The following is a 57,671-nucleotide window of genomic DNA, read 5'->3' on the forward strand; positions in this document are numbered from 1 at the left end:
TTTCCAGTGGCAATGATCGCTTCAGCTAACACAGCCATTGATAAATTTTCATCGTTTAGATCAATTGCTTTTTTCAAACCGATGCTGACATCACCAAAGCCTGACGTATCGTGTTTTTTACCAGCACGTTTAGTTTGAGTCCATGCTGGACCTTGCCATCCTAATTGTAATTCCAAACCATCAGCTAAACCGGTACGGAATAACATATCTTCATTTACAGTTACGGTCTTTTCTTTGACGCCATCAACCGTTGACTCTGTATAAGTTGCACTTGGCAAACCTTGTTCCCAAGCCAATTTACCAACCGGAGTAATCCCTGTTCCAAAGCCTGCACCTGGGCGGTCAAAAGAGAACTCTGCAGCAAAAGTACTTCCTGCGGCAACAGTGGTCAAAGCAAAAGTTAAAATTTGAAATGTTCTCATTCTATTATCCAATCAAGTAGTTAGTTCTTTTGACATTTTTGCCCCATGTTGGCGCAATAATTCTAATGTTTCACGCTCTTCTTGAAGCGCTTCTGACCAATCTATTTCATCAAAGTCACAATCAAAGAACAACTGACTGATTGAAGATAAAATAGTGAGTCCCTCTTCATCGCGTGTGTTTGGATCAACTTTTTCATTTAATAAACGTTGAACGGCTGGCGCACATGCCGAGCTTGCCGCATCCCATAAAGGACCATAAAACTCTTCTGCATCCCAAAGGTGTACATTCGCTTTGGCTTGAATCAAAGCTTCGAGTATATCGAGGTAAACTTGTAATGATTGTTGCTTTTCTTCTTTTGATAGTGGTGTACCCGCTTCATAAGCTTCTGATACATCTTCCCACCATTTAAAAATTCCATCACAAATGATTGATACAGGTGGCCCTTGTTCCGGATCAATAAAGTTCGGATCAAGTCCTTCAGCAAGTAATTTTTGCACTTGCGCGAGTTCTAATTCTTCTATGGCTTTAATTAAAGCTTGCTGCTGGGTGGTTAACATGACCATCTCTCAAAAATATATTAGGGCTATTATGCCTAATCTCTTCTGAAGATTTTAGAGGTTGATTGCATCGCATTGCAAACCTAATGTTGTGAATAGTTTTATTTTCATTAAATATAAAAAAAGCCCCGAAGGGCTTTTTAGCATTTTAAATTAAACTTCATCATCAATGAATTCTGGTTGACCACCTCTCGGGTGTTCTTTTTTCTCAAAAGTATGTTCAAGGCTACGTTTTAATTTTTCAATCGCGCCATGAATCGAGGCGTCAATATTTCCTGCTTTATGATGTACTGCAACTGGTTTCAAACCTGAAGGACGCGCTTCAATCATACAGTGGATATCTTTGTCACCACCTTTGTCCCCATTTTCATCACTAAAATGAACCGAAAAATGCGTAATACGTTCGCTATGACGTTGGAATTCTTGAGTAAGTTCTGCACGTACATAAGTAATTAAACGTTCGCTGTTATGGATGTTTTTATCTGTGCGGATTTCAATATTCATAAATACCATCCTCTCTTTCTTACTGTGGATCTTTTCTATGCAAAACTTTTTTATGTTGGCATGTTTTAAGCATGCATGAACTGACTTCAATTGTACATTTTGATGGTGTAATGGTTTGTTATCTCCTGACTTAAACGTACTGCTTTTAATTTATTTTGAAGATCTTCATACCTTCAATATCAGTCCATCTATAAAAATATGCAAGCTGATTTTTTAAATTTTTATGAAAAATTGAACAAAAGGAGAGCAATCGTGTCCAAATCTTATCTATCTGGAGCAGAGCTTATTGAGCAAATCCAGAAGTCTCCTTATTCACGTGATTTAATCGGATATCACGGGCAACCGCCACAAGTTAAATGGCCTAATAATGCCAAGGTTGCTGTGCAATTTGTTCTTAATTATGAAGAAGGTGGCGAAAAACATATAGAGCATGGCGATGATGGCTCAGAACAGTTTTTATCAGAGATTATTGGCGCTGCAAGTTACCCAGCTAAACATATGTCGATGGACTCTATGTACGAATATGGTTCACGTGCTGGTTTTTGGCGCATTCATAATGAGTTCCAAAAGCGCAAACTTCCAATGACCATTTTTGGGGTTGCAATGGCGCTTGCCCGCAACACTTATATTGTAGAAGCGATTAAACAAGCTGATTATGATGTGGTTTCTCATGGTTACCGCTGGCTTCACTATCAAGATACCGATATTGAAGTCGAAAAACAGCATATGGAGCAGGCTTTAACTGTCTTAGAAAACCTGTTTGAAAATAAAGTGATAGGTTGGTACACCGGACGTGACAGCCCCAATACACGCCAGTTACTCGCAGAGTTTCCACAAATACAATATGACTCAGATTATTATGGTGATGACCTGCCTTTTTGGACAACGCTTACCAATGCTGATGGCGCATCACGTCCTCATCTGATTATTCCTTACACTTTAGAATGTAACGACATGAAGTTCTGTTCACCAGGCGGCTTTAATAGTTCAGAACAGTTTTTTCAATATTTGAAAGATAGTTTCGATGTGTTGTATGCAGAGGGAGAAACTGCACCAAAAATGATGTCGATTGGAATGCATTGCCGCATTTTAGGGCGTCCAGGCCGTTTTAAAGCACTACAGAAGTTTCTCGACTATATTCAAATGCACGATCGGGTCTGGATATGTCGTCGTCAGGGAATTGCTGAACATTGGTATAAAAATCACATAACTAAATAATTGATTTTTAATTTTCAAAATCCTTAAGCGAATTAAAACTCGCTATTGGCACTGTTATTGCTAAAACTCTATATCAAGATAACGAGTTTAGGAATAACAGTGTTTTTAGCCGAGTTTAATCAAGCCCCACCCGAACAACTCAAGACTTTGTTAAAAAACTGTGTCCACATTCAAGCATGGGCCGAAAAAATCATCTCAAATCGTCCCTATTTAACAAAAGTATCTCTTTTGGAATATGCAGAAAATTTAAGTCAAATGTGGTCATGGCAAGAGATACTAGCGGCTTTAGCAACCCATCCAAAAATTGGTGAACGCCAGGCTAAGAAACAACTCAATGCAAAAGAGCAGAATTTTTCATCTAAAGAACAAGCTGGCATTTCTTTAGATGAACAAACACAACAAGCTCTGCTTCAAGGTAATCTTGATTATGAACAAAAGTTTGGCTTTATTTTTTTAATTAAAGCGGCAGGCCTCAGTAGCGATGAAATTTTAAAAAAGCTACATGAACGACTACAAAACGATTTAGCTATCGAAAAAACAATTGTACATGAGCAACTTGCAGCGATTGCTCTATTACGTCTATCTCAGGAAATACAAGCATGATCACTACTCATATTTTAGATACGAATTTAGGTAAACCAGCTGCAGACGTAGAAGTGAGGTTGTTTCATGCAGCAACACATGAGCTGATAGCGACAGCCACCACTAATCAAGATGGTCGAGTGAGTGATTTTGGAATAACAGACTTTGCAGAAGGTGCTTATCAGCTTGAATTTGAAATTGCTCCTTATTTTTCATCGCAGCAAGTCAAAACTTTTTTCCCGCGTGTTTGTATTCAGTTTTTCATAGAAGACATTAATCAGCATTATCACATTCCATTACTGATCAGCCCATTTGCTTACTCCACTTATCGCGGTAGCTAACTCAATTATAAATAGGAGAAAAATATGAATCATCAGCAAAAAAATGCAATTTCTCCAGAGCATGAATATTTAGGAATTTCCAAAAGTTTTGCTTACGGCTTACAGCATGTGCTGACCATGTATGGTGGCATTGTAGCCCCGCCCTTGATTATTGGAACGGCAGCTGGCTTAAGCTCAGCACAAATCGGAATGCTCATTGCAGCAGCCCTATTTGTAGGTGGATTGGCAACTCTGATCCAAACCATCGGAACCAAATATTTAGGCGCAAAATTACCTCTGGTACAGGGTGTATCTTTTGCGGGTGTGGCCACCATGGTCGCGATTATCACCACAGGCGGTGGTTTACCTGCTGTCTACGGCGCGGTCATTGCAGCCTCTTTAATTGGGCTATGCCTTGCGCCTTACTTTTCAAAAATTATTCGTTTTTTCCCACCTGTTGTGACGGGATGCGTTATCACGATTATTGGTCTATCTTTGTTACCTGTTGCGATTCGCTGGATGATGGGTGGCAACAACAAAGCGCCCGACTGGGGTAGCGTAGAAAATATCTCTTTGGCACTGCTGACCTTAGGCATTGTGATTGTTCTAAATATGCTGCCGCAAGCAAGCATTCGACGTTTATCAATTTTGTTGGCTATTGTGGCTGGTACTACCCTCGCCTACTTCATGGGTTTTGGTGATTTTAGTCAGGTGAGTTCAGGCGCATGGCTCCAATTTCCACACTTATTTGCATTTGGTTTACCGACTTTCGAGCTAAGTGCAATTTTATCGATGCTAATCGTTACCTTAGTGATTATGACGGAAACCACAGCCGATATTATTGCTGTCGGAGACATTGTAGGAACTGAAGTCGATTCAAAACGTATCGCCAATGGTGTTCGTGCAGATATGTTCTCAAGTGCTTTTGCGCCTATCTTTGGTTCGTTCATGCAAAGCGCTTTTGCCCAAAATGTTGGGTTAGTTGCAATTACGGGCATCAAAAGCCGATTTGTAGTCGCAGCAGGTGGTGTCATTCTGATTATTTTAGGTCTACTACCTATTATGGGTCGTTTGATTGCAGCGATTCCAATGCCCGTACTTGGTGGTGCAGGTTTGGTCTTGTTTGGGTCGGTTGCAGCGAGTGGAATTCGCACTTTGGCAAAAATAGATTATAACGATCAGAAAAATTTAATTATTGTCGCGACCGCTTTATCAGCTGGGATGATCCCAATTATTAACCATGAGTTTTATGCTCATTTCCCAGTTTGGGTACAAACTTTGTTCCATTCGGGCATTAGTTCAACTTGTATCTTTGCTATCTTGTTGAATTTATTATTTAATCATTTACCTTCATTTCGTAGCTCGCGCACCCCACATTTAAGCCAAACAATAAACACAAGAAATACTCATTAAAGATTTAATTTTTAGCGCCCCACTTCGGTGGGCTTTTTTTTAACCGTTGATCAAATTTGGCTTCATTTTTGCTTAAGACCCTGTATCCTTAGCGTGCTTTATTTGGGGGGAGATCATTTAAATGCAATTAAAGCAACTTGCGGCGACTTGTGCCTTGTTATCTGCAACTGCCATGGTTCAGGCAAAACCAATTTGGCAAGATTTTAGTGTGACTGGACTTTATGGTGAAAACTATGAAGTTGTAGATGACAAAGAAACCACAATTACTTTGGAATATGCAGCAAAAGTTAAATACGCTGATGTGTTTTTCTTTATGGACCGCATGCGTGGTGAAAATGACCACAAGAGTACTTACTTTGAGTTATCACCACGTCTAAGTTTAGGCGAAGTGTCTGGTAAAAAACTGTCGTATGGCCCAATCAAAGATGTACTCATTAGTACTACTTGGGAAGGTAACAGTGAAGACGGTAACAACTTCGACAACTTCCTTTATGGTTTTGCAGTTGATTTAGATATCCCATATTTCCAATATGCAAATTTAAACTTCTACCGTGCAAACAATGAGAACACTGACGACGATTATCAAATGACATTCGTTTATGGTATTCCATTAAAATTAGGATCTGAAGATTTCTTGGTAGATGGTTTCCTTGACTGGTCAACTGCTGAAGGCGACCATGCGAGCGAGTTGAACTGGACAACTCAGTGGAAATGGAATGTAGGTAAACACATTTCTCCTGATACACGCCTATACCTAGGTATCGAGCACTCAGTCTGGAATAACAAATTTGGTATTAAAGGTGCCGACGAAAATAACGTTAGTGCACTGGTTAAATACCACTTCTAAAATCCAAATTTAGAAGATAAAACAGCAAGGAAAATTCCTTGCTGTTTTTGTTTTTAATCAAGTGGATTACCCACAATATTACTAATAATCCCCTGCATAATATGTCCACCTTGTTCACGGCGTAATTCTTCATACCATGCTTGTGTAACGGCTTCATCTTTCATATGTGTCACATCACAACGTTTGCGTGCACGAAGTACCAATTCATTAGCACGTTCATTACGCTTGTTTTGATAACGTCGTAAAGCATCTTCTAGCCCTAAAGTGTTAATTTGCAGAGAACGCGCTAAATAAATCGCGTCTTCCATGGCTTGGCAACCGCCTTGCCCAATATCAGGTGTCGTGCTGTGTGCAGCATCACCCAAAATCACCACGCGACCTTTATAAAATTGAGTGAACGGTTCAATATCATGGATTTCTACCCGATTGGTTTTTTGCGGGTCTAAGCGTTCAATAAGCTGCTGTACGGGTTGGCACCAATCAACAAAATATTGTTTTAAAAGTTTTTTATAGTCATCTCGATTATTATCTAACCCTGCTGGTAAAGGCACATCTAAAAAGAAATAGAACTTTCCATCTGCAACTGGCATTAAAGAAGCTCGCTTGCCTTCGCCCACATAAGTCGTCCATTGTTGGGCTGGAGCCAACTCTTCAGAGATCTCAACCAAACCATTCCAATTTACATAACCTGCGTAACGGCGCTGTACTTGCTGCCCCAACACATAGGTCCGTGTAAGTGAATGAGTGCCGTCCGCCCCAATTAATAGATCGGCCTGCGTTGAGCTACCATCTGCAAAATAAACCTCGACATAATCAGCTTTGTCTTCAAGGCTGACCATTTTTTTGCCTAGATAAATCTGATCACGACCAAATTCATCCATCAACATATTTTGTAAATCAGCACGTGCAACCGGATAAGGTCTTTGGCCCACTTCTTCAATTAATGGCAGTAAACTGAATTGTGTCATCACATCTCCAGTTAAACCGTCCACATAGGCCAAATCATCCATTTGTCCACCAAGTTTGGCGATTTTGTCAGTTAATCCCAGATAGTTCAGACATTTCACACCATTCGACCACAGCGAAATTGCCGCGCCGACAGGAAGAATTTTTTCAGTTTGCTCAAAAATGCGAACTTGGTGACCAAATTTCTTTAATGCAATGCCTGTGGTTAGACCTCCCATTCCTGCACCAATAATCACCACATTCATAACACTCTCCTATAGATATTCACCTATAGGGTGCTTATGCTAAAAACATGCCATCGTTCAAAATTTATTTAGCTTTTCCACAAAACTGGCATGCACCATGCTTATATATTTATGTATAAAACTCGACTTGGCACGCTCCGTGTTAGCGCAGTTTTAAATGAAAAATCATGTTTTTAACAAGAAATACGGATACTCCATTATGGCAACATTGCACGCTCCAGCTTTTGAACTTCCTGAGATTTTGAATACTAAAACCAATTTGGCAGATGCCCGAATTGGTGCACAAGTCATTGAGTGTTCAGATGATTTCTTTGCAGAAGCAAAACGTATGCTGCAATTTGATGCACCTATTTTTGTTGAAGATAAATTTGATGACAACGGCAAATGGATGGATGGATGGGAGACGCGCCGTAAACGTCACGCAGGTTATGATTGGTGTATCGTGAAGTTAGGCGTAAGTGGAAAAATCACTGCTCTTGATATTGATACCAGCTTTTTTACAGGAAATTATCCTGCCTCTGCATCATTAGAAGCATGTTATGCACCAAATGGGGACCTGACAGGAGCAAAATGGGAAAATGTTTTAGAAAATACTGAACTCGGCCCAAGCCAACATCATATTTTTATGGTCAATAATGATGCACTTTTCACTCATATACGCCTTAATATTTTCCCAGATGGCGGTATTGCCCGTTTACGTGTCTATGGTGATGTTCATATTCAGGTAACTGACAGCGAACAGACTCTCGATTTATTGGCTCTCGAAAATGGTGGCCGTGTAGTTGCCTATAGTGATGCTCATTTTGGACACCCGCGTAATTTGATTAACCCAGGTCGCGGAGTCAATATGGGCGATGGATGGGAAACCAAACGCCGCCGTGCACCGGGTTATGACTGGTGTATTCTTGCGTTGGGTAAAAGCGGAAAAATTGAAAAGCTTGAAATTGATACAGCTCATTTTAAAGGGAACTTCCCTGCCCAAGTATCTATTCAGGCGGTTTACCTCGAAAATGCAACCGATGCACAGTTAATTCCTCAAAGTATGTTTTGGTCTTACTTACTAGAAGCCCAACCGATGCAAATGGATCATATTCATGAATATGTGAATGAGATTTTACAGCATGAAAAAATCTCGCATATTCGTATTAACATGATTCCAGACGGTGGTATTAGTCGTGTTCGTTTATGGGGAAAAATTGCCAAGTCATGATCATGAAGAATGTTCAAATTCAGCCATTAACCATTGAGAACTTTCAGTCCTTTGGAGAAGTCATTTGTTGCGATGGGCATGACTTTTTTCATATTAACGATGCCCACACTGAGCGCTATCATGCGCTCGTTGAAACTGAAATTGAAGGTGAAGCAAAGGCAGGAATTAGTATTTTCCGTAATATTAAGGCCAGTGTGCTGCCTCTGGAAATTTCAATGCTAGAGCGCCATCCGAAAGGCTCTCAGGCATTTATTCCACTACAGCAACAAAAGTTTTTAATTATCGTGGCACCCGCTTTGGACGAAAATACTCCTGATATTTCAAAACTATGTGCTTTCGTCTCGAATGGAAAGCAAAGTATTAATTATCGGGCAGGCACATGGCATCATCCTTTGCTTACCTTCGAGGCACCAAGTGATTTTGCAGTGGTGGACCGAATTGGAGGTGGAGCAAATTGTGATGTTTTTCAATTCCCACAGGCTATAAAAATTACGACCTAAATTAAAATATACAGATCTGTCTATTTTAATTTAATATTAGAAATCGTTGTGGTGATTTCCAACAATTTAGATTTACATAAAAAAATCCCCGCCAATTGAGCGGGGATTTTTTACGCCTTTTTAGACAGTGATATCAGCTAAGTTACCCTTCTGCTCAAGCCACTGCTTACGATCTGCTGAACGTTTTTTTGCAAGTAACTTGTCGAGTAACCCTGCCGTTAGATGCACATCATCTAGATCGAGCTGAACTAAACGACGCGTGTTCGGGTCCATAGTCGTTTCACGTAATTGAATCGCGTTCATCTCACCCAACCCTTTGAATCGGGTAATTTGCGGATTACGATTACCTTTAATATTTTTCAAAATAGTTTCAAGTTCATCATCATCAAGCGCGTAATGAACATCTTTACCAATGTCGATACGGAATAATGGTGGCATTGCCACATACAAATGTCCTTCTTCAACCAATGCTGGAAAATGTTTAACGAATAAAGCACAAAGCAAAGTCGCAATGTGTAAACCGTCCGAGTCAGCATCGGCCAAAATACAGATTTTGCCATAACGCAGTTCTGATAAATCATCACTGCCAGGGTCTACACCAATCGCAATCGCAATGTCATGCACCTCTTGAGAAGCGAGTACTTCATCTGAAGAAACTTCCCATGTATTTAAGATTTTTCCACGAATTGGCATGATCGCCTGAAAGTTTTTATCGCGCGCTTGCTTGGCACTACCGCCAGCAGAGTCACCCTCGACAATAAATAACTCACTGTCCTCACGTGTTTGACCAACACAATCTGCCAATTTACCCGGCAGTGCAGGACCGGAAACAATTTTTTTACGCTCGACTTTCTTGGCTGCTTTTAAACGGCGACCTGCTTTAGAAATTGCCATTTCCGCCAGCTGCATGGCAATTTCAGCATGTTGGTTGAGCCAGAGCGCGAAAGCATCTTTAGCAATATTTAAAACTATATTGGATGCTTCACGACTCGAAAGGCGCTCTTTGGTTTGACCTGAAAACTGCGGTTCTTGGAACTTGAGTGACAAGATATAGTTCACGCCATCCCAAACATCTTCTGCCGAAAGTTTGAGGTTTCGTGGTAGCAAATTACGCAATTCACAGAACTCGCGCAATGCCTCGGTAACACCTGAACGTAAACCGTTCACATGAGTACCGCCTTGTGCAGTTGGAATTAAGTTGACGTAACTTTCTTGAACCTGTTCACCACCTTCCACATTCCAACAAATCGCAAATTCACATGCCGCTCGGTCTGCCTGACCGCTGCTCACAAATGCAGGGTTTGGCAAAATTTCGCGGTCTTGCAATTCATCCATCAAATAGTCGACGAGGCCATTTTCAAATTGCCATTCGATTTTTTCATCATTAATTTGATCGATATAGATAATTTTTAAACCAGCTGCTAAAACAGCTTTGGCTTTTAAATTGTGTTTGAGTGCTTTTAACGCAAATTTTGGACTATCAAAATATTTAGCTTCTGGCCAAAAATGTACGGTTGTACCTGTCGCACGTTTTGGTGCTTTACCCTCAAGAACAGCTAAAGGTGCTACTGGTTCACCTTGCTCAAAGGCCATTTGGTATAGGTTACCCTGACGTTGAACTTCGACCTCAACCCGTGTTGATAAAGCGTTTACAACGGAAATCCCCACACCATGCAAACCACCTGAAAACTGATAGTTATCGGTGCTGAATTTACCACCAGCATGGAGCTTGGTCAGAATGATTTCGATACCACTTTGGCCATATTCAGGATGAATATCGACCGGCATACCACGGCCATTATCTTCAACCGACAACGAACCATCTTTATAAACCGTGACACAGATTTTGTCGGCATGACCAGCTAATGCTTCATCAACAGCATTATCAATAACTTCTTGGGCTAAATGGTTAGGTCGAGTCGTATCGGTATACATCCCTGGACGACGACGAACAGGGTCTAAACCAGAAAGAACTTCAAGCGATTGAGCCGTATATTGTGTCACGTTGTACGTTTTCCTTATTTGATGGTGTGCGCAAAGAATTCGATCACTAACGGTAATTTTTCTTCAAAATCTTCCATAGCATGATTGCCATGAGCATCCGTCAAAATCAATGAGGATGGCGTTGCAGCACTATAATAGCGTTGTGCTTGACGATAATCCAAAATTTCGTCGCCTTGTTGCAATAAGACGAGTATTTTGTCGGCATTTTCAGGTTGTTTCAGTTCCAGTTGTTGTAACTGACGTAACTGAATATGGTCAATTGACCATTGATCATTCACCACATAGGGCATACTTTCAACTTGAAATAACTCATCAAACAGCTTCCATGGTTGCATAGCAGGGTTAATCAGTACAGCTGGAACATTATATTTCGCGACAAAATATGTCGCAAAAAACCCGCCAAGGCTACTACCGACTAAGGCTACATCATCTAAAGACTCTATCAGCTCTGAAACTTGCTCAACCACTAGATCAGGAGATCTATTTAAATCTGGCAAATGCACATTTATGCCCAATTCGCTACAATACTGCTTAAGGCTCAGCCCTTTAATTGAAAGAGAGCTACTATTAAAGCCATGGAGGTAGATAATATTCATATATTTTCCCTCTAAATTGAGAATAAACTCACATTTTTGTTCTCAGTTTGTATATAAAAACACTATTGTCAGACAAGAAAAACCACTCAACTGACCATTCATCAGTATTTTAAAAACATGTGTTATTTAAACTACTAAGATGGAAACGTTAGCTGCCGTTGATAAAAAGTACAGCTTAAAACGTCGGTTATAACGTATATGGGGAAAAGATATGCCGAGCTTAACACCACTACATGAAACTTATTGTAAATGGGATCGTACGCCACCTAGTCAGGCAGACGTATTAGAAGGTTTAGCTCAACTGTTCAGCACCAGCTTAAATGGTGTACATGAATTAATTCAAGTTATTAATATTGAAGTATTAAAAAATGCTTTTGGTGTGAGTACACAAAATGCTAAAAACTTTCAAAAACGACCATTTGTGCAAAAGGCATATCAGTTTTCTTATGGTGCTTTACAAAAATATGGGAGTTGTTTTTTAGCGCCAAGCTTACGTCACATTATTGAAAAATATCCTACACTTCACGAAAAACCACTCACCCCAAGCCTACATTTTTTAGTCGGTATTTTGAATGGGATTTTTGGGGATTATCTACTGAAACAGCATAGCCCCCTCGCTTTACCCATGGTGCTATACGATCACTACGGTGCAATACAACAAGGGGAACTTGCAGGCCGTATCGTGATTTTAGCTCATGGTTTATGTATGAACCATCTGACTTGGTCAAATGCACACTATGGCGGCATTGGTGAGCGCCTGTTAGCGCAGCGTGACCATAACACCATGTTGTATTTAAATTACAACACAGGTCGACGCATTTCAGCTAATGGACGCAGTTTTTCAAACTTATTAGAAGACTTGGTCCAACGTAATCCAAGAATTACCAGCATTGATATTATTGGCCATAGTATGGGCGGGCTAGTCTCTCGTAGTGCCTTATTTTATGGCAAACAAAATATGTATCAATGGATTCATATGGTCGAGAATCTAGTCTGTATTGGCTCTCCACATCATGGGGCAGTTTTAGAGCGCTTTGGCTTTACCATACAAGATAAACTTGGGGCTTTCCCTTTTGTCGGCTTACTCGGTCAACTGGTTAATATTCGCAGTAATGGTATTTTAGACTTACGTCACGGCAGCGTTCGTGATGATGATTGGGAACATATGGATGCCCGTATTGGTATGATGGATGATAACCGTGCTCCTGCTCCACTGCCTTCCCATATCAACACCTTTTTAGTAGCAGGGACCTTAGAATTTGAAAAGGTCCGTAATAAAGCATTGACCGTAATTGGCGACTACTTAGTGAGTGTAAAAAGCGCGCTAGGCGAACACCCTAATCCACGTTTTCAGCTTAAAGTTCCAGATTCACATAAAGCCGTGTTTTATGGCTTAAATCACTTTGAAATTCAGTATCACTCAAGTGTTGCCGAACAGATCACTCGCTGGTTATATCCTCATATGAATGATTATGTGCAAGAGGGTATTCAAACCCATATTATTGATATGCCGAACTATAAGCTCGAAGATTTAGAAGGAATTGTAGAGACTTAAAAAAAGCCCAACTTTTGTTGGGCTTTTTTAAATTATTCTAAAAATCATAAATCTATTAATAATTTTTATCTAACCATTTTTTAATCTCAGAAATATTTTTATATTTATAATAGACTTTCCCTTCTGCAATCCCTTCAAAACCCTCTGCATTATTACCTAATATATTTGTTATATTTTTCAGATTTAAAGTCTTATTTTTACTAATTTGATATAGGTTAACTTGATAAAGTTCACCTTCAATTTGTGGAGTACAACAGTAATATGATGAGTTAAGGGTAATTAATATGGGAGGTTTTCTTTTATTTGACTTATAAATACTGACAGCTAAAAGTTTAGGACTTTCCTTAGCTGCAAAATCAGAATAATCACCAACAAACATCTTTTTTTCTTGATTTTCTAGATAACCTTTCAAAGATGAACCTTCTGAAGACTCACATATATAATTATAAAATTTATAATCATTTTTCTTAAATATATTTAATTTTACTTGTTGGTAAATATTACATTGATCCTTTGCAAATAAATTCTGAGAATATAATATTAGAGATGATATTAAAAACATAATAATAGTAAAATATTTTTTCATTAAATTAGCTTACAAATAATAAGATCAAACCACTATAACAAAATTACAATAAAATATTTTATAAATTTATAAAGTAAATATTAAAATGTTTTTTTTAAAAACTAATTCTTATCACTATTACTAAATTTAGAGAAATATATGAAGAAAATCGTTGTTTTTGACTTGGACGGGACATTACTTTCGGGTGATTCTACAAAGGCATGGTTAACAGATAAATTGAAATCTAATCTTCTCAGATTTATCGCTGCACTCATTGTTACGCCGGTTGCTTTGCCTCTTATGAAATTTAAAAAGTATAAATCTAGAGGTGCTTCATTATATTTATGGATTGCAACGTATGGTGTGAATGAAGAAGAATTAGAATACAGTTTTAAAAATTTTTCCAATAATATCAAAGATATTACTTCTGATTCATTATATTGGTTTGAGCAAGGTATAACTGAAGTTAAAGATCATTTAGCACATGGAAGGATTGTGTTTATTGCCACGGCTGCACCAGAAAAGTTAGCGAATGTTTTACTCGAGTCTATCAATTTAGATGTACAAATTATTGGTACTCCTTTGCAAAAGAAACTAGGAGGATGGATAAGTGGGATACATTGTAGGTCTGAAGAAAAAGTAAGAAGATTGAATAAACTTGATATCAAACAACCTTGGTTCGCGACATACAGTGATGATATTGAAGATGACTTGCCTATTTTGATGGGTGCCAAACTCCCCTATTTAATTAATAGTGATAACAAGAAAATTTAAAATATTAAAATCAAAAATTTAAAAATATTAAATTGGTTTTAAACTTATGATATGAATATTGTTTATATAGATTTCTAAAGACTAAATAAAGATAGTATAGACACTTTTAGTAATAAAAGTGCCTATGCTATTTAAATTAAATTTCTATTTATAGAGAATATTATCAGATACTTTCATTAATTTTCTCTATACTTATTTCTTAAATCTAACAAACCCTTACTATATATTTTTTCATTTTCAGTGCACGATGCTTGTAAGTTCATATCTAGGTAAGTATAACGATGTAACAACTTTTCTTCATTATTTTGCCCTCCAAAAATATTAAAATGTGCACCTTCACTTGAAAAACATTCAGTTATAATATTAGGAATTCCATCCCCTATCAAATCAACTCCTCTAATTTTATTATTTTTATATAAAATCTGATCCTTATTTAATTCAAAGCCATAGCCTCGAACTAAATCCTTGCTTCTTTTTTTAATACTATAAAAATAATTAGGCTCATCTGTAACAAAAGCTAATTCTGAAACACAATCACTACTATCTTTTTTCAATAGTGGGTTCACAACATTATATTTAAATTTTTCGTCCTCTTTATAGATAATTACGATATCTTTATTAAGAGGTTTTTCACTTACTATACAACCTTCATCAGAATCTAATAATAAATAAATTTTATTGTCTAAAATCTTCTTTATTTTTCTAATTTTTACAGTAGGTTCAATGGATTGATTATTATCTACTTTCTGTATTTCAAAAGAATTGGCATAAGCACCTTCAATTAGATATTGAATAGTACATACGTTTAAGCCTAATAAACATATAAAAATTAATTTTTTATAAATCACTCTTATTTTCTCGCATCATTAATGAAATTAATATTTATAACCATTCATAAATTTACTATATGAATTTTGTCAAATTTCAACCTTCCAAGCTTTATTGGCAGCTACTTTTCCATTTTTTATATTTAAAATGATATTATAAGCTGCTGCACCACCATTATTAAAAGTATTTAAAATAAAAATATTCTTATTTAAGTAATATATTTTAAAATCAGCAAACTCGTTCTTATCACCATCTATACCATTTTTAGGGAAAAAATATTGCTCGAGCTCAGTTCTACTGATTTCTATTCTGTTATCTCTTTCTCTAACAATAATTTTATCAAGTTGTAAAAAATTATTGTCAGGTAGACTACCATCAGTACCAAAGAATAGCTTACCATTAAAATACTTATACTCTCCTTTATAAAATTTAGGATCTAAAATAGCATTTTTTGTATATACTTCTACTATTAGTTTTTTATCACTATAAACAGCTTTTTCTCTAGAATATTGAGATAGTTTAATAGAAGTGTAACCACCAAAATTATTTATTCTATTTTTATAGACAAATCCTGTTACACCATTACTTGCATTAACTAAACAAAAATTATTAGTCTCTTCATCCATCACAGAAGAAACAATTTCATTATTATTTAATTTGGTTGTAACTTTCGAATTTAAACTTGAATTTTCCCTTACATTCACATACCCATCTTTATCTTGAATAAAACCAAAATCAGCATATGAAGCTTTAATAGATCCAATCATGAAAGCTGTAAAAACTATAAATTTAAGATATTTTTTGATTTAAGCTAAGCTCATTATTTAATTTGAATTTCTATTTTATAATAATAGCAATATCATATTTTAAGCTGATATTACTATTATCAAATACAATCAAAATCTTAATAATATATAATTACTCTTCATCATCATGACAATCATTTTTCTTGTTTTTTATATTCACATCAGCTGTATTATTAATTGCAAAATTTAAATTTATTAAATCTTCTTTTCTAAAGATTTTCGGAACTATATTCCAAACATTTTTACCGTTAGTAACGAATGCCAAATTAAATTCCGGAACTTTATTATTATTCGTATCAATTTGATATTCCACAGAAAATCCGTCTTTTTTCTTACCAACAATATTATATATACGTGGCTCCTTCAACCCTTGATCACAAGCTTGATATATATAAATTTTGTTTTTTAAAATTTTAATTGTACTTTCACTACAATAACATCCACCTGTTTCTAATTCTTTCACAATACCATTTGTGTACTTAAATGGTTTTATTAGATTCCCCTCTAAACTAACAAAGTCCAAATATGAATTTCTCAAATCTTTTATTTTAGAATTATTAAAATCACTTAAACATTTATAGTTTTCACTACTTGCTTCTTTCTCATTAAACTTACATTTTAAATTTCTATCTTTCAACCAAGAACGTTGAGTATCTACCAGATACTTAACTTCATTTTTATTATCACTGATATAGCCTTTTATATCTGAATACATTCTATTCAGATCATACTCACTATTAATATATATTGTTTTCTTGTCTAACCGTTGTGGTTTATAATCTGCAGCATTTGAGCAGATACTCAAACTAGAGATTAATAAAATATTCGAAAATTTAGTGAAACTATTTCTCACTATACACACCTTTAATAAAAAATATTAAGACAAATTTCTGTTTTTATAGTTTTTATCTAATCCTAAAAAAACATAACACCTAAGTTATTTATTTAAATAAAATATATTAGGTTTAAAAATGTAAGACTTAATATTCTTACATTTTTATTCAAAAAAAACTAAATCAGTTTACCTGCTTAAAATATACTTTTTCCCCTTCGGAACATACTCCATAAAAAACCCCATAAGATTCATTCTTTACAGAGGGATTATTCAAATAACTATTACAATCCAATACTAAATCTCCAGCTTTTTTCTTAAAAAATATTTTTTGCTTTTGATAATATGGAGCACCCGTATAATTATCAGCTAAATAATAGACTCCCGATTTAAAATTCTTTGATTCAGCCTATTTAGTTGCATATCCATTTTTTATAAAATCAATCCCTCCCAAGGCGAGGTTAACTTTATCAATATTTAAACTCAACTCACTACTATTATTTTTATCCGCTTTAGCTTCTGCCCATCCAATTTGAACATCTTCACTATAAACATTTTTATAATATAAGGTAAAATTACCATTATTATCTTTTATATAAAATTCATCATATGCAGGATCAAGTCTTTTAAAGAGATAATTATCCATCTTTTTTGTAGGTGTAAAATTCTTACACTTTCCTAACTTTTCACAGATTTGATATGAAAAATAAAGTTTTGTGTTACTTGATTTAGGCTGATCAGCTTCAGTTGTACATGCATACGTTAAACTAATTAAAAATACAAGAAATAATCTGCTCATCATTGCATAGTCTCTATGTGCATAGCACCTTCACCAGCTACATCTGCTAAAATAAAATATATTGAAGCATTTGATACTTAATTTTGAACATCAACTGTTTTACGTAATTTAATATCAAATATTTTAGTTAAATATAATTAATAGTAATACATACCATCTTACACCTAATCTTATTCCCTAAATAAGATTAGGTGTAAATAATATTATTCTCATATCAAGTACTTAGTCTCTCTAATTTATAAAAGTAAAAAAACTTACCACTCTTGCTATAAAGTTAAAGAGTTAATATAGTAAAAAACAACCTTGGTTATAACTCTGGAATTTCTTTAAAATAAATTTTTTCCTTATCAGAACAAACGCTATAGAACATGCCTGAATAATTATTCTTCGGATCTAAATCTTTCATATAACTTTTACAATCAAGTAAAAGCTGCTTATTTTTCTTTATAAAAGTTAATTTTTGATATTGTTTGAAAGAGTAACCATCATAGAAGTCATTAATTATATACATATCTTTTCTATAGTTTCTCGAGGGAACATAATTAGAGTTATCACCACTACCTATAGAATTATAGTTTCCTAAAGTTTGAAATATCTTATTAGTTTCCATAACTAGATTATTTTCATTATTTGTAACTATTTTCATTTGTGCCCACCCCATTTCAACACCTTCTGAAAAGATATTTTTATATATAACATAATATTTATTATCTTTTATTTTTATATAAAATTCATCTACTGGAGGCTTATAAGCAAACAATGCATAGCTGTTTTGATTTTTTGTATAATTAAATTCATTACAAATGTTTTTTAAAGTGCATTTTTTATATGAATAATAAATTGTATTAGCTGTATTAGCTGTATTAGCTGTATTAGCTGTATTAGCTGTATTAGCTGTATTAGCTGTATTAGCTGTATTAGCTGTATTAGCTGTATTAGCTGTATTAGCTGTATTGAAACATCCAGAAATTAATAAAACTAGTATTAATAATAAAGTATTTTTCATTGGGTTATCTCTATATGCATTGCACCTTCTCCAGGTTCATCCCCAGAAATAAAGCCACTAATGATACCATTAAGCTTAGCATCCTTACAGGCTTGCTTAAATTTTTTCCCTTGTGCATTCAAGTGACTATTAGTACCAAAACCATTACTATTTAATCCTATATCTACTACATTAACCTTGTTATATTGTTCAGTACTGACACAATGTTTGGAAACTTTTTTATTTTGTTTTTGTAATTCAATAATTTTCTCTACCATTTTACTAATAGTTTGTTCCTTCCTCATATTCTTGGCTTTACATTCATCTCTGACTCTTTTTACTTCTTCTCCCGGCGCAGTATACCTAATATTCTGACTATACATTGCATTAGCTTGGGATTCAGCTGTTCGAATTGTGCTTGTTATATATATTTTATTCATTCCCGCTTCTTTAGCTAAAAATGCTAATATTTTTTTGGTTTTTTCAGAAACAATATTTCGTCTCCACTCTTCATTCACGCCGCTAAATAGAACACTTACTCCTTCAACCTTAGCTACTTCTGCTTTTTGAATTTTCAAATTAATCGTTGCCATACTATTTTCAATTTTTCCATCAAAAATAATTTTCTCTTTATTGGATTCCAAAACTATAATTCTAATAGATTCATTTATTACCCCTTTATGAATTTTTTTACCCAGCCCATTTGCACCACTGACATGACTACGTTTTGTTCCTTTATACTCAACAATATAACTACCACCATTAAATAATTGATTAGTTTTAACGTCATAAGTTAAAACTGTAAATTCAACTTCTCTACTATCATTGACCACCATTTTGGGATGACCATCTTTACTTACCGCAGTGTTTTCATCTCTTTTAGGAGTAGAGTCATGAGTTTCAACTGGCTTATCAACTGGTTGTTTATGTTTTGATGAAGGAACTTGTCGTTTAGATTGAGCTATTTCTACAACTTTAGTCCCTGTCTTTATATTTTTTGATGCTTGCTCTATTGCTGACGAGTCAACGTCGATAACACGAAGCGATTTATTTTTATCAACTTTGATAGTCAATAAGTTCCGTTCATCTCTTAATTTATAATTCAGCTCGAATCCTGGCATTGCACTAACAGTTATCTTTCCATTACCATCAGTCTTTTTTTGCTTTATCTGATTTCTATATTTTTGAATTAAATTCAAATTTGTTATAGGTTTTTTCGTATCTTTATGTCTAAAAAGAATATTAAAAGTATGTAAATTAAGCTTTATCGTCTTTTCGCCCATACCTTCGTGTGCTGTAAAACGAATAATTTCTTGTTTTGAGTCTAGCCCACTAATTAAAAATGTAATCTCCTCGCCACTTAATGCTTTTAAGCTATTTTCAATACCATTAGCACCTACCCTATGCTTCTTTTCTGCATTTTTATATTTTAGAAAATAAGAAAAATTTGGAATCGGTTTATTTTCACTGTCTATGACTTTAATACTAAAATTAACATTTTTTTGCTGATCATTACTTTTACTTACTTTCGCGTTTTGCTCAACACTTGCTTTATTTTCTAATTTCACAGGCTCCGGTTTCTGCGAAGGAGTCGGTTGTTGGGTATGGATATCTGTTTGGGATTTGATTCCGCTTATACCATTTGCAACCACCAAAACTGCAGAATGATTTTTACCATCAGCAATTAATAGTACTGGCTTTTGATTATTATCAACAACAGGTTTTCCATCAACGGTAATCCTTGCTCCCCATCCTCCTTTCACTAAAATAGATCTAATTTTTCCTTGACTATTTGTCAATAAATTACTAAGAGTTGGCACTACTTTTGTTTTTTTGTAACCAACACTTACTCTAGAGTTAACTAATGGGCTAGCACTTTTATCTACAAATTGCAGGTAAAACCGTGATGTACCTTTGTATCTATGCCAACTCATATCATCATTTTCAGTACCTTTTACTTCAACTTTTTCTGTTTCAGAGTTTACAAATGCTGGTGGATACTTATAAATTTTTGGCTTATCTTTATGTAGTTGTGCTTGTGCTTTTGGGCTCCAATATAGCACGATGCCATTTGTAAAATCCTCTTCTTGTCTATTATAAATTGGTGACACTAAATCAATAATATGCTGAGTAGATTTAGAAATTTTATTAGATTTCATTTCCAACCTAACTTGTCGAACAGCATCAGTTTCATCTGTTAAAGCATCAAAATCATTTTTTAAATATCCCATTATACTTGTGTGTTGAGCCCATTCACCAAAACCTATTCTGTTCATTATACAATGTGCAACGGCTCTCTTTGAAATATCTCCACAAATACCCGCTTCGCCTTTTATAGTTGCGATAAAATCAATAAATTCTTCAGAATAACTCATCGTTATTCTCCACATGGATTAGCTATTTTTTTATTAGCTAATATGGTTGATTCATTATTTGCTATTAAATTTAAACTACCATCAGGTAAAAAAGAACTCATATTTTTAAAATAACTGTAATAATCAAACCTTTGAATCAAACTATTAAATTCTTTAGTTTTTAAATTGACAATTTTTCTAGCCTTATTTGTAAACAATTTTCTTGCATAAATGATTTTCTTTTCACTATCACTTTCAATCAAACAATTATTTTTATTATCAATGGCAATAAATTCGTCTGTGGAATCCTCTTTATTTTGACTATAGAAAAGCGTAACTGAACATGGAGACCCACAAGATGTTTTTACTTTATATAAGTTTTGATTTATTTTTGAAATATTTAAAAGTTTGACACCTTTTATAACTATTTCATTCTGAGCATTTACAGTTCTCACAATATCACAACTAGAATTATATTCATCCTTACATTTCGCCGAAACTTCAAACGTATCGCCATTTGCATAAAGATTAAAACTAAAAATAATTGTGCTCAATAGAAAAATTGATATAAAAGTCTTTTTCATATTCAATCGTGAAACTTGCGTTGTTTTTCGTTTAAATATTTCAATCATGTTCATGCTCTTCTCCACACCCACAACCATCAATCTCTTCATCGTCTAGTAATTCAGCTTCCTGTTCAGGAATTAGCTCTTTAATTTCTGTTAAATAAGCTCCCGGTATTAAAGCGAGTTCTACATTATCAACAGAATCACTATAAACTCTCGCGCTACTTTCTTGCTCAAACTCATATACAGCTTCAATTTTCTTAGAGTGATTAATCAATTTATACTTCATATTTTTTAATATATTAGTATCAAATATTTGATTTAAATCAAACCTCATACTGTACATCCCAGTTGCCGGCATTTTTGGCAACTCAGCATTTACTGTTGCTCCTCCCGTAAATAAATGCTGCCCAGCTTTACTTTCAAACTTACCGCCTGTGGTTGAAAATACGCCATTAGCATTAATTTTGAGCTGTGAACCACCTGCTGTTAATACAATTTCTTTTGGACTCGTAAGCTCGATTTTTTCTTCAGTAGAAATGAGCTTGATGACCTTCTTGGCAATTGCTTCAATAGCATCATCTTGTGCTTGCAGTTCGAGCTTTCCTTTTGCTGCATAAGCACGCAAACCCTTTTGAGCGGCAAACAAACTGATTTTGTCTTGTGCATGCCCAACGATATTTTTCTGTGCACTTAAGTTAATTGAGCCACTAGCACTTTCTGCGATATCTTGCGAAGCTTGCAAAATAATATTTTCAGGTGTCGTCAAGGCAATCCCATTTGGCGATGCTAATAACATCAGCGCTTGTCTAAAAATTTTGCCTTGTTCTTGCTGTTTAATATCGGAACTACTTTCTAAACCTTGGGTATAACCTTCCATAAAGCCTTGCAAAGAACTTAATGCTTTAGAAGGTGATACGTTCAATTTACTGCCTTTACTAAACGTTCCACATACACTCATCATGTCAAAGTCTTTAGTCTCGACATTCGCTAAGACTTTTCCGACCTCTTGAATACTTTCAAATGGATTTTTATGAATGCGGTCTTTAATACTGGCAAGTTTACCTTTAACGATGTCCGCACCATGTTCTTCAACATTTTCGATAAATGCTTTTAAATTTTCTACCGCATCTTTGGCATCACTAAAGAAAGAATTAAATTCGTCTACAACGCCTTTTGCATTTCCCCCTAGCGCACCAATATCTTGAATAAAGCCGCCACAGTCTTTTAATGCATGAATAGGATCGTTATTAATCCCTTCTTTAAATAGATTCACCGTACTATCTAATGCCTGTCCTGTAGTTTTTAGCTCAAGTGACTGGATAAATTTGGGTAAACGATTAATCACGTTCAAAGCATCAGTTTGTTGCTTGGCTGCAACTTCACTGAGCATTTTCATGCTTTCATAACCTTGTGAAAGTAAGGATTGTGCTTGTGCGGCCTCTAGATGGTCTGCAATAGCTTGCTCTTGTGCATAGGTACTGATGAGCATGCCTTTACCTGCACGCACAGCTCCCCAAGCATCTGTTCTTAGCTCAAAGCCTTCACCACGACCCTGACTCGTCGCTTGTTCTTTCGGATGGCTTAAATTACCCAAATTCAGCTGTGTCGCTGCATGGCTACTTTGTAATTGGGTACTAATTTGCCCCGTTGTGTCATCAAAGCGTAATTGATTAAAGCCACTACCACTGATTTCCTGACTGCGAATTCCGCTCAGTTTTTTAGTATCAGGAAGCTGCCCTTTCACATCGAACTTGGTTGGTGAGCGCTGCGCTTCATGGATGCGCCCAGTCACAAATGGACGGTCAATATTGCCATCAAAGAAGTCAATGACAACCACCTCACCAATACGTGGCAAGAAACGTGCTCCATAGCCCTCGCCTGCCCAAGGGGTCAGTACATCCACCCAAGCCGAGTCCGTATCGTTATCATTGCTACCTGCACCACCGTCATGGCCATGATCATCACTACGGGTAAATAGAAAACGTACCTTAATACGTCCCCACTCATCGACATGAATGGTTTCTCCCTCTGGCCCCACAACTTTCGCTCTTTGTGGGTAAGCAATTGGGCGATGCTGTTCTGGATTATATTCAGGTGCCGTCTTGATCTGACGGCGTATTAGGGTCAGCTCATTGCCTTGGCGCTCAATATCATCATAACCATGTTTATCCCAACGACTTTGGGTTAACAACTGGCTCACTTGCTGATGTAAATCTTTTGGTAAGTTATTTTGGTTATAGAAGTTTTTAGCAATAATCAGGAACTCTTGATCTGCTCCTTCATGCTGATCAATTTCAGGATGCTCCTGTAAATTAAACCAATAGCCGACTTGACTATCACGGACGCTACTATAAGCCTTAAAATATTTGGCTCGACTCGCGTACATATCCGTAAATTGCTGATTCAATTTCTCTAGCTGATTACTACTTGAAGCAGTGGCCTGATCTTCCCCTTTCAAATCTTGCATCCAAGCTGGACTCATATGCCATGCTTGTTCAAGACTCAAACTCGCTGAATCAAATTGCTCTGAATGTAGGTGTGTAGTGATAACTGAACCTACACCTTCTTCATGTGCTAGAGCATCAGGTTGCCAACGCTGCACATGTACAGCAGTCGGCTGTAAAGACCGCACTGCAACAAAACCTGTAATACTATCTTGATATTCTGTTGCACTACTTCTGTGATAGCGAATACTACGGCGTGCTAAAGCTTGGTACTGGCTATTGTCATCAATGAGTCTTAGTTTTTGAGGTTGTATAGGTGCAGTAAAATGAGGAACAAAAAGTTCGGCTTCGTCAATTAGCCAGCTAACGCCTTCACTTCGCCACAAGCGTGTAAGAAAGTCATAGTCAGACTCATTGTGCTGCATGATAAATGGGCGAATATCATAACTCTGGCTTAACCCACTAAGATCGAGACTTAAACTTGTCGCAAATAGCTGACTTTTTTCTTGCCACTCTTTAAATAAAACTTCCGTGACTTCAATAATGCTTTTATTCATAAAAACACGGCTATTACGGCGCTTGTGCCATAAGTTTGTCGCGTCTTTTAATGTCAATTTATAAAGCGTTAAAGCACCGTCACTCTGGCCATAACTCGCTTCTGTCACAATTCCTGTAGTTCGAAATAATTGTCCAGAATCAGTGACCTGATCAACGGCAACTTGCACACCTATAAACTGCTTCAATGCAATTTGGGCACTCGTTGAAAGGCAGATCAACTCAGCGTCCAATCCCCCATTTAGCTGATGTTGGCCTTCTATACGTTGTAAAAAAACTTGGCTATTGAGTAGTTCATTAGAAAATTGCACATGGACGGCACGTTTCTGCGCACTTAACCCTATTTTTTCCAAAACATTAAAGATATTAAAAAGCATTTTTTTATAATCATAAGGATATATAAACGGCTGCACTTTATAAAAAACAGAACTATCTGTCTACATGATTATGCTTTTTTTTAATTCGTTTTTTTATATTTTGACCTATTCCCAAGCAATAAAAAGCCCAACATAGTGTTGGGCTTTTTTAAAGAGCTTTAAGCTCTTTTTTTGGTTGTCTTAAATACTGGATAAAAACGGAATAACTGCCATAAACAGACCAGTAATAGTAAGAGGAAGTAGACCAATGACCAAACTGGTAAAGATTGACCTAAAAAGGTCCAATCAATTGCTGCACACTCACCTGAACCCGACAATACTTCTTGTAAAACCGTTTTCATTGGTAAGGCATCAATTAAATAATTTAAACCTGGGCCACAGCTTGGTACTTGATCTGGTGGTAAATGTTGCAACCAGACATGACGTCCTGCCACACCCACTGACCATAAAATTGCAATGCCTGCTAAAAATGCATAAAAACGTTTAACCGCATTGGAAACTGGGTTATGCAAAAAGGCTATGAGTGCTACAAGGCCCATCGCCATTAAGCCAACACGTTGAAAAATACAGAGCGGACATGGCTCTAAACCTTTTACATGTTCCAGATACAACGCAAAAGACATGCCGACTATACTTGCTAAAACAAGTAGTCCACTCACCAAACGGTAACTTAATCGCATGTAAAACCTCGTTTTATTATCGATATTGTTCAAGATATTGATCAAAACTGATCTTGGTATCTTGCTCAAGTTTTTCTTGCTGCTGTAAAGATTGCGCAGCCAACTGTTCAAAATGTTTCAAGGTTTCCACACTAAGCTCATGCTGTTCATAACTTTCAGCATGTAACTGAGCCATGTGGCTACCAAAACTCCAAGTTCCACCATGCTTTAACGTATCGTCAATGACATGGGCAGATAAAGTTTCATCAACTTCATCAATTCGTGCTTGCATGACCGCCAAAGCTGAACCATACAAGTCCGTTGCATAGGTCTGATCGAGTAACTGTGCACAATCTTGCATTTTTGCAATATATAAACGTGCCCAATCTTCGATGTGATACGACCCAGTTAAATCTGTAATGGTTGCGTTTGGCGCTCGACCTCGGTTGACCACCTCTGTCTGATTTTTCTCAACCAAGTCTTGTTCAGGACATAACAAGTCTGGGCTATCACTTAACAGACAATAAAGTGCTAACACTTCAAGAAAGCCTGCTGTCGTTTCATCAACACCAATTGCCGAGTATGGATTTACATCTACTGCACGTAACTCAACATAACCGACGCCTCGATTTTTTAAAGCTTGAGACGGTGTTTCACCTGCTTGAGGCACCTGTTTTGGACGTACTAGACTGTAATATTCATTCTCAATCTGCAAAACATGATCATTAATTTGCATCGGCTCACCAGATTCATCATTTAACCCTAAACGGCTAAATGGTGGGTAAGGAGAATGAACGGCTTTTTGTAAACCATCCAGATAGCCAGACAAATTGTTGTAATGAATACCTAAGCTTTTTTGTGCTGAGTTTTGATAGCCTAATCGTCCCATACGGAGTGCTGTAGCATACGGTAAATAGTATGAACCTTTGATTAAAGGCAACAAATGATGTTTGTGTCCAGTCAAGAAACAACGACATACTGTTGGACTCGCGCCCACCAAGAACATGACCAATGGTGTTAAACGAATAAAATTACGAATAAGGCCAAAATAACGATGGCTACGGTAATCCTGCAAACTTAATGATTTTAATTGTTCGTCAGTTTCATGAGCTTGCAGCTCAGCAAAAAGTGTATCTGGGAAAGATAGGTTGTAATGCACCCCTGAAATGGTTTGCATACGACGACCATATCGAATTCCTAACCCACGGCGATATAGTGTTTTAAAACGACCAATATTAGAGGTGCCGTACTGCGCTAGACGAATCCGTTCTTCATTGTCGTCTAACATACATGGCATAGACAGCGGCCAGAGTTTTTCACCATTTTCTAAATGACGATGCACAACCGCATGAATATCGGTGAGCTCATGCAAAGCTTCTTCAATGGTTGGCTTAGGTGAGGTAATAAACTCCATCAACGATTCTGAATAATCAGTCGTAATTTTTGGATGTGTTAAAGCCGAACCTAATGCCTTCGGATGTAACTCTTGTGATAAGAACCCATTACTTTGCATACGTAGGCTTTCACGCTCTATTCCACGTAACATGCCTTGTAGTAGCGACGAATCCACCCAAGCAGGAATAACTGATTGAGATGGTGTAGTGGGTTGACTCATGCATTTGCTCGCTTATTAAAGATCACTATATACAAAATCGTGAGATGATACGGTTACTTATATAATCACATCATTCCAGTTTGGCAATTTTTATCACAATCTTGTTATTTAAGACACGAAAGAATTGTGATTTTATTGAAGAATAATTGCTAAAGAGTTGTCAATATCATGAACGAACAAGACATTTTAAACTTCTGGTTTTCTCCTGAACACCGTTCACTTTGGTTTGCAAAAAGTGATGATTTTGACAAAAAAATCCGTGAAAATTTTTCTGATGTTCATCGACAGGCAACTCAAGCAGAACTCTGGTCTTGGCGAAAAACAGCAGAAGGTCGTTTGGCAGAGATTATTGTACTAGACCAGTTTTCTCGCAACATCTATCGTGATCAGCCCCAATCTTTTGCCTATGACAGCTTGGCATTAGCTTTGGCACAAGAAGCAATTAGTTTGCAACTCGATGCACAGCTTAATCCAGAGCAACGCTCTTTTTTATATATGCCGTTTATGCATAGTGAATCAAAATTGATTCATGAGTTTGCCTTGAAACTATTTCAACGTCTTGGCAATGAAATTAACTTGAGCTTTGAGAAAAAGCATAAAGTCATTATTGATCGCTTTGGACGCTATCCTCATCGCAATACCATTCTCGGGCGTGTTTCTACTCCAGAGGAAACCGAATTTTTATTAGAACCGAACAGTAGTTTTTAAAGCTTCTTAATTTTTAATGCTGAGTCATCTTTGTTTTAATGCTCAGCTGGGAGTTCACCATGAAATATCTCTCTCTTTGTTTAGCCTTAGGCACTGCCTTAACCTTAACTGCTTGTGCAACGACTCCAAGTAAACCAAAAACCTTTGATCAACTTGGCCAGTTTTCCGCATACCCTTTAAATGCGCAAACATTTCGTATTAGTTTTCAAGCCGATCCGAATATGAGTTACGGTGCAGCTGAAGAAATCACTTTGGTAAAATCAGCGCAAACGACCGTACAAAAAGGTTTCCGCTTTTTTAAAGTACTGAATGACCCAAGTAACCAAAGTCAGAAACCACCACGTCAGGCTGTGGTTTATCCATCTGCTCCAAGCTTTTATCCTTATGGCTATGGTCGTCGCTATCCGGGTTTCTGGCATGATCCGTTCTATGATTTCCCACAAGTGGTCAATATCGACCCTGTTCAAGTGTCGTATACTATTGAATGTTATCGGGATCAAAAGCAGGCTCCTCAAGACGCTTTTGATGCAACCTTGATCTTGAAATCAATCGGACAAAAATATGGATTGAGTCCGACAGGAGCGCTGTTGCCACCACCCGAGCCTCCAGTAAAACAAAAATGAATAGGATAAATTTATGAGCATGGCAGAAGAAGTTCACCACGTGCCCAGTCTTAAACGTAGTAAATATTTTGCTACCCTAGCGCTGATCATCGTCGTTGTGCTGTGGATTGCACTGATGGTAGCCGACCGTTTTCTGCCAGAGTACACAGGTTTTATTCATATTTTGATGCTAGGGGCCGAAGCAGGTGTAGTTGGTGGTCTAGCCGATTGGTACGCGATTACAGTTCTGTTTAGGAACCCTTTTGGTAAGTTACCAATTCCTAAGTTTTTACGGGACCATACCGAGATTATTCCGCGTAACAAAGCACGCATTGCCGAATCAATGGGCCGTTTTGTACAGGAAAATTTTCTTTCGCCTCAAGTGGTCGAAAAAAGCCTAGAAAAAACAGACTTAAGCCTCGCAATCGGTCAATGGTTGGCAAGTCCACAAAATAATACGCAAGTGGTACAACTCATTCAGCAAACTGTACCGAAAATTTTTGAATTTGTGAGCCAAGAGCAAATTGCTAATTTCGTGCAAAACAACAGTGTGCAATGGGTACGTAATACCCAAGTCAACAAACTCGCCAGTGAAATGCTACGTGCAGTATTGGAAAATGATTTCCACCAAGACGTTTTACAGCGTGGTCTCGATATTGCCCATGAGTGGGTCGTACAAAACCCGGATAAAACCCGTGAATTAACCCAAAAAATGTTTAAAGCACTGGGCGTCTGGTCACTTGCAAGAGGCGCAAGCTGGATTGGAATTGATGTTCAACAACGTACCATCGACTCATTGGTTGAAAAAGTAGAATCAATGCTGGCCGACCATGAACACCCATGGCGACAAGAAATTGAAACGATTGCACATTCACTCATGCTGGAACTAGCGAAACCCGATAGTGTTGCCAGTCAACGCCTTAACAGCGGTAAAGATGCGCTCCTTGATAGTCCTCAAGTTCTAAATTTTATTAGTGGTGCTTTTACCATTTTGTGTGATGCCATTAAAGAAGATTTAATGAAAGAAGACTCTGGTATTGCAATGAACCTGCGAGCTGCGATTCAGCAGTTGGGTGAAAATCTCGTTCAAAATGTAAAAGTACGTGAAGTTCTCAACAAAGAAATGACAGGACTTGCCATGAATTTTACGGATCAATATAGCCATAAAATCATACGCTATGTGAGTGAACGCATTCATGAATGGGATTCACGTGAAATGATCGGGAAAATTGAAAATGAAGTCGGTGGCGACTTGCATATGATCCGAGTAAATGGTGTTGTAGTGGGTGCATTTATTGGTTTGACACTCGGTGTAATTCGGGCAGTGATTGAATCAATTTTATAACTTTAAATATTTTTAATAAGAGAACAATATGCTTCAGCTACAGTCAAAATTGGCCACTCAAGGCGTGACTATTTTTAGTACCATGACGGCACTGGCACATCGTCTAGGTGCACTCAACCTGTCACAAGGCTTTCCAGATTTTCCGGCGCCACAAGCCTTACTTGAAGCCTTATCTCAAGCGACTTTAGCTGGGCATAATCAGTACCCGCCTGGCGATGGTATTCTCGGTTTACGGGAGCAACTCGCTTTACAGTTTCAGCAACGTGATCAAATTCAACTTGATCCTGTTACTCAAATCACGATTACGCCCGGCGCAACCATTGCAATTTTTTGTGCCATACAAGCCTGCATCAATGCTGGCGATGAAGTCATTATTTTTGACCCAAGTTATGATAGCTATGGCCCTTCTGTTCAGCTAGCAGGTGGTAAAGCAGTACATATCGCATTGCAAGCACCTGACTTTAAGGTGAACTGGCAACAAGTTAAAGATCTGATCAATGACAAAACCCGTATGATTGTGGTGAATACGCCGCATAATCCAACTGGTACGATTTGGGCAAAACAAGACTGGTTAGAACTCATTGAACTGATTCAAGATAAAAATATTTTGGTTTTATCCGATGAGGTCTATGAACACTTAGTTTTTGATGGTCAACAACATTTTAGCGCATTGCATTTTCCAGAGCTCAGAGAGCGTAGTTTTGTGATTGGTTCTTTTGGAAAAACCTTTCATGTGACGGGATGGAAAACGGGTTACTGCATCGCTTCACCTGAGCTAATGCGTTTATTCCGCCAGATTTATCAATATGCGAATTTCTGTGGCACGACTCCTTGTCAGATTGCCCTAGCGCAATATATGGAGCAACATCCGGAACATATTCAAGAGCTTTCGCAGTTTTACCAAACGAAAAGAGATCGATTTAATCAGGCAATTCATAATAGCCGTTTTTTACTTAAACCTTCTCAAGGTACTTATTTCCAAAACCTCGATTACAGTCAAATTCGTTCCGACTTAAACGATGTAGAAATGTGCCAGTTTCTTGCCGAGCAACATAAGATTGTGGCTATTCCAGTTTCGGTTTTCTATCAGCAAGCGCCTGAGTCTTTACGCTTGATTCGATTCTGCTTTGCTAAAAATGATGACACTTTGCAAAAAGCAGGAGAAATTTTAAATCAATGTTAATAAATTTAGCCACTTAGCGCTGTAAAAATACTACAAGTCATTCGCTCCAACTATGCTAAGTTGAATATCCGCCCAGCTCAACAAAGAGATGGGCGATGGAGAACACATGCCACCAAGACAGTCCTTAATTCAACAGCAAAATCTATGGAAAACATTTTTTGTTTTCTTGCTACCTTTGATTGCTACCAATATTTTGCAGAACTTGTCAGGAACTATTAACACCATCTTTGTTGGTCAAATGATGGGAGTTGATGCGATTGCTGCCGTCTCGGTTTTTTTCCCTATTTTGTTTTTGCTCCTCGCTTTTATTATAGGGATTTCAACGGGTACTACTGTTTTAGTAGGGCAAGCATGGGGCGCGCAAAATATAGAAAAAGTCCAAAGTGTGGTTGGTTCTACCCTGTTTATGACCATCATTGGTGGAATTATTACCGCGATTATCGGTGTGTTTTTCGCCCATGATATTTTGGAGCTTTTAGGTACAGATCCAAAGGTCATGCATCTTTCTTTGCCTTATGTGCAATGGATGCTGGCAGGTAGTCCACTTCTGTTCGTCTATATTATCTATACCTCAATTTTACGTGGTGTGGGAGACAGTACGACCCCTTTACTGGCCCTTGCTTTAACAAGTGTAATTGGTTTGGTGATTACCCCAATATTACTTAAAGGTTATTTTGGCTTGCCTGCTCTTGGGATTATTGCTCCAGCAATCGCAACGATCACGGGTTATGTGGCTATTTTGATTTTTCTAGCGATTTACCTAAATAAGAAAAATCATCCACTTCGCCCAAATCGTCAACTTCTGCAACATATCCGTCATAATCCAGAACTAAGCAAAATCATTTTACGCTTAGGCGTCCCAACTGGTATTCAAATGATTACGACCTCAATGGCGGGTTTAGTTATTGTTGGGTTGGTTAACCATTATGGTTCACATGCTACAGCAGCGTATGGTGCAGTGAATCAGGTGCTCAACTATATTCAGTTTCCAGCAATTTCGATCTCCATCGCAGCCTCAATTTTTGCAGCGCAAGCGATTGGTGCGGGTAAATCAGATCTATTAGCGCGAGTAACCCGTACGGCTCTGGGAATGAACTTTTTATTTACAGGTGCCTTAATTGCGCTTGGTTATCTATTTTCAAAATATTTAATGGCTTTGTTTATTACTGACCCAACTGTGGTGGTATTAGGTCAACAGCTTTTATTTATTGTACTTTGGGCGATTTTATTCTTTGGCGCAGGTGCCATTTTTGCCTCTATCATGCGTGCGAGCGGCACCGTGACTGTTCCAATGCTGATTAATATCTCTGCCATTTTATTTATTGAAATTCCATGCGCTTACTGGTTTAGCTCAATGTGGGGACTTAAAGGCATTTGGGTTGCCTATGCCTTGGCATTTGTGAGTTTATGTATTATTCAAGGCTTGTATTATCAATTTATCTGGAAGAAAAAGACGATCAAAGTTCTTATTTAGAACCATCCAAGCCACATAAAAAAAGCCATCATTTGATGGCTTTTTTTAATTTAAATCTTATTTCATCCATTTAGTCACAACAGTTGAAGCGCGTTGATATCCTGTTGGGAACAAACGCTGCAATGCATCAAGAAATTTTGCATCACTACCAATCAATAAACGGCGTTTATTTTTCAAAACAGCATCCAAGATTTGACGAGCCGCTTCTTCTGGTGGAGTACGTAGGAACTTATCAAAGTTTTGAATCGATTTAGCTGGGTCCATACCTAAAGTACTCAAGCTATCACTCATTTTTGCAGCTTTAGCAATATTGGTGCGAATTCCCCCTGGATGTACGCACAAAGAACTCACGCCACTTTTTTCAATATCTAACTCTTGGCGTAACGATTCGGTAAAGCCGCGTACAGCAAATTTAGTTGCATTATAGCCAGATTGGGTTGGTTGAGCAGTCAGACCAAATAAGCTCGAGATGTTAATAATGTGCCCATCTTGAGTTTGCTTAATGAACGGTAAAAATTCTTTAGTCCCGTATACGACACCCCAGAAGTTAATCCCAACAATCCACTCTAAATCTTCGTAGGTTGCGCCTTCAACAGTCGAACCTAACGCAACGCCAGCATTGTTAAAAATCAGGTTAACAGAGCCGTGATCTTGCACAGTTTCTTGCGCCCACTGCTTTACTGCTTCACGGTCAGACACATCAAGCTTTTTAGTGGTAACAGTAATATTGCTGTATGGCTTTAAAAGCTCGACAGTTTGTTGTAATCCTTTTTCATTAATATCACTCAACGAAAGATGGCAGCCCTGTTTTGCCAAAAGAATTGCTAACTGTTGCCCAATGCCAGAACCCGCGCCCGTAATTGCAGCGACTTTGTTTTTAAAATTTTTCATTGTCCATCCTTTGTTTTTCGATTTGCACAACCGGTTCATTGCATGTGCACTTTAGACACCTTCAATATAATTTTGACAATACACATTGTCAATATAGTACACTGTAATTTCAGATAGAATGGCACAATTCTGCTGAGGGCTTTATCATAGTGAGCATATTTGGCCAAAACCTATAAATTAGGAAACCATTCTTTAGGAAACAATTTATTTATGGCGACTAACGACTCAACCAGTAAAAAGAAAACAAAAAGTGTGAGTAAAGAACGTCAGTTCAAAGGGTTATCTCTATCTGAACGTAAAGAGGCACGCCGCGAAAAACTGATTGAAGCGGGTATTGCAACCTATGGAACCCTTGGTTTTTTTTCAGTGACGGTAAAAGATGTCTGCCAAGAGGCAAAACTCACCGAACGTTATTTTTATGAATCATTTAAGAAGAGTGAAGATTTATTTCAAACTATCTTTTTAAAAATGATTGAAGAATTACAGCAAAATCTGATGCAAGCCGTGATTAAAGCTGCACCCGATCCAGAAAAAATGGTTGATGCAGGTTTAAGAGCACTGCTGACCACCTTAAAAGATGATCCTAGATTAGCTCGTATTGTCTATGTCGATGCAGTCTTGGTACAAGAATTACATAATCAAGCCACCATTCAAGAAACACTTGCGCAATTTGATCGCATGATTCAAGCCTTCGTTATGCTGACCATGCCGCAAATTCAACACCACGAAAATGAGCTCTCTTTAATCGCAACGGGTTTAAATGGATATGTCACTCAAATTGCGATTCGATGGGTGATGGGAGGGTTTGAGCAGTCGCTTGAGCAGGTTTTAACTGCATGCCGTATCGTTTTCTTATCTTTATTAGCGCAAGTTTCAAAATAATATTAAAGTTTTTTGACAACTAAAATGTGAAAAAATAGCTAAGCAATTAAGGTGATAACCTATTGAATGATTTTAGAAAGTTTGAAGTTGAGATGTCATAATTTGGTCATACCTTTGCCTTAGTTTTGTCACAAATTATTGCTAAATTCAATTTTATAGACTTTTCTGCAATGAAATTGTCATAATTAATCTTTGTAATAAGCCTGTCATAACTACAAAACGGTTCACCGTTAAATCTATAGGATATTGCGTTGTGAAAGATGACTATATTTTAATTGTCGATGATGAGCTTCCTATTCGTGAAATGATCCATACTTCTTTGGACATGGCAGGCTTTCAGTGTTTACAGGCAGAAGATGCCAAACAGGCTCATCAAATTATCGTCGACCAACGTCCGGCGCTTATCTTGCTTGATTGGATGTTACCTGGAGGCGTAAGTGGTGTCGATTTATGTCGCCGCTTAAAACGCGATGAGAACCTAGCAGAAATTCCAGTGATTATGCTGACCGCTCGCGGAGAAGAAGACCATAAAGTACAAGGTCTTGATGCGGGTGCAGATGATTACATGACGAAGCCTTTCTCAACACGTGAACTGGTTTCACGTATTAAGGCAGTTCTGCGCCGTGCCAATGCATTAAGTGGTGAAAAAACAATTGATGCCAATGGTTTAATTCTTGATCCTGTAAGCCAACGTGTTAGCTTTGGCAACAGCATTTTAGATATGGGCCCAACTGAATATCGCTTACTTGCATTTTTTATGACCCATCCAGAACGTGCATATACGCGTGCCCAGTTGCTCGATCAGGTATGGGGCGGTAATGTATATATTGAAGACCGCACTATCGATGTGCATATCCGTCGTTTGCGTAAAGTGTTAGAACCTTTTGGTGTTGACCGATTTGTTCAGACTGTACGTGGAACTGGCTACCGTTTCTCAACACGTGCAGATTTAGCCGCAGGTTAACCAAGATTTATGTATGAACCCTACCCCGTCCCTGAACAGGTACGTGAACAAAAGCTTTCTCGCTACAGTAGTTTATGGACGTTTGCCAAACAAGATTTACGGCTTTTATTATTTTTTCTAATTATTGCCGGTTTAGTCGGTTTCGGTATTGGGTATTTCTGGAGCTGTATTTTTATCGCCTTCGTGGTGTTTTTTACACTCCAGTTGCGTTCTTTATATCTGGTCAATGACTGGATTGCCAATAAACCTTATGACGTTCCTCCAAACCTTAACGGGATTTGGGGGGCATTATTATTTAATGTTTACCGTGCCCAGCGCCAAGAACGAATTGTTCAGGCTGAAATGGTCGGTTTAATTGACCGGGCTCAGTCTTCATTAGTTGCTCTTGCTGAAGCGGTTGTACTCATTGATGACCAACATCAAATCGAGTGGTGGAACCCTGCTGCCGAACGTTTGTTAGGAATCAGTCCTCTCGACCGTGGCCGCAACTTATTAACCATTTTACGTCAGCCTACTTTTATTGAATATTTTAACAATATTGATCAGGCACCTGATGGAATTAAGCTTCACTCAAATTTTGATGATGACCGTTATGTGCAGGTTAAACTCACAAGATTTGGTGGAGAAAGTCGTTTATTGGTGGCTTACGATGTGACTCGTATGCACAACCTTGAGCAAATGCGTAAAGACTTTGTCGATAATATTTCGCATGAACTTCGTACGCCATTAACCGTGCTCAGTGGTTATATTGAAACATTTACCGACCAAGAAGATATTAGCCCACGCTGGAAACGAGCCTTTGATCAAATGCAGTCACAAACCAAGCGTATGAATGCTTTGGTCAATGATTTACTGCTATTATCGAATTTAGAAAATAACAAGAAAATCGCAAAAAACCAGATTATTGAAATGCCGAGTTTAATGAATCAACTGTTTGATGATGCTCAGGCCTATAATGCCGATTATGGACACACGCTCAATTTACATATTGATAGCCACTGCGACCTGATTGGTTCCGACATGGAAATTGCCAGCGCGTTTAGTAACTTAATTACCAATGCCATCAAGTACACGCCAAAAGGCGGAACCATTACCATTGGTTGGCATGATGATGGTGAACATGCTTACTTTAGTGTGCAAGACACGGGCATTGGAATTAATCCTAAACATTTGCCACGACTGACCGAACGCTTTTATCGTGTGGATAGCGACCGTAGTCGTCAAACAGGTGGTACAGGTTTAGGCTTGGCGATTGTAAAACATGTGCTGATGCAACACGGCGCTTATTTAGATGTACAGTCTAAAGAAAACGAAGGATCAACATTTACCGCAGTTTTTCCAAAAGAAAGACTCTATAACATGACCTAAATTTGCCCCTCCCACATTTAAAAAGCCGACTCATGAAAAGTCGGCTTTTTTGTAGCATTTAAACCAATTTACTTAGAATTCGAGCAATACGATTTTGTCTGATTTTTCTCTATGACATTTAAAAAGTGAGTGGCAAAAGTATTACTTTGACGCAGTGCATCACGGTGATCGCCACCATCAATCGTTTGATAAATAGTTGGTTTTTTTAATTTACATAGCTGTTGGTAATAAGCAGATGTCCCTCTAGGGTCGACTAAATGATCTTTAGAGCCTTGAACAATCATTAATGGCACGGTCGGCACCATATTTTCAATGGACTGCTTTTTAAGATAAGCCAAAAGAGGTTTTAAGTCTGCGTTAGGGCGAAATATGCTAGAAGGAGACTTCTTCAAATCAGATTGAAGTTCAGATAAACAGCGACTACGTGCTTGAGTTAGCACCATGTTCATTTCTGGACTGACTAGGTTTTCAGGAACAATGCTTGGTTCTGCTGCTTGTACTCCCAATAACACAATTGGGAAAAAAGCAGCCACACTAGGTTCTGGGTTCGGATTAGTTTTCACATATTCTGCAATGCCTTCATATTGATAGCCGCCTGGCGCAAGAGCGATTGCGCCTTTTAAATCTAGTTCGGGAGCATCTTTTTGACCATAGGCAGACACCGCAATTGCCGCAGCCCCGCCTTGACTATGCCCCATTACCAACCATTGTTTATTGAAATCTTTTGGCTTAAGCATATGTAATGCACGCACTGCATCAACCACTGTATGCAGTTGGCTCTTTGCATTCATATAGGGATGTGCGCCTAATGTACCTAAACCTTGATAATCAGGTGCGACTACTGCATAGCCACGTGCAAGCCAACCATCTAAAGCTTTGGAAGCAACTTCTTGATATGAGTGAACTGGCCCACCCACATAGTCGCCCGAAGGTGCACAAGTATCAGCAACTCCAGTCGTACCATGCGCCCAAGCAAGTATCGGCCAGCCATTTTTGGGTGGCGTTCCTTTTGGTAATAAAATAAAAGCCGATGCAACAATAGGTTCGCCCTGAATACCTCGACTACGATAATTGACCAACAAACGCTGATCTGCATGAGGAAACAAATCCGTCACAGCTTGCTGTTCTAGCGACAATATTGAACCCGGTTTTTCGCTCACAATTTGCTTACCCAAATCTGTAATTGGAGCAGCCATAGCAGAACCAGATGCCAAACAAATACTGCTAAATAAAATTTTTAAAAAAGAATTACTTTTTCTAATCAAGGGATTACTCCTCTATTATTTAAATTACATCTAATTAAATAATTAATTTATAAAATATAAATTACCATAGAATCTTCTATATTTATATTCAACTCAAAATAATTTACATTTATATAGTCTCTTAAAATCTCATTAAATATATTTTAAAGAATATATATTATAAATATCGTTGCAAAAATTAATCCAATTTTAATAATAAAAAATATATGCTGATATTTTCTTAATTACGATAGCGATTAAAATGCCAAAACAAAAATTTATACCCTACCTGATTTTTCTTATTCTCGGTTCTCTATCTATCCATAGTTTTGCAGATGTACAAGTATATGGTCCGGGTGGGCCAGCACCCGCTATGAAAGAAGCCGCCAAACAATTCACCAATAAGACAGGGATAGCAGTTCATGTGACTTCTGGTCCTACTACTCAATGGTCTGAAAAGGCGAAACTAGATGCAGATGTTATCTATAGTGGTTCCGAAGCCATGATGTCTGATTTCGAAAATACATTTTCTGAGCAAATTATAAAAGACTCGATAGAACCTTTATATTTACGCCCCGCAGCCATTTTAGTACGCAAAGGAAATCCTAAAAATATTAAAGGATTTAAAGACCTCGCTAAATCTGGTGTTAAGGTTTTAGTTACACATGGTGCAGGTCAAGTCGGTATGTGGGAAGATATTGCTGGCAGAACCGGAAATATTCAATTAACTAAAGCTTTTCGAAAGAATATTGTCACCTATGCAGCCAACACAGGTATTGCCAAGAAAAACTGGGAAGAAAATAGCAGCTATGATGCTTGGTTAGTCTTTAATATTTGGGGAGTTAGTAACCCAGATGTTGGACAAATTATTCCTATCGAACCAGAGCTAGTTGTCTATCGTGATACAGGTGTTGCCTTAACCAAACATAGTTTAAAAGATGCCGAGGCTAAACGTTTTGTAGAGTTCTTATCGTCTCAGCAAGGTAATACTATTTTCAAAAAATATGGTTGGACTAAATAATTAAAAAGGGAGCCAAGCTCCCTTTTATTTTTTAAAATTATTCACTCTAGTTCACCTAGAATATATTCGTTTCAAATTAAATATACGCCTACAGCATATAAACTTCCCAGCATTAGACAAAAAGCTGAGCTGACATACCAAAATAAATCACTATTACCAACAAATTTTGACTTTAACCATGGAAAAGCAAAACCACGGATAAGAAACACTGTTGCAACAAGCGACAAAATAATTTTGGTAAAAGGTAATACCTGTATTCCCCTTGCTGCAAAGAAGGCATACATAGAACATACAGTTAGAATTAAGCCCACAGTTATAGCTGTAAAATTAGGATACCAATGCCCTCTTTCGGCCATCTGGACAATACTTTTACCAGCCCCTAAAAACCGAAAACCATTTGCTCCCCAGAACACACAAACAAAATGAAGTAATGCAGCACAGAATGTTAATAGTGCAGCAAGATATAGTAGAATGTTTGGAAGTGATTGCATTAGATTTTATACTAATAAATATGTGTGATATTTATTATACTTAATTATAAATTATATAATACTTATAAATAGTTAAAATAAGATTAACTTGGTATTTAATATTTTAAATACCAAGCTCAGATCATCTCAATTATTTACTTTCAAATTCTTTAAAATCAGCTTTTCTAATTTTTGCATGAATACCTTTGGTTTTATCTACTACTTGTGAAACTTCAAAATCAGTCGCGGTACTTAAATAGGCGTACGCTGTCGCTTCATCAATACCGTATTCTTGGTTTAAGAAACGAATGGCTTCACGTGTAGATTTCTTCATCGCTTCATCAAGATCTTCATCAAGTCCCGGTGTAATCCAAAACTCAGTATTTTCAGCTAAAGGTTGTTTTAGCTCTTTTCCCGGTATTTTGTCCTTACCTGCTTTGAGTAAGGTAAATTTCAGTGTGGCGCGGGCTGAAGCTTCTAGTGCCGTTAATGCCACCTCTCCATCCCCTTGCGCGAAATGACTATCACCCGTATAGAATAATGCACCTTTAACCTGAACAGGATAATACGCAGTTGAACCTGCACCTAGTTCATTAATATCAATATTTCCGCCATACATTGCAGGTGGTACAGAGTGAACAGGCTCAGACGTATTGGCTGCTACCCCCATAATTCCCATAAAAGGATAGAGCGGAAAACGTATTGATTTACCAGATTCTGTTTTTAATACACCTTCGTATTCACCTTTAGCATTTTTTTCGATTGGGGTGAAAATCGATACATTTCCATAACGTTCAGGATGCTCAGCCGATGCATTTTCTTGCTTGGCTTTTTTAGGAAACTCCCCTACTAAAGCTCCCTTACCATGTCGATTTGAAATCACACCGTAAGGAACACGCGGCTCAACTTTAAGTACCTCAACTTTCAAAATATCACCGGGCTGTGCGCCTTCAATTGCAACAGGGCCTGTCACAATATGCGGCCCATCTTTATGAAAATCATGCTTTAAATTTGACTGCGTAATTGTTTTTGCATCTTCCAATATTTGATTAGAATTTACCCCCTTCGATTTGAAGAACTTTTCAGCATTACGCCCTTGGTCTTCAAGCAAACCTTCATGAGAAACCGTATCAAATGTTACGACACTACCCGACGGAACAGTAAGCACGGGTTTAGCATCTCGATTTGGTAAATAGCCCCATGTAATGGTATTTAAAGTAGATGGAACATAATAATTACCTTTATATTCCCCATTTTGAAGTTGAGTAGGTTGTTTTGAAATTTGATTTAAAACTTTAAAATCATTGGCATGGGTGAGTGAAATACAAAGTACAGATAAAACCGAAGCTGTCAGGCGTTTAACTTTTAACATGATTTCAGAACCTAAAAAATATGAAAGTTACAGTAAAGTCCTGAACAAGTAGCAAGCATTGTGCCAAGGCTAAAGTTGTGTAATATCTAAAAAGCGTTTCTTGCTTATAAAAAAATAAATAATTTTTTGAATTTAATTACTTATCTTCAAATAAAATTAAAACCTCGACTTAAGTCTAACTTAAGTATTTCATTCTATTTTTATTTATTAATTTTTAACATATTAATATTTTGCTCTCTTCAGATACATATTTATAGACTAGCTTATATAACGTACTTATTTAGATCACTTAATAATAATTATATTTCTATATAATATAAATCCAAACATAATTATATATTTTACTTTTATATAATTTAAATCAAAAAAAAACCCTGAATAATTAAAGTCAGGGTTTACTTGTTTTTAGGGAGCTATATAACGGACTAAACGGTATGTCCCATGCGCTCGCCCATTACAACTACAGACTCAGCTTTAAAACGTTGTTCCCATTCGATCTTATCTTTTTCAAATAAAATAACAGCTGTAGAACCTAAATAAAAACGTCCAAGCTCAGCACCTTTCTCTAGCTTTAACTGATGATGTTGTAATTCGATACGGCCTGAAGGTTTTACCTTGCCTGTTGCCACAGTTTCAATACCAGCAACAATCATCGCACCTACTAGAACAACAGCCATACGGCCAAGTTCAGTATCAAACAAACACACCATACGTTCATTACGAGCAAATAATCCAGGTACATTTTCAGCAGTGACCTGATTTACTGAAAATAGCTCGCCTGGCACATATAACGTTTCTGTTAATGTCCCTGCAAACGGCATATGAACACGATGGTAATCACGCGGTGATAAATAAACTGTCGCGAACTCACCGTCTTGGAATGGTTGAGCAAGTTGTGGATCGCCAATGAGTTTATCTACAGAGAAACTTTGACCTTTTGCTTGAAAGACTTCACCTGCAGTAATTTTACCAATTTGAGAAATTGCGCCGTCCGCTGGTGACACAATACTATCTGCATTTTCGTCAACGAGACGTACACCTTCTTTTAATGCACGGGTAAAAAAGTCATTAAAAGATCTATATTTCAGTGCATTGCCTTGTTCAGCAATCGATAAATCAATCCCATATTTAGCTTTAAACGCATGAATAACAGCGTTTTTCACAACTGGATTTTCACTCGCAGCAACTTTACCTACCACACGGCTCAATTGATGCTGTGGTACAAGGTTTTGTGCCTTAATAAATAATTCTTTTTTTAATCGAGATGTGAAACTCACGACGGTGATTCTCCAGTAATAATAGGACTATCGAGGCGATTGCCCCATTCACTCCACGCACCATCATAGGCTTTTGCTTCCCAGCCCAAGAGTTTAGCCAGAATATAGGCCAAACCGGAACGGTGATGTGACTGGCAGTACACAACTACAGGTTGTTGTAAATCGAACCCAAGTTGTTCAAGGCGCTGCCGCGTGCGTTCAAGCGGATGCAATTTTAGATGATTTTGACGATTAAGTGCAGTACTCCATTCAAAATGGAGGGCATTTGGAATGTGACCGCCGCGTCGCGCTGCTAAACGGACACCACTATATTCATCACTCGTCCGGCAATCCCACAGTTGCACACTTTCTTGCTCAACTTGTTTGCGTAGCTCTTCATAGTTCACACGGAACTGAGCGGCATGTGATAAATCAATTTGAATTAAGTCTGTAACAGGAGAAACTTTTTCGACTTCTGCTGTAGTGGGTAAGCCTGCACCTAACCATGCATGGATACCCCCGTTAATTAAACTGGTACGGGTAAATCCTAGACAATGCAAATTCCAGATTAAACGCCCAGCCCATGCCCCACCTTCATCGTCATAAACCACAACATGATGATTAGGTGAAATATTCAATTTTTCAATCAGTGCTTGTAAACCCGCTTCATCCGGCAAAACACCAGTTGCTTCTTCATGCTGAGCCACTAACCATTTAGGCTGTAAATGAATGGCATGTGGAATATGGAGTTGTTCATAAACCGATGCACGGCTCAAATCTATAATGCGAATATATTCATTGCCTAAATAAGGCACTAATTCTTCTGCTTCTATTAATAAATCGAGTTTAAAATCAGGGAGTGTCATCGTCATGGTTTCTTTTTATACCAGCTTATTTTCAATCTTAGCATAAGCATATATCTAACAAACTCTGATTTTCTGCTACGCTTTAGCAGAAAATCAGATATCAGCATTCTCACTTTTAAAAATAAAAAATAGCGAGACTACTTTTTACTTAAACCACTTCTTCAAGTTCTTCGATTTCAAAAACCTGACGTAAATAGGCCAAGAAAGTATCATTGTCAGTCATGGTTTTACCCGGACTATCAGAGATCTTCGCAACTGACTGACCATTACATTCAACCAGTTTCAGCACAATATTTAGCGGCTTTTGCCCCATATCGTTGGTTAGGTTAGTACCAATACCGAAACTCACCTGAAAACGATCTTTAAAGTATTGATGCAATTCCCATGCCTTTGGCAAATTAAGGCCATCGCTAAAGGTCAGCATTTTGGTTTTGGTATCAATTTTTAATTTACGATAGTGCGCATAAGCCTTATCACCCCATTCATACGGGTCGCCACTGTCATGACGTAAACCATCAAATAGTTTGGCAAAATACAGGTCAAAATCACGTAAGAAAGCGTCCATTCCTACCACATCAGTTAGGGCAATTCCTAAATCTCCACGGTACTCTTGTACCCACGTTTCTAAAGCAGCTTTTTGGAAATCACGCAAACGTACATCAAGTGCCTGAAACGCTTGTAGAAATTCATGTGCCATGGTCCCGATCGGTGTAATGTTAAGCTCTTTAGCCAGCAACACATTACTTGTACCCCGGAACACATTTGGTACAGTTTTATGAAATGCCGCTACGACATGTTTTTGCCAAGCAAAGCTATAACGACGACGTGTACCAAAATCAGAAACTAAAAACGGTGGATCGTTTGGCTGTTGAGATTTTTCATATTGCTGAATCAAATCGAGTTTTGCTTGTAAACGGCGTTCGCCTTCGGCCCAAACTTGATCTGTTTTGATACGGCTAAAATACAACTCGTTTACAATGGCTAGGACAAAAATCTCGAACATCATCGCCTGAACCATCGGTCCTTCAATATGAATATCTAATCGGCCTTCTGCATCAATACTAGCCTGAATAAAACGACGTTTGAGTTGGAATAATTCTAAGTAATCGACAAAGTCGCTTTTAATAAATCGTAATTTTCTTAAATATTGTAGCTCGTCTTCTTTATATTTGAGATTACATAAATGGTCGAGTTGCTCGTTTAAGTCATCCAAAATATCCACTAATGGATAGACTGTATCTTCTAAGTTTCTGCAACGAAAATGATAGACACTATGTGTTTGCGGGAATTTATGCAGAACCACTTGTAGCATCGTAAATTTGTACAAGTCTGTATCTAGTAAAGAATGGATAATTGGAGACATAGTCAATGATTATTCGCTTGCTTCTTAGCATTAAAGCATATTTTTACGGATGAATTACGAGGTTTTATACCATTGTTGCAGTTCCATGAAATTTCCTTTTAAAAATCATTTAATTTAAATTCTGCTAAACTACGTTAATTCAATTAATTATAGAAATTTGCTTTAACTATGCGCGCTTTAATACAACGAGTTCTTGAAGCCAAAGTGGTTGTAGACGGTGAAACTACAGGCGAAATCCAACACGGCCTACTGGTGTTTTTAGGCATTGGCAGAGATGATACTTTGGCTATTGGCCAAAAGCTTATTGATAAAATTTTGAAATATCGAATTTTTGATGATGAACAAGGCAAAATGGGCTGGAACGTGTCTCAAGCAAATGGTGGAATCTTGCTTGTGTCACAATTTACCTTGATGGCACAAACACAAAAAGGTCTGCGTCCAGACTTTGGCCCAGCAATGCCACCTAGCGACGCAAAAGCGTTATACGAACAATTGGTTGAATATGCGCATTCTCAATTTGAAAAAGTTCAAACTGGAATTTTTGCAGCCGATATGAAAGTTCATTTGATTAATGATGGTCCAGTGACATTCAATCTAGAAGTCGAAGCATAGACATAAAAAAACTCCCAAAATGGGAGTTTTTTTATGTCTGGATATTAACGTCCAGTTTTCTCTTTAATAAAAGCACGTGCCTGACGTACTTTATCTTTTACTGGTTTTGGTAACTTAGGCGGAATGAGCTTAGCAACTTGGTTGAACCATACCAACAGGCTAAAGTCACCTTCCATTTTAATGCTGCCGTCTTGCATACCCGTCATAAATGCTGTTGGGTCACCTTTGATCAAAGTTTTTACACCTTGCTCACTGTCTGCAAATTGCAAAATAAAATCAGCCTTTTCAGGTGCGCCTGCAACGGTATCAATCTGACCATTATTAATAATGATCTGACGTGCAACACCTAAATCTGTACCGATCTGAATACGGAATGCGCGGTCATGAATCAGTTCAATAAACTTAGGGCTAGTACGCGCCAACTGCTTCATACGCAGCACTAAACCTGCTACCAACAAATCTAATGGGTCTGTACTGACATCAACAAGAGGTAACTTGACTACAGGTATGGAAGAAAGTTTCATGAACATTCACGCCTATTGTATTTTTATGAAAACTTTAGAGCAAAACTTAGCAAGGACATACCATTGCCTGTGTTTTATGCATCAATTGATATTTTTTAGCTGGCAACGCAATCTAGATGAAACGTCAACAGACCCATCTATCGTAGCATAACTGGCTATTTTTTAATAAATGCTTTGTATAATAAAAATCACGTTTCGTAAATGAAAAAGGCATGCTGTGCATACCTTTTTACCGTTAGATAACAATTTAATTATCGGCTAGAACATTGCTGCTGATCATCTTCATATACTGGCGTGTGTTCTATATATTGGCGATTTGCCAATGCCTTTTGTGCTTGTTTATCCTCACGTAACAAAATAAATGTAACCATTACCATCGCTAGACTTAATGCAGTTAAATAACTATATGTGACTGGCATTTCAAAAGTGACTTGAACTCCAAAACGGACCACTTCCAATAGCCCCCAAAAGAACATCCCTGCAAGCATAAAACCAAGCCAACGACGGTAAGGAGAAAAGAAAACAGCAACAAGCGCGACAGCAATTAAGCTGAATCCGGCGATAGCGGCAAAATTCGCTGTTACCATAGAAACCTCCGTCTTAATGAAAACGTCTAAAAACATTCGGTCTTTAATACCCGACCTCATTCCAAAAACAACTTTAATTCATGATTTGTGTTGAAGCTTACGATGCATTATGGATGTTTTTTTTTAGAAAAAAAGACCCGTTTTTTCTTAATGCGACATACTTTGTCGCAACATTCTTTTGTCATTACATTTTTGTAAAATTCAAAAAGTTCGATTCCCTATATGGCATCAATTCTGGCGTGTCATTACAAAAAAATATGCCGTTTTTAAGGACCAAAATAAGTTTTTTTCAGATTTTTTTATTGCCTTTTTTCTGTGCAAAATTTTGTCATAACTTGCTTGTTTTTATGACTATTCTGCATAAAAAAAGCGCTACTCTGAAGTAGCGCTTAAAGCTTATCCATATAGGTTAAGCACGATTTAAATCTTTATCATGCATACCGAGTAAATAAAGCACACCATCTAAACCAACACTTGAAATCGCTTGATTTGCGTTTTGGCGTACTAATGGTTTTGCACGATAAGCGACGCCTAAACCTGCAATCGCAAGCATCGGTAAATCATTTGCACCATCGCCTACTGCCATCGCTTGCTCTAGAGAAATCCCCATCTTATTTGCAAGTTCGCGTAATAACTCAGCTTTACGGGCACCATCTACAATCGCACCTTTCACTTCGCCTGTTACGAAGCCGTCTTGCACATCTAAAATGTTAGCGTGAACTTCATCAATACCGAGTTTGCCTTGTAAATATTCAGCAAAATACTGGAATCCACCAGATAAAATTGCCGTTTTATAACCAAGTGCCTTTAAGGTCGAGATAAGACGTTCTGCACCTTCGGTAATGGTTAAACGCTCTGCAATTTTAGGTAAAACAGCAGCATCAAGTCCTTTCAATAATGCAACACGTGCACGGAAACTTTGCTGGAAATCAAGCTCACCTTGCATTGCTCTTTCAGTAATTTCAGCAACTTGTGCGCCTACCCCTGCTTCAATCGCTAACTCATCAATCACTTCTTGTTCAATTAATGTTGAGTCCATATCGAAACACACCAAACGACGGTTACGGCGATAAGCGTTGTCTTCTTGAACAGCAACATCAATATTTAATTCGCTTGAAAGAAGTAAACAAGCAGCACGCATGGCTTGTGCATCTAAAGTTGGGCCGCTGCTTAAACCAAACTGTACACAGGCACGACGTGGGAATGCGCTATCTCTTTCGAAGTCTACACGACCTGATAAACGGGTTACTGTTTCGATGTTAAAGCCTTGGCTAGACACAATTTTTGTAACTGCTTGTAAGTGTGCAGCAGTGAGTTCTGGGGCTAAAGCCGTGACGATATAACGAGTACGGCCGCCTTCACTTACCCATTGATCGTATTCTGCGCCCGTGATTGGTTTAAAGCGCACTGTTAAGCCAATATCATGTGCTAAAATCAAAATCTCTTTCATTGCCAATGCGGTCGCAGTTTCATTATTAGAAGCGACCACAATGCCTAATGTAAGTTGATTATGAATAACAGCCTGACCTACATCCAGTATTTGCAATGAATGTACGGATAGTACTTGCATTAATCGGGTAAACTGGTTTGGTTGGTCCGGTCCTAAAAAGGATATAAGAATGATTTCTCGCATGAATTGACTCTAGTCTGAGTGACAACTATTGTAAGAATCATAATCGAATTTCAATATAATTGCCTTGGAAGTTTAACTTGATTGCGCCTAGACAAGGGCTATTTGCTAGCCTACTGATCGTTAGTTTTGCATTGCATACCTTTTTATTGGTCATTGCAACGACACACCAGCTTAATGAAAACCGTGCGAGTCAAGGTCAGCTCATGACCAGTCAGCTCGTTGCAGACAGCTTATCTGAGCTTGAACCTGCTAATACGGTGTCTTTAGCTCTGATTGCCAATCGCTATGCGACCAATCCAAGTGTTGCGTCTATTCGCATTCTTGATGCGAACAAACAGGTTCTAGCAACGAGCGGAATTTCAAAAACCCGCCAAGGCGAAATTTTTGCTCGTGATGCCCTTCAAAATGAAAAGAAAGTCGGATCTATCGAAGTTACGCTAATTCAGCCAAGTATCGGAGAAATTCTTCGTACTCAATGGCTTGCAATTTTAGCTTCTCTGTTTTTGCATGTTTTATTATGGCTTGCCTATCGTGCGATTGCTCGTCCAACCCGTAGCGAATATTTGGCACGTATTAATGAAGAAAACCGCTTAAAGCATGAAATTCAGCAGTTAACTCAAGCATTGGCTCTAGAAAAACAAAATACGGTAACCTTGGTTGCACAAGCTCAGCAACAAGCTAAAGCGAAACCAGCAGCTCGCCAACAAGCCGAAAAAACTTCAGATTCAGCTGACCAACATACGTTGGCACTCAATATTCAGTTTTATGACCCTAAACAGTTATTAAGCAGTGTTAACCAATCGGTATCTGTTCCTTATTTCAAACTCTGCCAGCTCTTTTTAAACAAGAGTATTGAGTTATGCGTTAAGCATTACCAATTGAAACTCACAGATATTGAAGTAGTAGATGAGTTTAATGCCGAAGGCGCGACACTTGCGATTTCAACTTCTCATACGCATGCCGTAGAATGTCTGCTTATGATTGGAACCGTATTCCAACTACTTTCAGATGTTTTATATAAACGTTACCGTGAAGATAAACGCTTTGCGCTGCAAACTCGTAGTGCAACATGTAATGCTGTAGAAGCTATGCAAATCGATGCAAAAGAAGCTGCTCAACGTTTAGCACAACATCTTCACGCTAAAGAGTCTGCTTTATATCTCGAAAATGAACAGCTCAAAGCAATTCAAGACAGCTACCAACTTGTTGCAATGCCAAACCCAAGCAATGTGATGACACGTCACGCATTTATGATCAATGGTATGAATGCAGAATGTGCTGAACTTGCTCAAAATATCCGGACTGAAATTTTAATGGGGAAAAAATCAATCCCACAAAATGATAGTCCAAGTAGTGCAGCTTCATAAAAAGTAACTACGCGCATCAGAACCTAGCCTTTTGGCTAGGTTTTTTTTATTTAAATTCATGGCTTTTATTTAAAACCACTCCATTTTCTTATGATTTATTTGTATAAATAAATCTCGATCTATTCTTAAGTGTCACAAATTTGGATAAATCAGAATCATAGGCAAAATTCTCTAAACAGCGTAAACTATGCAAAATTTATTAAATAGAAATTGTCTTACGACAAAAAAAGGTGAAAGCGAATGCCGCTGAGTCGTGTTGAAGATCTTGTCGCCGATATTCGTGCAGGCAAAATGGTTATCTTGATGGATGACGAAGATCGCGAAAACGAAGGTGATCTTGTCATTGCAGCAACGCATGTTCGTCCTGAAGATATTAACTTCATGATTACCCATGCACGTGGTCTAGTTTGCCTAACGCTAAGCCGTGAGCGCTGTAAACAGTTAAACCTTCCATTGATGGTTGACCAAAACGGTGCTCAGCACAGTACAAACTTTACCTTATCAATCGAAGCCGCTGAAGGGATTACCACGGGTATTTCAGCAGCAGAGCGTGCACATACTATTCAAGATGCTGTCGCAGCGCATGCAAAACCAACTGATATCGTACAGCCGGGTCATATTTTCCCGTTAATGGCACAACCAGGCGGTGTTTTACATCGTGCAGGCCATACCGAAGCAGGTTGTGATTTAGCCCGTTTAGCAGGTCTTGAACCAGCTTCTGTCATTTGTGAAATCATCAATGAAGATGGCACAATGGCACGCCGTGCAGATTTAGAAATTTTTGCTGAGAAGCATGGCTTAAAAATTGGTACAATTGCGGACTTGATTCACTACCGCATGACCAATGAGCAAACGGTTGAACGTCTGGATCAAAAAACCATTCAAACAGAATACGGTTCATTTGAACTTTATCGTTATCGTGAGATTGGTAACCCGGACATTCATTTGGCTTTAGTTAAAGGCGAGCCAAAAGAAGGTGTTACAACAGTACGTGTGCATGGTTTTAGTCCAATTCGCGATTTGCTTAAGCTAAATAAAGCTGATGGTGAACCTGCGTGGAACTTAGACCGTGCCCTACAGACGATTGCAGCGAGTGATCGCGGTGTTTTAGTCTGGATCGGACAAGATCATTTGCAAGACTTGGGACCAGCGTTGGATGATTTAAATAAGCCAAAACCGGTGAAATCCAATGCAGCACTTTCACATCAATATCAAACTATTGGTGTCGGTGCTCAAATTTTGCGTGATTTAGGTGTTGAAAAAATGAAGCTTCTTAGCTCACCATTACGTTTCAATGCTTTATCTGGCTTTAATTTAGAAGTAGTGGAATATGTCACTGCTGATCAAATCACAACGAAATAATCGAGGTTGCTATGGCAATTCGCCGTATTGAAGGTTTATTACATCTCGCAAGCGAAGGTCGTTATGCGATTTTAGTGGGTCGTTTCAACAGCTTTGTTGTTGAACACTTATTGGATGGTGCAATCGACACATTAAAACGTCACGGTGTAAATGAAGATAACATTACTGTTATTCATGCTCCTGGCGCATGGGAACTCCCGATTGTTGCTAAAAAATTAGCTACATCAAACCAGTTTGATGCAATCATCGCACTTGGCGCAGTGATTCGTGGTAGCACACCACACTTTGACTTCGTTGCTGGTGAATGTGCAAAAGGTTTAGGTGTAGTCGCGTTAGAAAGCAGCTTGCCTGTCATCAATGGTGTATTAACTACTGATAGCATCGAGCAAGCCATCGAACGCTCAGGTACAAAAGCAGGAAACAAAGGTAGCGAAGCTGCTTTAACTGCAATTGAAATGGTTAATTTATTAAAGGCAATTTAAAGCATGTCTCAAACACTGCAAGCCGCTTATGCAGCAAAACGTAAAGCACGTCGTTTTGCTGTACAAGGTATTTATGAGTGGCAAATGAGTCACAACCCTGTACATGAAATCGAAGCACGTACCCGTGCGGAAAATGCAATGCACAAGGTAGACTTAAACTACTATCACGAACTGTTAACACAAGTGATTGCACAGCACGAAGATCTTGATGCATTACTTATTCCGGTTCTTGACCGTGAACTTAGTGCACTTGATGGTGTAGAGCTCGCAACATTACGCTTGGGTGCTTACGAGTTACGTGATCATTTAGAAGTACCTTATCGTGTCGTTCTAGATGAAGCTATTGAACTCGCTAAACACTTTGGTGGAGCAGATAGCCATAAATACATTAATGGCGTTCTAGATCGTTTAAGTTCAACACTACGTAGTGCTGAAAAACAACAAGCAAACTAATAGGTTTGAAGTTGATATGGCTGAGTTTTCTATTATTGACCAATACTTTAACAGACAATCTTACACAGATGTCACCTTGGGTATTGGAGATGACTCAGCCTTAATTACCCCTCCCGTAAACCAACAATTGGTGATCTGTGCAGATACACTCGTTGCTGGACGTCATTTTCCTCTTGATACTTCTGCCCATGCAATTGGCTGGAAAAGCGTAGCTGTCAATCTTTCAGATATTGCAGCAATGGGGGCAAAACCGCATAGTATTTTACTTGCGCTCAGCCTACCCACAATTGATCATGAATGGCTTGAAGGATTCAGTCAGGGAATTTATGACTGCTGTAATCAATTTGGCATTGCTCTCATTGGTGGAGATACGACCCAAGGCCCTCATCTCACCATTACTGTTACGGCCATGGGCTGGATTGAAAGCGGACAAGCCGTGTTACGTTCAGGTGCCAAAGTCGGTGACTATGTTTGTGTGAGCGGTCAAGTTGGTGATGCAGCTTATGGTTTACAGCACCTAGGTCATCCATTACAAAAAAGACTGGACTACCCGACTCCACGTTGTCAACTTGGACAACAGTTGAAGGGATTAGCATCTAGTATGATTGATATTTCTGATGGATTAGCCCAAGATTTAGGCCATATATTAAAAGCTTCAAAGGTCGGTGCCCGATTACTTTTAGAAAAGTTACCGATTGATTCAACGCTAGAAGAATTACCAGAACAGCAGCGCTGGCAATATGCTTTAGCTGGTGGTGATGATTACGAGTTATGTTTTACAATAACACCGCAAAATTATGAAAAACTTTTGCAAAAACAACTAGACATTAAGATTACAATGATCGGAGAGATCGTTGAGCAAACACAACTAACTTTTGAGCACTTGGGTTCAGATTACCCATTGCAAATTCATGGATACCAACACTTTGCATAAGCCACCGATTCATTTTAAGGACATGTCTTGGTTCAACCGCTGCATCGTTTTCTGTGGAGTTGGTTTCGGATCTGGTCTCGCACCTAAAGCTCCCGGTACTTTTGGCTCTGCCTTTGCCCTACTTTTCGTTCCAATCTGGTTATCGCTTGGCTTTAACTTAAGCTTGATCGCTATCCTCATCATGTCATTGGTGGGAATTTATATTTGTGGTCAAACTGCAAAAGTCCTTGATGTTCATGATGATGGTCGAATTGTTTGGGATGAATTTGCAGGACAATCAATTACTCTTCTGCCTTTAATATTTTTTAATATAATGTCGTTACAATCGGCACTAATTGGTTTTTGCTTATTCCGCCTATTTGATGTTTGGAAACCTTGGCCAATCCGTGTTGCCGACCAGAAAGTTGCTGGTGGTTTCGGGATCATGCTAGACGACATCATTGCAGGGCTTTGGGCGGCACTCTGTATCATCATATTTATTACTTTCTGGGGCGTAACGCCATTTAAGTAGGTTTACTCATGTCAACTACCGTCATTATCCTTGCTGCAGGCAAAGGAACGCGAATGCGTTCACAACTACCTAAAGTATTGCAACCTTTAGCTGGTCGCCCGCTACTAGGACATGTCATTCAAACAGCAAAAAAAATACACGCAGAAAATATTATTACGATTTATGGGCATGGTGGTGACCACGTCAAACAAACTTTTGCACAAGAAAAGATTCAATGGGTTGAACAAGCAGAACAACTAGGTACAGGTCATGCGGTACAAATGACTTTACCCGTACTTCCTAAAGACGGTATTTCATTAATTCTTTATGGTGATGTACCTTTAGTACGTCAAACAACGCTAGAGCAACTTGTTGAAGTTTCAAGTAAAACGGGCATTGGCATGATTACTTTACATGTCGACAATCCAACAGGTTATGGTCGTATCGTTCGTCAAGAAGGTAAGATTCAAGCGATTGTTGAGCATAAAGATGCAACAGAAGCTCAGCGTCAGATTCAAGAAATCAACACAGGTATTTACTGTGTTAGCAACGCAAAACTTCATGAGTGGTTGCCTAAACTTTCAAATGAAAATGCGCAAGGCGAATATTATCTAACTGATATCGTAGCAATGGCTGTTGCAGATGGCCTAGAAATCGCATCTATTCAACCAGAACTCGCTTTCGAAGTTGAAGGCGTCAATGATCGCTTACAACTTGCTGCACTTGAACGTGAGTTCCAGCAACAGCAAGCAAAAGAGCTTATGCAACAAGGCGTAACTTTTGCAGACCCTGCACGCTTTGACTTACGCGGTTCTGTGAAAGTTGGACATGACGTTCGTATTGACGTAAATGTGATTATTGAAGGTGACTGTGAACTGGGCGATTTTGTAGAAATCGGCGCTGGTTGTATTTTAAAGAACACCAAAATTGCAGCCGGAACTAAAGTTCAAGCCTATAGCGTTTTTGATGGTGCAGTTGTAGGCGAAAATGCTCAAATTGGACCATTTGCACGCTTACGCCCAGGCGCGAAATTGGCAAATGAAGTACATATCGGCAACTTTGTTGAAGTTAAAAACACAACGATTGGATTGGGCAGTAAAGCCAACCATTTCACTTATTTAGGTGATGCAGAAATCGGTGCTGAATCGAATATTGGGGCAGGTACGATTACTTGTAATTACGACGGTGCAAATAAACACAAAACCACTATTGGCGATGCCGTTTTTATCGGTTCTAATAGCTCGCTGGTTGCTCCGGTAACCATTGGGAATGGCGCAACAGTTGGTGCGGGTTCTGTGATTACGAAAGATGTAGCCGAACAAAGTCTCTCCTTTGAACGTGCGCAACAAATTTCAAAAGCAAATTATCAACGTCCCCAAAAGGTTAAAAAATAAGAGGATTGAAGTATGTGTGGTATCGTCGGAGGCGTTGCACAGCGTTGTGTAACCGAGATTTTAATTGAAGGTTTAAAACGTCTTGAATACCGCGGTTATGATTCTGCGGGTGTTGCTTTATTGAATAACCAACAAATTTTACGTGAGCGTCGTGTAGGTAAAGTAATCAATCTTGCAGATGCAGTGACTGAACACCAACTTACAGGAGCTATCGGGATCGCACATACCCGTTGGGCAACACACGGTAAACCAACTGAAAATAATGCTCACCCGCATATGTCTGGTAAGGTTGCTGTTGTACATAACGGTATCATTGAAAACTACCAAGAATTAAAAGACGACCTTCAAGCTTTAGGTTATGTTTTTACTTCTCAAACAGATACTGAAGTTGTTGCACACTTAGTTGCTGAAGCTCTAAAAAGCACAGATAGCCTTTTAGATGCTGTTGAAACTGTTGTACCTCAGCTTAAAGGTGCTTACGCGCTAGGTATTATCCATAGCGATTATCCAGATGAACTGATTACTGTACGTGAAGGCTCACCACTCGTGATTGGTGTAGGTATTGGTGAAAATTTTATTAGTTCAGACCAACTTGCACTTTTGCCTGTAACTAACCGCTTTATGTACCTAGAAGAAGGCGATATTGCACGTCTTACACGTACTTCAATTGAAGTATTTGCAAATGGCGAACGCGTTGAGCGTCCAGTACGAGAGCTTGACGCAACTGTAAGTAGTGCATCAAAAGGTGAATACAAGCACTACATGCTCAAAGAAATTTATGAGCAACCAGAAGCAATCAAGCAAACGATTTCTCAAGCGCTTGATGGCAATAGCTTACGTGATGATTTCTTGAAAAATGCTGATGCAGATTTCAACAAAATTCAAAGCGTACAAATCATTGCGTGTGGTACAAGTTACCACTCAGGAATGATTGCGAAATATTGGTTTGAGCAACTAATTGGCGTGCCTTGCCAAGTTGAAATCGCAAGTGAATTCCGCTATCGCACCCCTGTAATTGTTGAAAATACACTTTATATTTGTATTTCACAGTCAGGTGAAACTGCTGATACTTTAGCTGCACTACGTGAAACTCAAAAGCGTGCGAAAGCAAACAATATCGATATTCAGACTTTGACTATCTGTAACGTTGCTACGTCTTCAATGGTTCGTGAAACCGATCATCACTTATTGACGCTTGCTGGTCCTGAGATTGGTGTTGCATCAACTAAAGCGTTCACGACTCAGCTTGCTGCGCTTATGTTGTTAATCTTGAAAATTGGTCAAGTTAAACAACGTATTAGCTCTGCTCTGCTTGAAGAAATTACACGTGAGTTATGGCACAGCCCGAAAGTTATTCTTGATACGCTTAAACATGATCCAGAAATTTTGCGTTTGTCTGAATTATTCGTTGAAAAAAATCACTGCTTATTCTTAGGCCGTGGTACGAATTATCCAATCGCATTAGAAGGCGCATTAAAGCTAAAAGAAATTTCATATATTCATGCAGAAGGCTATGCAGCTGGTGAGTTAAAGCACGGCCCATTAGCACTTGTTGATAATGAAATGCCGATCGTCATTCTTGCTCCAAATGATGAAATGCTTGATAAGCTAAAATCAAATATGGAAGAAGTTCAGGCACGTGGTGGTGAATTATTCGTTTTCGCTGATGAAAATAGCGGAATCAATGAAAAAGACCGTCAACACGTTGTGCATATTCCAGCAGTAAACGAATGGCTAGCTCCAATCGTTTATAGCGTGCCAGTTCAGTTGTTGTCGTATCACGTTGCTGTATTACGTGGTACAGACGTTGACCAGCCACGTAACTTGGCAAAGTCAGTAACTGTAGAGTAATTCAAAAAATATCATTATTAAGGCATCACCTGCTTTAATAATTGATTGATTAAGCCCGATATGTATAACTGCATATCGGGCTTTTTTATTGCATTCATATCGCTACACAGACGATTTTACGTGAAAGAGAATCTAGTTTGATAGTAGAGAACTCTCCTAGGACCCTATGTCACAATGGACTTTTACTTTTGCGCTGATTTAAAGTTTGAGAGATCATTGCGACACAGAGATAAAGGAGCTAAGCGAAATACTTAGCTCATTTCATTTTTGTCGCAGCGTTGAATGCTGCTAAACAAATTAGGGGCAAAGTCCTGTGGGAGAACAGGACTTTGCAAACTGGTGTGTTTTAAACGTTGTACGATTTGAGGTGAATACACCTGCGCAAGCTGTTGGCAAATACAATCGCAACTGGCTTGCATGTGTTCACTTGATAAACAAATTCTTTTAAATTCCTGCTGAGCATTGGCTTCATCATTTGTAATACTGTAAGCACCGACCACAAGGTTTAAAACTAATATAAATTTATGAAGTTTCATATTATTCTCATGATTATTTATATCTTTAAATAAAATAAAAATATTATTCATTTAAATATTAAAATAATTTTTTAAATAATAATTAATCCCCCATAAAAAACAGGAAAATAAAATAATTAAGATTATAAAATAAAAATAATTTATAAATTTAAAAAATCAGGTCGCATAAAACCCATATTTTAAATAAATAAAACTATTAACGGAGAGAGAAAATGAGTTTGAATAATGGCATGGCCAACTCCTTAAAAATGGAGTCCTACCACCAGATCACCGCGAATTAATTTATGGTGGTAGAACGAAAGAGGGTTGACAGACTAGACTTAGCGACCAGCACGCGCGAACGCGTCCCCCTTCCGCCCTACCATAGAGAAAAAGGGGGCACAAAGGTTCCACATGGGAAATACTAAGGAAGTATAACCCATTTGCTAAGTACGGTCTGTCAAAACCGTCTGGCAATGTAGGCCAGCAACGAAATCATAATTGGTATAATAAAGAACGTCAATTTATTTTAATGAAAAAATTTAAATATAATAATTTTATTAATATTTAAATAATATTATTATCTTTATTACATTTATGGCTTTTAATTAAATTTAAAATATAAAATTGAGTTATATATATTTGGTTAATAAAATAGATTGATCGTTAATTTTAATTTAACAGTTTATATAAAAATATAAGATGATAAGCAAACACCTCTTATCATCTTTTCTAGAGTTTACTTTTCTATAGCTTTTACGGGTAAACGCGTACCTAACAAAGAAAAAGTAACGTCCGCAACTTCCAACGGGTCTGAACTGGTCCAAATAATATGATTCCCCTCATTTGGACTTTCAGAACTTAAATCATATTGATTGAGTTGACGCATTAATTGCGCAGTTACAGCTTCCGAAGGCTCAATAATTTGAATATCACGGCCTACAATTTCCTGAATCGTATCTGAAACAAATGGATAGTGTGTGCATCCTAAAATAATCGTATCGGCTTTTTGTTCGACCAACGGCGCCAAAATATTTTTTAAATAATCTTTAACTTCTGCGGTATGTGCTTTGCCCGTTTCAATTTTTTCGGCTAAGCCAATACACGGCACTAAAGAGACTTTAATATCTTGCGCATACGTTTCAATTAAACTTTTTAAGTTTTTGCCCTTCACCGTGGTTGCAGTTGCCAAGACAGCGATATGCTTGCTCATGGTCATTGCCACAGCAGGTTTTACCGCTGGTTCTATGGCAATAAGTGGCACACTAATTTGCGCTCTAATCGTTTCAATCGCTACAGCGGTCATGGTGTTACAAGCAATCACGATCGCTTTGCATTTGCCATGAGCAACTAAGT

At 38.0% G+C, this 57,671-nt stretch carries 56 protein-coding genes and 1 pseudogene (2 of these 57 only partly in view); 28 read left to right on the forward strand and 29 right to left on the reverse strand.

Annotated elements, in window-relative coordinates; translation table 11 throughout:
- The 3 genes from J580_RS16770 to J580_RS16780 form a co-directional block, all read right to left on the reverse strand.
- Positions 1 to 422, reverse strand: the 5' portion of a protein-coding gene (locus tag J580_RS16770) for a transporter (protein WP_014207941.1). 346 nt of this gene lie to the left of the window's left edge; only the first 422 of its 768 coding nucleotides appear in the window; it begins with the start codon at positions 420 to 422; its stop codon lies off the left edge, out of view.
- 12 nt (positions 423 to 434) lie between these two features.
- The gene (locus J580_RS16775) at positions 435 to 980 is read right to left on the reverse strand and encodes an ankyrin repeat domain-containing protein (RefSeq protein ID WP_005066773.1); all 546 of its coding nucleotides are present in this window, start codon (positions 978 to 980) and stop codon (positions 435 to 437) included.
- 153 nt (positions 981 to 1,133) lie between these two features.
- Positions 1,134 to 1,484 carry an HPF/RaiA family ribosome-associated protein gene (locus J580_RS16780; protein ID WP_001019316.1) on the reverse strand — a complete coding sequence of 117 codons (351 nt, stop codon included), beginning with the start codon at positions 1,482 to 1,484 and terminating at the stop codon, positions 1,134 to 1,136.
- Positions 1,485 to 1,736: 252 nt separating this feature from the next.
- Here J580_RS16780 and puuE point away from each other — a divergent pair, with 252 nt between their 5' ends.
- The 5 genes from puuE (at position 1,737) to J580_RS16805 (ending at position 5,864) form a co-directional block, all read left to right on the forward strand.
- On the forward strand, positions 1,737 to 2,702 hold the full coding sequence (puuE, locus tag J580_RS16785; protein ID WP_032005003.1) for an allantoinase PuuE: 966 nt from the start codon (positions 1,737 to 1,739) through the stop codon (positions 2,700 to 2,702).
- A 99-nt stretch (positions 2,703 to 2,801) separates the two neighbouring features.
- Positions 2,802 to 3,305, forward strand: coding sequence for a 2-oxo-4-hydroxy-4-carboxy-5-ureidoimidazoline decarboxylase (gene uraD / locus J580_RS16790; protein WP_032005004.1), 504 nt, complete (start codon positions 2,802 to 2,804; stop codon positions 3,303 to 3,305).
- The gene (gene uraH / locus J580_RS16795) at positions 3,302 to 3,625 is read left to right on the forward strand and encodes a hydroxyisourate hydrolase (protein ID WP_032005005.1); all 324 of its coding nucleotides are present in this window, start codon (positions 3,302 to 3,304) and stop codon (positions 3,623 to 3,625) included. The genes uraD and uraH overlap by 4 nt, the downstream gene beginning before the upstream one ends.
- Before the next feature lie 24 nt (positions 3,626 to 3,649).
- A complete protein-coding gene (locus J580_RS16800; RefSeq protein ID WP_031949632.1) occupies positions 3,650 to 5,017 on the forward strand; it encodes a nucleobase:cation symporter-2 family protein in 1,368 nt (455 codons plus the stop codon).
- A gap of 121 nt (positions 5,018 to 5,138) precedes the next feature.
- A complete protein-coding gene (locus J580_RS16805; protein ID WP_032005006.1) occupies positions 5,139 to 5,864 on the forward strand; it encodes an outer membrane protein OmpK in 726 nt (241 codons plus the stop codon).
- Between the two features lie 53 nt (positions 5,865 to 5,917).
- Here J580_RS16805 and hpxO read toward each other — a convergent pair whose 3' ends face one another.
- A complete protein-coding gene (gene hpxO, locus J580_RS16810; protein ID WP_032005007.1) occupies positions 5,918 to 7,075 on the reverse strand; it encodes an FAD-dependent urate hydroxylase HpxO in 1,158 nt (385 codons plus the stop codon).
- 199 nt (positions 7,076 to 7,274) lie between these two features.
- On the opposite strand from hpxO, the gene alc reads away from it, so the two are divergent.
- Together alc and J580_RS16820 are read left to right on the forward strand one after the other, a co-directional pair.
- Positions 7,275 to 8,285, forward strand: coding sequence for an allantoicase (alc, locus tag J580_RS16815; protein WP_032005008.1), 1,011 nt, complete (start codon positions 7,275 to 7,277; stop codon positions 8,283 to 8,285).
- Positions 8,282 to 8,785 (forward strand): ureidoglycolate lyase, encoded by a 504-nt coding sequence (locus J580_RS16820; RefSeq protein WP_032005009.1) that lies wholly within the window; start codon positions 8,282 to 8,284, stop codon positions 8,783 to 8,785. The genes alc and J580_RS16820 overlap by 4 nt, the downstream gene beginning before the upstream one ends.
- A 120-nt stretch (positions 8,786 to 8,905) precedes the next feature.
- Here the strand turns inward: J580_RS16820 and parE are convergent, their stop codons facing one another.
- Complete coding sequence (gene parE, locus J580_RS16825; RefSeq protein ID WP_002122026.1) at positions 8,906 to 10,789, reverse strand: DNA topoisomerase IV subunit B; 1,884 nt, start codon at positions 10,787 to 10,789, stop codon at positions 8,906 to 8,908.
- 14 nt (positions 10,790 to 10,803) lie between these two features.
- Positions 10,804 to 11,385, reverse strand: a complete 582-nt coding sequence (locus J580_RS16830) for a YqiA/YcfP family alpha/beta fold hydrolase (protein ID WP_032005010.1) — start codon at positions 11,383 to 11,385, stop codon at positions 10,804 to 10,806.
- 211 nt (positions 11,386 to 11,596) lie between these two features.
- Here J580_RS16830 and J580_RS16835 point away from each other — a divergent pair, with 211 nt between their 5' ends.
- On the forward strand, positions 11,597 to 12,940 hold the full coding sequence (locus J580_RS16835; protein ID WP_032005011.1) for a hypothetical protein: 1,344 nt from the start codon (positions 11,597 to 11,599) through the stop codon (positions 12,938 to 12,940).
- Positions 12,941 to 12,995: 55 nt separating this feature from the next.
- On the opposite strand, the gene J580_RS23700 is transcribed toward J580_RS16835, so the two are convergent.
- Positions 12,996 to 13,526: a hypothetical protein gene (locus J580_RS23700; protein ID WP_032005012.1), complete on the reverse strand. Its 531-nt coding sequence runs from the start codon at positions 13,524 to 13,526 to the stop codon at positions 12,996 to 12,998.
- Positions 13,527 to 13,664: 138 nt separating this feature from the next.
- Between J580_RS23700 and J580_RS16840 the strand changes: the two genes are divergently transcribed.
- Positions 13,665 to 14,279, forward strand: coding sequence for a haloacid dehalogenase-like hydrolase (locus J580_RS16840; RefSeq protein ID WP_032005013.1), 615 nt, complete (start codon positions 13,665 to 13,667; stop codon positions 14,277 to 14,279).
- 176 nt (positions 14,280 to 14,455) lie between these two features.
- On the opposite strand, the gene J580_RS23260 is transcribed toward J580_RS16840, so the two are convergent.
- From J580_RS23260 to gshA, 10 genes and pseudogenes are all read right to left on the reverse strand, one after another.
- Positions 14,456 to 15,127 carry a hypothetical protein gene (locus J580_RS23260; RefSeq protein WP_081403689.1) on the reverse strand — a complete coding sequence of 224 codons (672 nt, stop codon included), beginning with the start codon at positions 15,125 to 15,127 and terminating at the stop codon, positions 14,456 to 14,458.
- 69 nt (positions 15,128 to 15,196) lie between these two features.
- Entirely contained in the window at positions 15,197 to 15,913 is a 717-nt protein-coding gene (locus tag J580_RS16845; protein ID WP_032005014.1) for an SH3 domain-containing protein, read from the reverse strand.
- 112 nt (positions 15,914 to 16,025) lie between these two features.
- Positions 16,026 to 16,766, reverse strand: a complete 741-nt coding sequence (locus tag J580_RS16850) for a lysozyme inhibitor LprI family protein (protein WP_032005015.1) — start codon at positions 16,764 to 16,766, stop codon at positions 16,026 to 16,028.
- A gap of 163 nt (positions 16,767 to 16,929) precedes the next feature.
- Positions 16,930 to 17,547: pseudogene (locus J580_RS23940) on the reverse strand (hypothetical protein).
- A 304-nt stretch (positions 17,548 to 17,851) separates the two neighbouring features.
- Entirely contained in the window at positions 17,852 to 18,550 is a 699-nt protein-coding gene (locus J580_RS16855; protein WP_032005016.1) for a hypothetical protein, read from the reverse strand.
- Positions 18,547 to 20,904, reverse strand: a complete 2,358-nt coding sequence (locus J580_RS16860) for a hypothetical protein (protein WP_032005017.1) — start codon at positions 20,902 to 20,904, stop codon at positions 18,547 to 18,549. The genes J580_RS16855 and J580_RS16860 overlap by 4 nt, the downstream gene beginning before the upstream one ends.
- Before the next feature lie 2 nt (positions 20,905 to 20,906).
- Entirely contained in the window at positions 20,907 to 21,521 is a 615-nt protein-coding gene (locus J580_RS16865; protein WP_004965018.1) for a hypothetical protein, read from the reverse strand.
- Entirely contained in the window at positions 21,508 to 24,828 is a 3,321-nt protein-coding gene (locus tag J580_RS16870; protein ID WP_032005018.1) for a type VI secretion system Vgr family protein, read from the reverse strand. The genes J580_RS16865 and J580_RS16870 overlap by 14 nt, the downstream gene beginning before the upstream one ends.
- A gap of 158 nt (positions 24,829 to 24,986) precedes the next feature.
- Positions 24,987 to 25,508: a disulfide bond formation protein B gene (locus J580_RS16875; protein WP_002121896.1), complete on the reverse strand. Its 522-nt coding sequence runs from the start codon at positions 25,506 to 25,508 to the stop codon at positions 24,987 to 24,989.
- Positions 25,509 to 25,524: 16 nt separating this feature from the next.
- Positions 25,525 to 27,102, reverse strand: coding sequence for a glutamate--cysteine ligase (gene gshA, locus J580_RS16880; protein ID WP_032005019.1), 1,578 nt, complete (start codon positions 27,100 to 27,102; stop codon positions 25,525 to 25,527).
- A 168-nt stretch (positions 27,103 to 27,270) separates the two neighbouring features.
- Between gshA and J580_RS16885 the strand changes: the two genes are divergently transcribed.
- The 5 genes from J580_RS16885 to J580_RS16905 all read left to right on the forward strand — a co-directional run bounded on the left by J580_RS16885 (position 27,271) and on the right by J580_RS16905 (position 32,414).
- Positions 27,271 to 27,810, forward strand: coding sequence for a DUF924 family protein (locus tag J580_RS16885; protein WP_002121850.1), 540 nt, complete (start codon positions 27,271 to 27,273; stop codon positions 27,808 to 27,810).
- Positions 27,811 to 27,869: 59 nt separating this feature from the next.
- Entirely contained in the window at positions 27,870 to 28,433 is a 564-nt protein-coding gene (locus J580_RS16890) for a CC0125/CC1285 family lipoprotein (protein WP_002122008.1), read from the forward strand.
- Positions 28,434 to 28,446: 13 nt separating this feature from the next.
- Complete coding sequence (locus tag J580_RS16895; RefSeq protein WP_032005020.1) at positions 28,447 to 29,757, forward strand: DUF445 domain-containing protein; 1,311 nt, start codon at positions 28,447 to 28,449, stop codon at positions 29,755 to 29,757.
- A 28-nt stretch (positions 29,758 to 29,785) separates the two neighbouring features.
- Positions 29,786 to 30,940: a pyridoxal phosphate-dependent aminotransferase gene (locus tag J580_RS16900; protein WP_032005021.1), complete on the forward strand. Its 1,155-nt coding sequence runs from the start codon at positions 29,786 to 29,788 to the stop codon at positions 30,938 to 30,940.
- Positions 30,941 to 31,046: 106 nt separating this feature from the next.
- The gene (locus J580_RS16905) at positions 31,047 to 32,414 is read left to right on the forward strand and encodes an MATE family efflux transporter (RefSeq protein ID WP_032005022.1); all 1,368 of its coding nucleotides are present in this window, start codon (positions 31,047 to 31,049) and stop codon (positions 32,412 to 32,414) included.
- 57 nt (positions 32,415 to 32,471) lie between these two features.
- Here the strand turns inward: J580_RS16905 and J580_RS16910 are convergent, their stop codons facing one another.
- Positions 32,472 to 33,305: an SDR family NAD(P)-dependent oxidoreductase gene (locus J580_RS16910; protein WP_002121857.1), complete on the reverse strand. Its 834-nt coding sequence runs from the start codon at positions 33,303 to 33,305 to the stop codon at positions 32,472 to 32,474.
- A 210-nt stretch (positions 33,306 to 33,515) separates the two neighbouring features.
- On the opposite strand from J580_RS16910, the gene J580_RS16915 reads away from it, so the two are divergent.
- The 3 genes from J580_RS16915 (at position 33,516) to phoR (ending at position 36,519) form a co-directional block, all read left to right on the forward strand.
- Positions 33,516 to 34,187 carry a TetR/AcrR family transcriptional regulator gene (locus tag J580_RS16915; RefSeq protein ID WP_000224580.1) on the forward strand — a complete coding sequence of 224 codons (672 nt, stop codon included), beginning with the start codon at positions 33,516 to 33,518 and terminating at the stop codon, positions 34,185 to 34,187.
- Positions 34,188 to 34,440: 253 nt separating this feature from the next.
- The gene (gene phoB / locus J580_RS16920) at positions 34,441 to 35,151 is read left to right on the forward strand and encodes a phosphate regulon transcriptional regulator PhoB (RefSeq protein ID WP_000650776.1); all 711 of its coding nucleotides are present in this window, start codon (positions 34,441 to 34,443) and stop codon (positions 35,149 to 35,151) included.
- Between the two features lie 9 nt (positions 35,152 to 35,160).
- Positions 35,161 to 36,519: a phosphate regulon sensor histidine kinase PhoR gene (gene phoR / locus J580_RS16925; protein ID WP_002121907.1), complete on the forward strand. Its 1,359-nt coding sequence runs from the start codon at positions 35,161 to 35,163 to the stop codon at positions 36,517 to 36,519.
- A 68-nt stretch (positions 36,520 to 36,587) separates the two neighbouring features.
- Here the strand turns inward: phoR and J580_RS16930 are convergent, their stop codons facing one another.
- Complete coding sequence (locus tag J580_RS16930) at positions 36,588 to 37,784, reverse strand: alpha/beta fold hydrolase (protein ID WP_032005023.1); 1,197 nt, start codon at positions 37,782 to 37,784, stop codon at positions 36,588 to 36,590.
- 241 nt (positions 37,785 to 38,025) lie between these two features.
- On the opposite strand from J580_RS16930, the gene J580_RS16935 reads away from it, so the two are divergent.
- On the forward strand, positions 38,026 to 38,784 hold the full coding sequence (locus tag J580_RS16935; protein ID WP_032005024.1) for an AcfC family putative adhesin: 759 nt from the start codon (positions 38,026 to 38,028) through the stop codon (positions 38,782 to 38,784).
- A 71-nt stretch (positions 38,785 to 38,855) separates the two neighbouring features.
- Here J580_RS16935 and J580_RS16940 read toward each other — a convergent pair whose 3' ends face one another.
- The 5 genes from J580_RS16940 to pncB all read right to left on the reverse strand — a co-directional run bounded on the left by J580_RS16940 (position 38,856) and on the right by pncB (position 44,111).
- Positions 38,856 to 39,275: a hypothetical protein gene (locus J580_RS16940; protein ID WP_032005025.1), complete on the reverse strand. Its 420-nt coding sequence runs from the start codon at positions 39,273 to 39,275 to the stop codon at positions 38,856 to 38,858.
- Positions 39,276 to 39,405: 130 nt separating this feature from the next.
- Entirely contained in the window at positions 39,406 to 40,626 is a 1,221-nt protein-coding gene (locus tag J580_RS16945) for an acetamidase/formamidase family protein (RefSeq protein ID WP_032005026.1), read from the reverse strand.
- A gap of 425 nt (positions 40,627 to 41,051) precedes the next feature.
- A complete protein-coding gene (gene asd, locus J580_RS16950) occupies positions 41,052 to 41,903 on the reverse strand; it encodes an archaetidylserine decarboxylase (protein ID WP_032005027.1) in 852 nt (283 codons plus the stop codon).
- A complete protein-coding gene (locus J580_RS16955) occupies positions 41,900 to 42,748 on the reverse strand; it encodes a sulfurtransferase (protein ID WP_032005028.1) in 849 nt (282 codons plus the stop codon). The genes asd and J580_RS16955 overlap by 4 nt, the downstream gene beginning before the upstream one ends.
- Before the next feature lie 148 nt (positions 42,749 to 42,896).
- Positions 42,897 to 44,111: a nicotinate phosphoribosyltransferase gene (gene pncB / locus J580_RS16960; protein ID WP_005078724.1), complete on the reverse strand. Its 1,215-nt coding sequence runs from the start codon at positions 44,109 to 44,111 to the stop codon at positions 42,897 to 42,899.
- 168 nt (positions 44,112 to 44,279) lie between these two features.
- On the opposite strand from pncB, the gene dtd reads away from it, so the two are divergent.
- The gene (gene dtd, locus J580_RS16965; protein ID WP_032005029.1) at positions 44,280 to 44,723 is read left to right on the forward strand and encodes a D-aminoacyl-tRNA deacylase; all 444 of its coding nucleotides are present in this window, start codon (positions 44,280 to 44,282) and stop codon (positions 44,721 to 44,723) included.
- A 44-nt stretch (positions 44,724 to 44,767) separates the two neighbouring features.
- Here dtd and J580_RS16970 read toward each other — a convergent pair whose 3' ends face one another.
- Together J580_RS16970 and aciT are read right to left on the reverse strand one after the other, a co-directional pair.
- Positions 44,768 to 45,247, reverse strand: a complete 480-nt coding sequence (locus tag J580_RS16970) for a hypothetical protein (RefSeq protein ID WP_002119134.1) — start codon at positions 45,245 to 45,247, stop codon at positions 44,768 to 44,770.
- Between the two features lie 251 nt (positions 45,248 to 45,498).
- On the reverse strand, positions 45,499 to 45,834 hold the full coding sequence (aciT, locus tag J580_RS16975; protein ID WP_002119105.1) for a ciprofloxacin tolerance protein AciT: 336 nt from the start codon (positions 45,832 to 45,834) through the stop codon (positions 45,499 to 45,501).
- Between the two features lie 113 nt (positions 45,835 to 45,947).
- On the opposite strand from aciT, the gene J580_RS23945 reads away from it, so the two are divergent.
- Positions 45,948 to 46,220, forward strand: coding sequence for a hypothetical protein (locus J580_RS23945; RefSeq protein ID WP_081403691.1), 273 nt, complete (start codon positions 45,948 to 45,950; stop codon positions 46,218 to 46,220).
- A 23-nt stretch (positions 46,221 to 46,243) separates the two neighbouring features.
- On the opposite strand, the gene serB is transcribed toward J580_RS23945, so the two are convergent.
- Positions 46,244 to 47,467: a phosphoserine phosphatase SerB gene (gene serB, locus J580_RS16980; RefSeq protein WP_032005030.1), complete on the reverse strand. Its 1,224-nt coding sequence runs from the start codon at positions 47,465 to 47,467 to the stop codon at positions 46,244 to 46,246.
- A 59-nt stretch (positions 47,468 to 47,526) separates the two neighbouring features.
- Between serB and J580_RS16985 the strand changes: the two genes are divergently transcribed.
- The 8 genes from J580_RS16985 to glmS all read left to right on the forward strand — a co-directional run bounded on the left by J580_RS16985 (position 47,527) and on the right by glmS (position 55,800).
- Positions 47,527 to 48,834: a hypothetical protein gene (locus J580_RS16985; protein ID WP_014207968.1), complete on the forward strand. Its 1,308-nt coding sequence runs from the start codon at positions 47,527 to 47,529 to the stop codon at positions 48,832 to 48,834.
- Between the two features lie 240 nt (positions 48,835 to 49,074).
- Positions 49,075 to 50,196 carry a bifunctional 3,4-dihydroxy-2-butanone-4-phosphate synthase/GTP cyclohydrolase II gene (ribBA, locus tag J580_RS16990; protein WP_032005032.1) on the forward strand — a complete coding sequence of 374 codons (1,122 nt, stop codon included), beginning with the start codon at positions 49,075 to 49,077 and terminating at the stop codon, positions 50,194 to 50,196.
- An 11-nt stretch (positions 50,197 to 50,207) separates the two neighbouring features.
- On the forward strand, positions 50,208 to 50,678 hold the full coding sequence (gene ribE / locus J580_RS16995; protein ID WP_002119264.1) for a 6,7-dimethyl-8-ribityllumazine synthase: 471 nt from the start codon (positions 50,208 to 50,210) through the stop codon (positions 50,676 to 50,678).
- A gap of 3 nt (positions 50,679 to 50,681) precedes the next feature.
- The gene (nusB, locus tag J580_RS17000; protein WP_002119137.1) at positions 50,682 to 51,131 is read left to right on the forward strand and encodes a transcription antitermination factor NusB; all 450 of its coding nucleotides are present in this window, start codon (positions 50,682 to 50,684) and stop codon (positions 51,129 to 51,131) included.
- A gap of 16 nt (positions 51,132 to 51,147) precedes the next feature.
- The gene (gene thiL, locus J580_RS17005; RefSeq protein ID WP_032005033.1) at positions 51,148 to 52,065 is read left to right on the forward strand and encodes a thiamine-phosphate kinase; all 918 of its coding nucleotides are present in this window, start codon (positions 51,148 to 51,150) and stop codon (positions 52,063 to 52,065) included.
- On the forward strand, positions 52,043 to 52,576 hold the full coding sequence (locus J580_RS17010) for a phosphatidylglycerophosphatase A (RefSeq protein ID WP_032005034.1): 534 nt from the start codon (positions 52,043 to 52,045) through the stop codon (positions 52,574 to 52,576). The genes thiL and J580_RS17010 overlap by 23 nt, the downstream gene beginning before the upstream one ends.
- Before the next feature lie 8 nt (positions 52,577 to 52,584).
- The gene (glmU, locus tag J580_RS17015) at positions 52,585 to 53,949 is read left to right on the forward strand and encodes a bifunctional UDP-N-acetylglucosamine diphosphorylase/glucosamine-1-phosphate N-acetyltransferase GlmU (protein ID WP_032005035.1); all 1,365 of its coding nucleotides are present in this window, start codon (positions 52,585 to 52,587) and stop codon (positions 53,947 to 53,949) included.
- 12 nt (positions 53,950 to 53,961) lie between these two features.
- Complete coding sequence (gene glmS, locus J580_RS17020; RefSeq protein ID WP_032005036.1) at positions 53,962 to 55,800, forward strand: glutamine--fructose-6-phosphate transaminase (isomerizing); 1,839 nt, start codon at positions 53,962 to 53,964, stop codon at positions 55,798 to 55,800.
- Positions 55,801 to 56,051: 251 nt separating this feature from the next.
- On the opposite strand, the gene J580_RS17025 is transcribed toward glmS, so the two are convergent.
- Both J580_RS17025 and murI read right to left on the reverse strand, forming a co-directional pair.
- Positions 56,052 to 56,336 (reverse strand): hypothetical protein, encoded by a 285-nt coding sequence (locus tag J580_RS17025; protein ID WP_032005037.1) that lies wholly within the window; start codon positions 56,334 to 56,336, stop codon positions 56,052 to 56,054.
- 718 nt (positions 56,337 to 57,054) lie between these two features.
- Positions 57,055 to 57,671 carry the 3' portion of a glutamate racemase gene (gene murI, locus J580_RS17030; RefSeq protein WP_032005038.1) on the reverse strand. 184 nt of this gene lie beyond the right edge of the window, so the window shows 617 of its 801 coding nt (coding positions 185-801); its start codon lies off the right edge, out of view; it ends in the stop codon at positions 57,055 to 57,057.

Origin of the sequence: Acinetobacter sp. 1542444 (genome assembly GCF_000581835.1) — a bacterium.
Taxonomy (GTDB): Bacteria; Pseudomonadota; Gammaproteobacteria; order Pseudomonadales; family Moraxellaceae; genus Acinetobacter; species Acinetobacter pittii.

Excerpts from the sequence above, each read along its gene's own strand:
- J580_RS16800 (WP_031949632.1), top strand. The coding sequence starts at position 3,650 with ATGAATCATCAGCAAAAAAATGCAATTTCTCCAGAGCATGAATATTTA.
- J580_RS16855 (WP_032005016.1), bottom strand. The coding sequence starts at position 18,550 with ATGAAAAATACTTTATTATTAATACTAGTTTTATTAATTTCTGGATGT.
- J580_RS16840 (WP_032005013.1), top strand. The coding sequence starts at position 13,665 with ATGAAGAAAATCGTTGTTTTTGACTTGGACGGGACATTACTTTCGGGT.
- J580_RS16935 (WP_032005024.1), top strand. The coding sequence starts at position 38,026 with ATGCCAAAACAAAAATTTATACCCTACCTGATTTTTCTTATTCTCGGT.
- alc (WP_032005008.1), top strand. The coding sequence starts at position 7,275 with ATGGCAACATTGCACGCTCCAGCTTTTGAACTTCCTGAGATTTTGAAT.
- J580_RS16865 (WP_004965018.1), bottom strand. The coding sequence starts at position 21,521 with ATGAACATGATTGAAATATTTAAACGAAAAACAACGCAAGTTTCACGA.
- J580_RS16860 (WP_032005017.1), bottom strand. The coding sequence starts at position 20,904 with ATGAGTTATTCTGAAGAATTTATTGATTTTATCGCAACTATAAAAGGC.
- J580_RS16780 (WP_001019316.1), bottom strand. The coding sequence starts at position 1,484 with ATGAATATTGAAATCCGCACAGATAAAAACATCCATAACAGCGAACGT.
- J580_RS16835 (WP_032005011.1), top strand. The coding sequence starts at position 11,597 with ATGCCGAGCTTAACACCACTACATGAAACTTATTGTAAATGGGATCGT.
- J580_RS16905 (WP_032005022.1), top strand. The coding sequence starts at position 31,047 with ATGCCACCAAGACAGTCCTTAATTCAACAGCAAAATCTATGGAAAACA.
- J580_RS16890 (WP_002122008.1), top strand. The coding sequence starts at position 27,870 with ATGAAATATCTCTCTCTTTGTTTAGCCTTAGGCACTGCCTTAACCTTA.
- J580_RS16775 (WP_005066773.1), bottom strand. The coding sequence starts at position 980 with ATGTTAACCACCCAGCAGCAAGCTTTAATTAAAGCCATAGAAGAATTA.
- J580_RS16885 (WP_002121850.1), top strand. The coding sequence starts at position 27,271 with ATGAACGAACAAGACATTTTAAACTTCTGGTTTTCTCCTGAACACCGT.
- J580_RS16945 (WP_032005026.1), bottom strand. The coding sequence starts at position 40,626 with ATGTTAAAAGTTAAACGCCTGACAGCTTCGGTTTTATCTGTACTTTGT.
- J580_RS16830 (WP_032005010.1), bottom strand. The coding sequence starts at position 11,385 with ATGAATATTATCTACCTCCATGGCTTTAATAGTAGCTCTCTTTCAATT.
- thiL (WP_032005033.1), top strand. The coding sequence starts at position 51,148 with ATGGCTGAGTTTTCTATTATTGACCAATACTTTAACAGACAATCTTAC.
- J580_RS16805 (WP_032005006.1), top strand. The coding sequence starts at position 5,139 with ATGCAATTAAAGCAACTTGCGGCGACTTGTGCCTTGTTATCTGCAACT.
- dtd (WP_032005029.1), top strand. The coding sequence starts at position 44,280 with ATGCGCGCTTTAATACAACGAGTTCTTGAAGCCAAAGTGGTTGTAGAC.
- uraH (WP_032005005.1), top strand. The coding sequence starts at position 3,302 with ATGATCACTACTCATATTTTAGATACGAATTTAGGTAAACCAGCTGCA.
- J580_RS16970 (WP_002119134.1), bottom strand. The coding sequence starts at position 45,247 with ATGAAACTTTCTTCCATACCTGTAGTCAAGTTACCTCTTGTTGATGTC.
- aciT (WP_002119105.1), bottom strand. The coding sequence starts at position 45,834 with ATGGTAACAGCGAATTTTGCCGCTATCGCCGGATTCAGCTTAATTGCT.
- J580_RS16955 (WP_032005028.1), bottom strand. The coding sequence starts at position 42,748 with ATGACACTCCCTGATTTTAAACTCGATTTATTAATAGAAGCAGAAGAA.
- J580_RS16940 (WP_032005025.1), bottom strand. The coding sequence starts at position 39,275 with ATGCAATCACTTCCAAACATTCTACTATATCTTGCTGCACTATTAACA.
- J580_RS16875 (WP_002121896.1), bottom strand. The coding sequence starts at position 25,508 with ATGCGATTAAGTTACCGTTTGGTGAGTGGACTACTTGTTTTAGCAAGT.
- gshA (WP_032005019.1), bottom strand. The coding sequence starts at position 27,102 with ATGAGTCAACCCACTACACCATCTCAATCAGTTATTCCTGCTTGGGTG.
- J580_RS16895 (WP_032005020.1), top strand. The coding sequence starts at position 28,447 with ATGAGCATGGCAGAAGAAGTTCACCACGTGCCCAGTCTTAAACGTAGT.
- pncB (WP_005078724.1), bottom strand. The coding sequence starts at position 44,111 with ATGTCTCCAATTATCCATTCTTTACTAGATACAGACTTGTACAAATTT.
- hpxO (WP_032005007.1), bottom strand. The coding sequence starts at position 7,075 with ATGAATGTGGTGATTATTGGTGCAGGAATGGGAGGTCTAACCACAGGC.
- J580_RS23945 (WP_081403691.1), top strand. The coding sequence starts at position 45,948 with ATGTTTTTTTTTAGAAAAAAAGACCCGTTTTTTCTTAATGCGACATAC.
- J580_RS16910 (WP_002121857.1), bottom strand. The coding sequence starts at position 33,305 with ATGAAAAATTTTAAAAACAAAGTCGCTGCAATTACGGGCGCGGGTTCT.
- J580_RS16820 (WP_032005009.1), top strand. The coding sequence starts at position 8,282 with ATGATCATGAAGAATGTTCAAATTCAGCCATTAACCATTGAGAACTTT.
- J580_RS17010 (WP_032005034.1), top strand. The coding sequence starts at position 52,043 with ATGGATACCAACACTTTGCATAAGCCACCGATTCATTTTAAGGACATG.
- J580_RS23700 (WP_032005012.1), bottom strand. The coding sequence starts at position 13,526 with ATGAAAAAATATTTTACTATTATTATGTTTTTAATATCATCTCTAATA.
- phoR (WP_002121907.1), top strand. The coding sequence starts at position 35,161 with ATGTATGAACCCTACCCCGTCCCTGAACAGGTACGTGAACAAAAGCTT.
- J580_RS17025 (WP_032005037.1), bottom strand. The coding sequence starts at position 56,336 with ATGAAACTTCATAAATTTATATTAGTTTTAAACCTTGTGGTCGGTGCT.
- J580_RS16900 (WP_032005021.1), top strand. The coding sequence starts at position 29,786 with ATGCTTCAGCTACAGTCAAAATTGGCCACTCAAGGCGTGACTATTTTT.
- J580_RS16870 (WP_032005018.1), bottom strand. The coding sequence starts at position 24,828 with ATGCTTTTTAATATCTTTAATGTTTTGGAAAAAATAGGGTTAAGTGCG.
- ribBA (WP_032005032.1), top strand. The coding sequence starts at position 49,075 with ATGCCGCTGAGTCGTGTTGAAGATCTTGTCGCCGATATTCGTGCAGGC.
- serB (WP_032005030.1), bottom strand. The coding sequence starts at position 47,467 with ATGCGAGAAATCATTCTTATATCCTTTTTAGGACCGGACCAACCAAAC.
- ribE (WP_002119264.1), top strand. The coding sequence starts at position 50,208 with ATGGCAATTCGCCGTATTGAAGGTTTATTACATCTCGCAAGCGAAGGT.
- J580_RS16915 (WP_000224580.1), top strand. The coding sequence starts at position 33,516 with ATGGCGACTAACGACTCAACCAGTAAAAAGAAAACAAAAAGTGTGAGT.
- nusB (WP_002119137.1), top strand. The coding sequence starts at position 50,682 with ATGTCTCAAACACTGCAAGCCGCTTATGCAGCAAAACGTAAAGCACGT.
- glmS (WP_032005036.1), top strand. The coding sequence starts at position 53,962 with ATGTGTGGTATCGTCGGAGGCGTTGCACAGCGTTGTGTAACCGAGATT.
- glmU (WP_032005035.1), top strand. The coding sequence starts at position 52,585 with ATGTCAACTACCGTCATTATCCTTGCTGCAGGCAAAGGAACGCGAATG.